Here is a 57,671-nt window from a genome sequence, read left to right as displayed (position 1 = left end):
TCCTGTTATACCATATGTAGCTAATAATCCTGCAACTAAAGTAATAATATAAGCTCCCCAACTAGAAATTGGCATTAATACACACATTGGAGCAGCCGTCGAATCTAATATATAGGCTAATTTAGCTCTGGATACTTTAAATTTGTCGGTCACTGGACGAGCTATTGCACCTACTGCAAGACTATGGAAATAATCATCAATAAAAGTAAAGAAAACTAATGATGCAGCCATTAATTTTGCTTCTCGCTTTCCTTTGATATGATTTTTAACCCAAGACGCAAATGCCTGATTACTACCAGAGATACTAAATAAAGCAGTGAGTATCCCCAACAATATTAAAAATAGAATAATATTAATGTTATTCGAATTTAATCTATTTTCACTATAGACTAAAGATAATATAGTATTTTTTAAGTAGATTATAGAATTAGTGACATTAGCATTATTAAGCATTAATGCTCCAGCTATAATACCGATACTTAAAGATATAATTACTCTTCGTGTGAATATTGCAAGTAGTAGTGCAAGTAGTGGTGGAAGCACTGACCAAGCAGATGTTGAATAATCAATTAAATTCATAAAACCTCTAGGATTGTTTTTGATAATAAAATAACAGTCAAACAAAGAAAGAGATCTACTGAAAATCTGTATAAAGATAAGGAAAGGATAAATGTAAAAATCCTAGCCTAAACAGTAGCGCTCCACAAGGTAATAAAATGATTACCTTGTGACAGTGTCGCACCTTTCGATAACGACCCCAGCTAATTAAGATGACGCTTAACTAACTTCGGCAAATATTCCTTTCTTTTTTCTTCAACGTTTTCCACTCAGAAAAAATACTTATAATATTTGCACCTCTACAATTTGTAGGACAGAAGTAGATTACATTAATAAATCATACTTGCCAAGTGAAAAATGGTGAAATTTTATTTAAAATAAAAGTAAGATAGAATACGTTCAATTTCAAATACAAATATATCCTATTTGTTATAATAAAAATTGCAGAGATTTTAAAGATTATATTTACCAAAAAAAAATATTGAGTTAATATAAAATATATAATATATAAAATATTTAAAAATTAAATTTCTAGGAGTGTATTAATGTCAGATTTAATCAAAACATTATCAAATATTCGTAGCTTGAGAGCACTTGCAAGAGAGTCTTCATTGGAACAGTTAGAATTATTGCTCGAAAAGGTAAATACTGTTGTAGAGGAGAAGCGCGAAGAAATTAGAGTATTAGAAGCAGAAGAAGCAAAACGTCAGGAGAGCTTAAATAAATATAAAGAATTATTAGCACAAGATGGTATTTCTGCTGAAGAACTCGTATTATTATTGGGAGGTTCTTTATCAGGTAAAAAGCGTGAATCTCGTTCTCCTCGCCCTCCTAAATATAAATTTATGGATAATGGGATTGAAAAAACATGGACAGGTCAAGGAAGAACACCGAAGGCATTACAAAAAGCACTAGATGCTGGTAAGTCTTTGGAAGATTTCGAAATTTAGGTACTTACTTCGTTATAGAGTTATTTTTTGAAAAGAATCCATTAGTAGTGGGTTCTTTTTTTATTTTAAAATTAAGGAAATAGAGATGATTGAAGATAAAATTTTATTAACAGAGTCGCCAGATTATAAAGGGTTAGTCGCTAAAATTACTAATATTTGTTATAAACATCAATTAAATATCATTAATAATACAGAATTTGTTGATAATGATACTCATAGATTTTTTATGAGAACAGAATTAAAAGGTATTTTTAATGATGAAACGTTTCTTGCTGATTTGAAATTTATGTTGCCAGAAGGTGCTACTTATAAGTTAGTCTCCAAACAACGTAAAAGAATAGTGATTCTTGTGACAAAAGAGGCTCATTGTCTAGGTGATATTTTGATGAAAAATTATTATGGAGGCTTAGATGTTGATATTGCTGCTGTAATTGGAAATCATGATAATTTACGAGAATTGACTGAAAAATTTAATGTTCCTTTTCAATTAGTAAGTCATGAAGGATTGAGTAGAGTTAAGCATGATAAGTTACTTAGTGAACAAATAGATAAATATACTCCAGATTATATTGTATTGGCTAAATATATGAGGGTACTAAATCCAGAGTTTGTTGAGCGTTATCCGAATAGAGTGATCAATATTCATCATTCATTTTTACCTGCTTTTATTGGTGCAAAGCCATATCAACAAGCCTATGATCGAGGTGTAAAAATTATAGGTGCAACTGCTCATTTCATTAATAATGAATTGGATCAAGGTCCAATTATTATGCAAAATGTGATAAATATAGATCATACTTATACAGCTGATGCAATGATGCGAGCCGGTCGAGATGTAGAAAAAACAGTATTAAGCAGAGCTTTAGATCTAGTTTTATCAGATCGTGTTTTTGTTTATAAAAATAAAACTATAGTTATGTAATTTAATGCAACAGGGTTACTTTGAGAAATTTAATGATGGGAAGAATAAATGAAAAAAATTGAAATTTTTACAGATGGATCTTGTTTAGGTAATCCTGGGCCAGGTGGTATTGGTTGCTTTTTACGCTATAAACATCATACAAAAGAAATTAGCAAAGGATTCTATTTGACAACAAATAACAGAATGGAGTTATTAGCAGTTATTGAAGCTTTATCAACATTAAAAGAACCTTGTCATATTTTATTATCTAGCGATAGCCAATATATGAAAAATGGCATTGAAAAGTGGATGAGCAACTGGAAAGCCAATAATTGGAAAACAAGTAGTAAACAACCGGTGAAAAATCAAGATTTATGGGAAAAACTAGACATTGCTATTCAATCTCATATTATCGAGTGGTTGTGGATAAAAGGACATTCAGGCCATACAGAAAATGAAATATGTGACAAGCTTGCCAAAGCTGGAGCTAGCTCTCCAACTTTTGTTGATTCAGGATATCAACCTTAAATTTAAATACCACCTTTTCAATTTTGTGACCTACTTATCATTTTTGAAATAAAACTTCATTTTATATATCAAAAATGAAATTTTCACTTTAAAATAAAACCAAGTTTAAACTTGTGGTTAAATAATCTACTATTAGACTCATAGAATAACCAATACAGGAGAAATCATTATGAAATTTAAAAAACTACTACTTGCATCTTTACTTGGTTTAGCCACATCAGCTTTTGCTGCTGATTATGATTTAAAATTTGGTATGGTTGCAGGCCCTAGTTCAAATGAATATAAAGCAGTTGAGTTCTTTGCTAATGAGGTCAAAGATAAATCAGCTGGTAAAATTGATATTTCTATTTATCCAAGTGCACAGTTAGGGGATGACCGTGTAATGATGAAACAGTTAAAAGATGGGGCTCTAGATTTTACACTAGGTGAGTCTGCTCGTTTTCAAATTTTCTATCCTGAAGCAGAAGTCTTTGCTTTGCCATATATGATCCCTGATTTTGGTACAGCTAAAAAAGCTTTATTTGAAACTGAGTTTGGTAAAGGTTTACTTAAAAAAATTAATAGTGAACTAGGTATGACCGTTTTGGCTGATGCATATAATGGTACTCGTCAAACAACATCAAATAGAGCGATTAATAGTATTGATGACATGAAAGGCTTAAAAATTCGTGTACCAAATGCAGCAACTAACTTAGCATTTGCAAAATATGTTGGAGCATCACCTACACCAATGGCATTTTCAGAAGTTTATTTAGCACTTCAAACTAATTCTGTAGATGGTCAAGAAAATCCATTATCAACTATTGAAGCTCAAAAATTCTATGAAGTTCAAAAATATTTGGCGTTAACAAATCATATTTTGAATGACCAACTTTATTTAGTAAGTAATGAAACTCTTGCTGACTTACCAAAAGATCTACAAAAAGTAGTGAAAGATGCAGCGGAAAAAGCAGCCGAATATCATTCTAAATTGTTTACTGATGGCGAAGAAAGTTTGATTGCCTTCTTTAAGGATAATGGTGTAACAGTTACAACTCCAGACTTAAAACCATTTAAAGCAGCTCTTCAACCATATTATGATGAATACTTAAATAAAAATGGTGATGTTGGTAAAAAAGCTATTGAAGAAATCTCTAATTTAACGAAGTAATATCGTATTACCTTACCCTTTTACTTCAAGGGTAAGGGTTGTTTTTATTGGATTATTTGAGGTATTTATGAAAATAATAAACAAATTAGAGGAGTGGATAGGCGGTGTGATGTTTATCGCCATCTTTATCATTCTTATTGCTCAGATTTTGGCTCGCCAAGTATTCGACTCACCATTTATTTGGAGTGAAGAGTTAGCTAGATTACTTTTTATTTATGTCGCATTACTCGGTATAAGCATGGCAATTAGAAGTCAACAACACGTATATATTGATTTCATTACTAACTATTTACCTGAAAAAGTAAAAAAAGTTGCCAATTCATTTGTTCAAATTCTAATTTTTATTTCTATTGTTCTTTTTATCTATTTAGGGTTTAAGGTTTGGTTAGACTCTAGTTTTGAGATTGTTTCTTTAGGTATATCTGAAAAGTGGTTATATGCAGCGTTACCATTTATTTCCCTTTTAATGCTTTTTCGATTCTTACAAGCTCAGCAAAGCAATATAAATAATGGATTAACTTATATTCCAGTTACAGCATACGTAATTTTTACTATTATTATTTTTGCTATTGTATTTATTGAACCCAATTGGTACAGAACCCTTCGTATTTCAAATTATGTCAAATTAGGAGATTCAGCTGTTTATGTTGTATTAGTTGTTTGGCTTATTATTATGTTCTTAGGAACACCAGTTGGTTGGTCATTATTTATTGCTACTATACTTTATTTCTTGATGACTAGATGGAATATTGTAAATTCAGCATCAAATAAACTTGTAGATAGCTTAAATAGTTTTTCTCTTCTTAGTGTTCCTTTCTTTATCTTAACTGGTATTTTAATGAATACAGGAGGAATTACAGAACGTATCTTTAATTTTGCAAGTGCTGTATTAGGCCATTATCGTGGCGGTATGGGGCATGTAAATATTGGTGCTAGTCTAATTTTTTCAGGTATGTCTGGTTCTGCTTTAGCAGATGCTGGTGGATTGGGGCAACTTGAAATTAAAGCAATGCGTGATGCTGGTTACGATGATGATATGTGTGGTGGAATTACTGCAGCATCATGTATTATCGGCCCTCTTGTGCCTCCTAGTATCTCTATGATTATCTATGGAGTTATTGCAAACCAATCTATTGCAAAATTATTCGTTGCTGGATTTATACCAGGTGTGCTAGTTACTGCTGCATTAATGTCAATGAATTATTACATTGCTAAAAAACGTGGTTATCCAAGAACACCCAAAGCAACTTTACAACAACGTTGTCAAGCATTTAAAAAAGCAGTTTGGGCAGTATTTACACCAATTTTAATTATTGGTGGTATCTTCTCTGGTTTCTTTACTCCGACAGAGGCTGCTGTTATTGCAGCGCTTTACTCTACAATCATCGGTATGTTTGTATATAGAGAATTAAATATTAAGATACTATTTAATAGTTGTGTAGAAGCAGTGGCAATTACAGGTGTAACAGCTTTAATGGTTATGACAGTGACTTTTTTTGGGGATATGATTGCTCGTGAGCAAGTTGCAATGAGAATAGCAGACATGTTTATGGCTGTGGCTAATTCGCCAATCACTGTATTAGTTATGATTAACTTATTATTGTTATTCTTAGGTATGTTTATTGATGCCTTAGCCTTACAGTTTTTGGTATTACCGATGTTGATTCCAATTGCACAACATTTTGGTATAGATTTGATTTTCTTTGGGGTGATGACGACATTAAATATGATGATTGGTATTCTTACACCACCAATGGGAATGGCATTATTTGTCGTTGCTCGTGTAGGTAACATGCCTGTAAGTACAGTTGCAAAAGGCGTTTTACCATTCCTTGTTCCGATTTTTATCACATTGATATTAATTACAATTTTTCCACAAATTATTACATTTATTCCAAATCTTATTATGCCTTAGCATATAAACATTAGAACTAAGTTAGCCGTATTCGGCTAACTTAAAAAATCACTATTCAACATTGTATCTGAATAGATATTCATTCTTACTAGTTAAAATGGGGTAATAAAATGAAATTTACAAAAACAGTATTATTTTCAGTATTAGCAATGACGGCGTTTGTAGCACGAGCTGCTCAGTATCCAGATCTGCCTGAAGGTATCAAAAGTGGTACAGGAGCAGTAATTGGTGATACTGTTTATGTTGGATTAGGTGGTACAGGTACAATAAAATTCTATTCACTTGATTTAAAAGATCCAAAAGCATGGAAAGAAATTGCGAAATTTCCAGGTGGTGATCGTAATCAGCCAGTATCTGGTGTAGTAGATGGAAAATTATATATTTTTGGTGGTTACCAAAAAAATGCTAAAGGCGCATTAAATTTGGTTAATGATGCTTATAGTTATGATCCTGTAACAAATACATGGACTAAATTACCGACTCGTTCTCCTCGTGGATTGGTCGGTGCAGCAGGTGCTTCTCATGGTGATAAAATCTATATTTTAGGTGGTTCAAACATCAACATTTTTGATGGTATTTTTGATGATTTGGCAACTGCGGGGGATGATAAAGCAAAACAAGATGCAATTTTAGAAGCTTATTATGATCAAGCTCCAGCAGATTATTTCTTTACAACAGAGCTTTTAAGCTATCAGCCGTCATCAAATAAATGGACTAATGAAGGCCCGGGTTATCCCAGAGCTGGTGCAATGTTTAGCATTGATGGCGATAAGTTAATGGTTGTTAATGGTGAAATAAAACCGGGGCTTCGCACAGCGACAACTTATCAAGGTAAATTTGGCAAAAATGGCGTTGAATGGAAACAACTTCCAGATCTACCAGGTGTGAAAAATCAAGCTCAAGATGGTTTAGCTGGTGCAATGGGAGGCTATTCAAATGGTCATTATATTGTAACTGGTGGTGCAAACTTCCCTGGTTCTGTTAAACAATTTAAAGATGGTATGAATTGGGCTCATAAAGGTTTAACAAAAACTTATCACAATGATATTTATGAATTTAGTAATGGCAAATGGAATGTTGTTGGTGAATACCCAATAAATATCGCTTATGGTGTTGCTGTAAATTATGGCGATAAAGTGCTTATGATTGGTGGCGAAACTGATGGTGGCAAGGCGCTTACAGAAGTTAAATCAATGAGCTTTAATAATGGTAAAGTTGTTGTTGAATAATATTATTTAGATTCTCAAGAATAATATATTTTGACATGTATTAAAAAGAGTTGGTTATAACTGATAACCAACTCTTTTTGTTTAATCTTATATCTTGTTAGTATAATTGCGATGATTATACTTTTAGACTATGAGATGTTGGACAAAAGATCTTTTACCCATTCCAACCCAGAATAAAAATCTTCAGTTAAAGCAGGTTTAACTTTTTCTAAGCTAGATATAATTTCTTGCTTGTCCAAATGATATAAATTCAAATGCCCAAGTTTTCGACCTTCTCTAACTTCTTTTCCATACCAATGAAGTTGTGAATGAGGAATACTGAGCCATTCTTTATGATGTTCGATCCCAATTAAATTGACCATAACATTTGTACCGCTAGTGGTTAATTGTGGTGTAGGTAAATCAAGTAAGGCACGCAGATGTAATTCAAATTGGCTTATTGAACAACCCAATTGTGTCCAATGCCCACTATTATGAACCCTAGGTGCGAGTTCATTAATTAATAATGTTTCTCCAACCACAAAGCATTCCATTGCCATTACGCCAACATAATTTAATTCGTCCATGATAGCCGAGAGCATTTTTTCTGCTTGAGCTTGAAATAATTGTTGATGAGGAAGATTAAGGTTAGTCACGCTATAACGTAAAATCCCATTTTGTTGTAGATTATGGGTAATAGGGTAGAAACGATGTTTGCCATTTCTAAATCTTGCCCCGACAAGGGATATTTCACCATCGAAGGGAATAAATTTTTCGGCGATGACTTCTCCAAATAATTCAGGGACAATTTGAATGATTGAATTTTTAGTCACAATCCATTGTCCTCGACCATCGTAGCCACCTGTACGACGTTTTACGACAACTTTTTCACCCACATTAGCAAAAATATCTTCCCATTGATTTGGTGATTCGACTAATTGCCAAGGGGATGTTGGAATATTTAGTTGATCAAGTAGTGATTTTTGAGTGAAGCGATCCGCTAATTGTCCAAAAACAGGTAAATTTACAAAATTAGGATGAGTACTTAAAATTTTTGTGAGAGGCGTTGTTTCCCATCTCTCAATTTCAGCTGTAATTAAGCTATCAGATTCTATATCAAAAACATCGGCATCAAACGCAAGGGGCTTAACTGTGATATCCAATGGCGCCCCCGCATAACGTAACATTCTGCCAAGTTGGCCATTGCCTAATACATAAATGGGAGGATAGAGTGTACTTTGTTGCATGAAATATTCTCGAATAAACTAGTTGTAACAAGCGGTAGGATTTGACTTAAAATTTGTAAAATTTTCTCTAAAACTAACCGCTTCGATTGATGAAAAGTTAAAACAAACTTGACTAATCACGAGGATCAGGATTGTCAAGAACTACTTTTGTTTGAGATTGACGAAATTCATGTAATTTTTTTGTTAATCCGCTATCAAAGACTGCTAATATCTGTGCTGCAAGTAAACCTGCATTAGCAGCACCAGCAGGTCCAATTGCTAGTGTACCGACTGGAATACCTTTCGGCATTTGAACAATAGAGTATAGACTATCTACACCACTTAGCATCGAACTTTTTACCGGAACGCCAAGTACTGGAACAATCGTTTTAGCGGCAATCATTCCGGGGAGATGGGCCGCTCCACCTGCACCAGCAATAATAACTTTATACCCATTTTTTTCTGCTTTTTCAGCAAAACTAAATAATTTATCTGGTGTCCGATGAGCAGAAACTATTTCAACATGATAAGAAATGTCAAATTGGTCAAGAATTTGTGCAGCTTCAGACATTGTGGGCCAATCACTTTTAGAACCCATAACGATGGCAATTTTTGGATTTTTCATTATCTACATAACCTATTCAAACGATTGATAAAAGATTCGCATAGAATAGCATAAATCGTTGATTATTTCTTAAAAATAAGGAGGGTGTTAAGCATGTTTGCCACTTTAAATTTTGGGGAAAAATGGACAAATTAGCCCAATTTTGTTATTCTTATATAAATATTCGCTTACGTTTTTTTAACAAAAAATAGATATTGTTAAAAATCAAGTGGTTAGTATTATTGTGTTTGTAAAGATAATTCAATTTAATCTTAATATTTTTGCATTCAATCTGATTTTGATTTGGCCATGGCTAAATAAGACCATGTCAGTCATATTTCACAACAGAGGGTAAGCAGTCCTGTTTACTTGTATTATTCACTTATAAAAAAGGAAAGAAAAGCTATGTCAGAAATTTTAGGTAATGACGTAGATCCAATCGAAACTAATGATTGGTTACTTGCAATTAACTCATTAATTCGTGAAGAAGGTGTAGAAAGAGCACAATTTATTGTTGAGCAAGTACTTCAACAAGCTCGTAGTCAAGGTGTTCCTCTACAAAGTGGTATCAGTACCGATTATGTTAATACAATTCCTGCGTCAGAAGATCTTCCTTATCCAGGTAATTTGGATTTAGAACGTCGTATTCGTACAGCAGTACGTTGGAACTCAATCATGATGGTGTTGAGAGCATCTAAGAAAGATTTAGAGTTAGGTGGACATATGGCTTCATACCAGTCTGCTGCAACATTGTATGAAGTTGGATTTAACCATTTCTTCAAAGCTCGTACGGAGCAAAATGGGGGAGATTTAGTTTTCTTCCAAGGCCATATTTCTCCAGGGATTTATGCTAGAGCATTTTTAGAAGGTCGTTTAACAGAAGAACAATTAAATAATTTCCGTCAAGAAGTACATGGTAAAGGACTTTCTTCTTACCCTCACCCAAGATTATTGCCTGAATTTTGGCAATTCCCAACTGTGTCAATGGGATTAGGACCATTGAATGCAATTTATCAAGCTCGCTTCTTAAAATATCTTCATAATCGTGGCTTAAAAGATACTACTGATCAAACAGTGTATGCCTTCTTAGGCGATGGTGAAATGGACGAAGCAGAATCTCGTGGTGCGCTTGCATTTGCTGCTCGTGAACATTTAGATAATTTGATTTTTATTGTTAACTGTAACTTACAACGTCTTGATGGACCAGTAACAGGTAATGGTAAAATTGTTCAAGAACTTGAAAGTCAATTTATCGGATCGGGTTGGGAAGTAATTAAAGTACTTTGGGGATCAAACTGGGATCATTTACTTCAAAAAGATACTTCAGGTAAATTAATGCAACTTATGATGGAAGTGGTTGATGGGGATTATCAAACATTTAAATCGAAAGATGGTAAATATGTTCGTGAAAACTTTTTCGGACGCTATCCTGAGACAGCTGCATTAGTTGCTGATATGACAGATGATGAAATTTGGCAATTAACTCGTGGTGGACATGATCCAATCAAAGTATTCACAGCATATAGTAAAGCAAAACAAGTTAAGGATAAACCAGTTGCATTGTTAATCCACACTATCAAAGGTTATGGTATGGGTGATGCTGCAGAAGGTAAAAATATTGCTCACCAAGTGAAAAAAATGGATATGAATTCTATTAAACACTTCCGTGATCATTTCCAAGTACCTGTATCAGATGAAGATATTGAACATTTACCTTATATTACTTTCAAGGAAGGATCTGAAGAGTATAATTACTTACATCAACAGCGTAAGGCATTAAATGGTTATTTACCAACTCGCCTACCTAAATTCACTCAAAAATTAGAAATACCTGCGTTAGAAGAGTTTTCTCAATTATTCGAAGCACAAGCTCGTCCTATCTCAACTACAATGGCGTTTGTACGTTCATTAAATGTATTGCTGAAAAACAAAGAATTAGGTAAACACATTGTGCCAATTCTTGCGGATGAAGCACGTACCTTTGGTATGGAAGGTTTATTCCGCCAAATTGGTATTTATAGTCCTCATGGCCAAAACTATACTCCACAAGATCGTGAGCAAGTTGCGTATTATCGTGAAGCAATTAATGGCCAAATTTTACAAGAAGGGATTAATGAGCATGGTGCTACAGCATCTTGGATTGCAGCTGCAACTTCATACTCAACAAATGATCTTCCTATGATTCCATTTTATATTTATTACTCAATGTTTGGTTTCCAACGTGTTGGAGATTTAATGTGGTTAGCAGGAGATCAACGTGCACGAGGTTTCATGATCGGTGGTACATCAGGTCGTACAACCTTAAATGGAGAAGGCTTACAACATGAAGATGGTCATAGCCATATTCAAGCTGCAATCATCCCTAGCTGTATCGCTTATGATCCTGCATATGTTTATGAAGTGGCGGTAATTATCCAAGACGGTATGCGTCGCATGTATGGTGAAGCTCAAGAAGATGTGTATTACTACATCACAACATTAAATGAAACTTACGACCAACCAGCAATGCCAGAAGGTGTTGAGGAAGGTATCCGTAAAGGTATCTACAAATTTGAAACTGTTAAAGCTAAGAAAGAAAAAGCATCTGTACAGTTAATGGGTTGTGGTTCTATTTTCCGTCACGTACGTGAAGCTGCACAAATTCTAGCGAATGACTATGGTGTATCTTCAGACGTTTATAGCGTACCTTCATTCACTGAAGTTGCTCGTGAAGGTGCTGATGTAGAACGTTATAACTTATTACACCCAACAGCAGAAAAACGTGTTCCATATATCGCTACAGTGATGAATGATAGACCAGCAGTTGCTGCAACAGATTATGTGAAATTATTTGCAGAACAAGTTGCTGCATACGTACCAGCTAAGACTTATGCTGTATTAGGTACTGATGGTTTCGGTCGTTCAGACAGCCGTGAAAACTTACGCTCACATTTTGAAGTTGATGCACACCACGTTGTTGTTGCAGCATTATCTGAATTAGCAGAAGAAGGCTCAATCAAACCAAGTGTTGTTGCTGAAGCAATCGAAAAATTTGGAATCAATGCAGATAAAGTGAATCCACTTCACGCATAAAATCATGCTTCCCCTCTAAAGAGGGGAAGTATAGGAAGGTTTTACAGGCGGTGGGTTTTCTCTATTTTTTTGTAAAATTCATACATTTAAAATCTTCCCTAACTTTTTCTGATAGATGATAGAAAAAGAAATTACGAGGAAAAATAAAAATGTCGAAACAAATTCAAGTGCCAGATATTGGTGGTGATGAAGTTACTGTAACTGAAGTGATGGTAAATGTTGGTGATACTATCGCTGTTGATCAAAGTGTGATCAATGTAGAAGGTGATAAAGCATCAATGGAAGTACCAGCTCCAGAAGCTGGTGTAGTAAAAGAAGTTTTAGTTAAAGTGGGTGATAAAGTTTCTACTGGTTCACCTATGCTAGTTTTAGATTCAGCAGAAGCATCTGCTCCAACAGCACAACCTGCGCCAGCTACTGAAGCGGTTCCAGCAACTCCAGCTGCGACAACAAATACAGTAGTAGATGTAAATGTACCAGATATTGGTGGTGATGAAGTTAATGTAACTGAAATCATGGTTAAAGTTGGTGATGTTGTAGAACTTGATCAATCAATCATTAATGTAGAAGGTGATAAAGCATCAATGGAAGTTCCTGCACCAGTAGCTGGTACAGTTAAAGAAATTTTAATCAATGTTGGTGATAAAGTTTCTACAGGTTCATTGATCATGAAGTTTGAAGTTGCAGGTACAGCACCAGTAGCTAGCGCACCAGCCCAAGAATCAGCTCCAGCACCTCAAACAGCAACAGTTGCATCAATTCAAGATGTAAATGTGCCAGACATTGGTGGTGATGAAGTTAATGTAACTGAAATCATGGTTAAAGTTGGTGATGTTGTTGAAGTAGATCAATCAATCATCAATGTAGAAGGTGATAAAGCATCAATGGAAGTACCAGCTCCATTAGCCGGTACTGTCAAAGAAATCTTAATTAAAGTCGGTGATAAAGTTTCTACTGGCTCATTAATTATGAAATTTGAAGTTGCAGGTGCAGCACCGGCAGCTGCTCCAGCAGCACAAGCTCCTCAGCAAGCAGCACCTGCGGCACCTCAAGCTGCGGCTCCAGCACAAGCTAGTGGCAATGTGGCTGGTTTAAGTCAAGAGCAAGTAGTAGCAAGCAATGGCTATGCCCATGCTACACCTGTTATTCGTCGTTTAGCACGTGAATTTGGTGTAAATCTTGATAAAGTTAAAGGTACTGGTCGTAAAGGTCGTATCGTAAAAGAAGATATTCAAGCTTATGTAAAAACTGCGGTTAAAGCATTTGAATCAGGTTCAACAGCTCAAGCATCAGGCAATGGTGTGGCGAATGGTGCTGGTTTAGGCTTATTACCATGGCCAAAAGTTGATTTCAGCAAATTTGGTGAAACTGAAGAAGTTGAATTAGGTCGTATCCAAAAGATTTCTGGTGCGAACTTACACCGTAACTGGGTGATGATCCCTCATGTAACACAATGGGATAAAGCAGATATCACTACATTAGAACAGTTCCGTAAAGAACAAAATGCATTCTTAGAGAAGACTAAACAAGATGTTAAAGTAACTCCATTAGTATTTATCATGAAAGCTGTTGCTAAAGCATTGGAAGAATTCCCTCGCTTTAATAGTTCACTTTCAGAAGATGGACAACGTTTAACACTTAAGAAATATATCAATATCGGTGTTGCAGTAGATACGCCAAATGGTTTAGTTGTACCAGTGTTCAGAAATGTGAATAAGAAAGGCATTATTGAACTTTCTCGTGAATTGTCAGAAATCTCGAAAAAAGCACGTGCAGGTAAATTAACTTCATCTGATATGCAAGGTGGATGTTTCACTATTTCAAGCTTAGGTGGTATTGGTGGTACACAATTTACTCCAATCGTAAATGCGCCTGAAGTTGCTATTCTTGGTGTGTCTAAATCAGAAATGACACCAGTATGGAACGGTAAAGAATTTACACCACGTCTAATGTTACCATTATCATTATCATACGATCACCGTGTAATTGATGGTGCTGATGGCGCAAGATTTATCACTTACTTAAATGGCGTATTATCAGATATCCGTCGTTTAGTTATGTAGTGAATGTAAGCGGTTAGATCGTAAATAAAATTTGTAAAAATTTATGATGAACTGACCGCTTATTTTTGATTCTGTGATCTTGCTCTCGTTACAAAATTGTTAAAATTAGTTACACTTATAGTGAGATTATTTATCAGTTTAGTGACTCGCAAATCATATCAGAGGTAAAAATGAGCAAAGAAATTAAAACCCAAGTTGTTGTACTTGGTGCAGGTCCAGCAGGATATTCAGCAGCTTTCCGTTGTGCAGATTTAGGCTTAGAAACAGTAATTGTTGAACGTTATTCAACATTAGGTGGTGTGTGTCTAAATGTGGGATGTATTCCATCTAAAGCATTATTACATGTTGCTAAAGTAATTGAAGAAGCAAAACATGCAGAAAAAAATGGTATTGTCTTTGGTGAACCTGAAATCGATCTTAATCGAGTTCGTGAAGGTAAAGAAGCTGTAGTAAGTAAATTAACAGGTGGGTTAGCTGGTATGGCTAAGGCACGTAAAGTAACAGTTGTTGAAGGATTAGCAACTTTTGCAGATCCTAACACTTTAGTTGCACGTGATCGTGATGGCAATCCAACAACAATTAAATTTGATAATGCAATTATTGCAGCAGGTTCTCGTCCAATTCAATTACCATTTATTCCACACGATGATCCACGTGTTTGGGACTCAACTGATGCATTAAAATTAAAAGAAGTACCTAAAAAACTACTTATCATGGGTGGTGGTATCATCGGGTTAGAAATGGGAACTGTATATAAAGCATTAGGGTCAGAAGTTGAAGTAGTTGAAATGTTTGATCAAGTCATTCCTGCAGCAGATAAAGATGTTGTCGGTATTTACACCAAACAGATCGAGAAAAAATTCAAATTGATGCTTGAAACTAAAGTAACTGCTGTAGAAGCAAAAGATGATGGTATTTACGTTTCTATGGAAGGTAAAGCATGCAATGATACTAAACGTTATGATGCAGTATTAGTTGCTATTGGTCGTACACCAAACGGTAAATTACTTGATGCTGGAAAAGCGGGTGTAGAAGTTGATGATCGAGGCTTTATCCGTGTAGATAAACAAATGCGTACTAACGTTCCTCACATTTTTGCAATCGGCGACATCGTTGGACAACCAATGCTAGCACATAAAGGTGTTCATGAAGGGCATGTTGCTGCAGAAGTTATCGCAGGACAAAAACATTATTTTGATCCTAAAATTATTCCGTCTATTGCATATACTGAGCCAGAAGTTGCTTGGGTAGGTAAAACAGAGAAAGAATGTAAACAAGAAGGATTAAACTACGAAGTAGCGAAATTCCCTTGGGCTGCTTCAGGTCGTGCAATTGCTTCTGAATGTTCAGAAGGTATGACTAAATTAATCTTTGATAAAGATACTCATCGTTTACTTGGTGGTGCTATTGTCGGTAGTAATGGTGGTGAATTGCTTGGTGAAATTGGTCTTGCAATTGAAATGGGATGTGATGCTGAAGATATTGCATTAACAATTCATGCTCACCCAACATTACACGAATCAGTTGGATTAGCAGCAGAAGTATTTGAAGGATCAATTACAGACCTTCCAAATGCAAAAGCGAAGAAAAAATAATCTTTATTAGTTTAGACTAAGCATAAAAAACGGATAATTATTTCGATTATCCGTTTTTTTATGGCCTGTAATATTATTCAATCCAGGTAATTACATAATTCCAGAAAGGTTTACTTGGAAGAATAATTTCAGTGTGAGGCATAGAGGATAATCTCAAGTAATCGATAGGGATTTCGCTATTATTTTGCTTTTTAATGTAGTTATCTGAAGTTTCAACTAAAACTCGATTATCATCTTTTCCTTGAATGACTAAAACTTTCTTCACCCCATTCAATTCATAATTTATTGGAGAAGCTTCCGCTAATAACTGTTCAGTAATAGGTGCTGTATAATATTCTTCTACAGCATTATCACCTAATTTGTGTTGATATGTGAAATTAACATCAGTGACGGGAGCAAGTGCTATAGTTTTATCTACAAGATTGGAGGTAAAGAGAGCTAATTGTCCTCCGACTGAATGTCCTATTGTGATAAGTTCAGCATTGCTATACCGATTCTTAATATCTTTAATTGCAGCTGCTACATCCTCACGAGGAATAGGCCATTGGTTTTCACTTCCTCTTCTATATTCAATACTTGCTAAACTATAACCCTTTTCAACAAAATAAGTTTCTAATTCTTGTAAAGAAGTAAGATTTACTGCATTACGCCAATACCCACCATGTACGAGTATTATTAATTTATTTGGAGTTTCTGTTTGTAAATAAAGTTTATAGAATTGATCTTTGTCTTGACCATAAGTAATTTTATTGTATTTCATCGCTTTCTCCTGTTATTTTACTAAATAGCTAATAGTTATTTTTTATATAGTTAGCATAATCCTCTCTCTAAAATAATACAATATCTTAGTCTCTTTACTAACTACTCAATATTTATTTAATTATGAGCAATAAAAAAGGATTGCAACAGCAATCCTTTTTTTTTATATAAAAAGCAAAAGCTACTTCGCATCAGCTTCTGTATCAGCAACAGATTCTCCTAAACCAGAATCTGTTTTTTGTTCCGGAGATTCTGATTTTTTATTCTCTTCAGAAGAAGCTGAAGATGGAGGAGTATTTGTACTATCATTGTTATTATTCCATCCAGCTGGATCACCAACAGGTTTACGTTCCATCAGGTTTTGAATTTGTGGTTTATCAATGGTTTCATATTTTATCAATGCATCTTTCATTGCATGTAAAATATCCATATTATCCACTAAAACTTGTCTTGCTCGCTCATAGTTACGATCAATGATTTTACGAACTTCTTCATCAATCAGTTGAGCTGTTGCTTCAGATACAACTTTCGGTGCACCAAAACCTTCTTCTTCTTTATAAAGAATTGGGCCTAGATGTTCAGAGAATCCCCATTCTGTAACCATTCGACGAGCAATGCTTGAGGCAACTTGGATATCGCTTGATGCACCTGTTGAGATATTTTCTTTACCATAAATAAGCTCTTCCGCTAAACGACCACCATAGGTACTTGCAAGTTTACCTTCTAATTGTTTATGGCTAATACTGATTTGATCGCCTTCTGGTAGGAAGAAGGTTACACCTAACGCTCGACCACGAGGTACAATGGTTACTTTGTGTACAGGGTCATGTTCTGGCATTAAATATCCAACAATAGCGTGTCCTGCTTCATGATATGCTGTTGATATTTTTTGCTCATCAGTCATGATCATTGAACGACGTTCTGGACCCATATTGATTTTATCTTTTGCTTTTTCAAAATCATTCATGGTAACGACACGTTGGTTAGCACGAGCAGAGAATAATGCTGCTTCATTAACTAAGTTTGCAAGTTCTGCTCCAGAGTAACCTGGTGTACCACGGGCGATAATCATTGGATCGACATCGGGTGCAATAGGTACTTTACGCATATGTACTTTTAGAATTTGCTCACGACCTTTAACATCTGGTAATCCAACCATAACTTGACGGTCAAAACGACCTGGACGAGTTAAAGCATTATCAAGTACATCTGAACGGTTTGTTGCAGCGATAACAATCACACCTTCAGAACCTTCAAAACCATCCATTTCTACAAGCATTTGGTTAAGCGTTTGTTCACGTTCATCGTGACCACCACTAAATCCTGCACCACCACGTTTACGGCCCACTGCATCAATTTCATCAATAAAGATGATACAAGGCGCATTTTTCTTTGCTTGTTCAAAGAGATCACGTACACGTGAAGCACCGACACCAACGAACATTTCTACAAAATCGGAACCTGCCATGGTAAAGAAAGGTACTTTTGCTTCACCTGCAATTGCTTTAGCTAAAAGTGTTTTACCTGTTCCTGGTGGACCTACCATTAAAATACCTTTAGGAATTTTACCGCCTAATTTTTGGAATTTAGATGGATCACGTAAAAAATCGACGACTTCTGCAACTTCTTCTTTTGCTTCATCACAACCTGCTACATCAGAAAATGTCGTTTTAATTTGATCAGGTGCTAGCATTTTAGCCTTACTTTTACCAAAGCTCATTGCTCCACCTTTACCACCACCTTGCATTTGACGCATGTAGAATACCCAGAAACCAATAAGAAGTAACATGGGGAACCATGAAATTAAAATCTGAGCAAGTAAGCCTCGGCGTTCAGCTGGCTCACCAATTACTGTGACATTTTTATTCAATAAGTCATTAAGTAAATCTTTATCATACATAGGCATGACAGTTTGATACTCTGAACCATTGGATTTCGTTACGGTTATTGTTTCATCATTAGCTTTAAAATCAACCGATTTTAAGCGATTTTCTTTTAAGTCATTGATAAAGGTTGAGTATTCAACAGTATCATTACTACCGAAACTAGAATTAAAACCTTGGAATGCTGTCATTAGTGTGATAGCAATTACAGCCCAAAGCAAAATATTTTTTAACATATCGTTCAAGGTTATCCCTCTTTTTACTAAAAAAATCTTATCAAGGTTACTATAAATTCAAAAGATATGCCAACTATCCTTTATTTATCTATTGACCTTTGTAACCCGTTGCAACAATATAAACTTCTCGAGAACGTCCTCTAGAAGCTTCTGGCTTACGAACCTTTACTACATTGAAAAGTGAGCGAATCTCTCTTAAGTATTCATCAAATCCTTCACCTTGGAAAACTTTGACAACAAAACTTCCTTTAGTTGCAAGAACTTGTTTGCACATATCTAATGCTAATTCGACTAGATACATCGCTCTAGGGATATCAACCGAAGGCATTCCACTAAAATTAGGTGCCATATCTGACATAATAACATCAACTTTTGCTTCTCCTACTCGTTCCAATAAGGCATTTAAAACACTTTCTTCACGAAAATCACCTTGTAGGAAATCGACACCAGCGATGGGATCCATATCTAAAATATCACAAGCGATAACACGCCCTTTTCCACCAATTTGAGTGACAACATATTGTGACCAACCACCTGGAGCTGCGCCTAAATCGACAACAGTCATGCCTTGTTTAAATAAACGGTCACTTTTTTGAATTTCATCTAATTTGAAATAAGCACGAGAACGTAATTTTTGTTTATGTGCTTTTTGGACGAACTGATCTTTAAAATGTTCTGCAAGCCACCGAGATGAACTTGCACTCCGTTTTTTACCCATGTGATTCCTTTGATATTTACTTAGTAGATTATAATAAGACTGAAATACTTTATTTCAAGAGAAAACTTAAAAATTTATCCTATTAATGTAATTATATTTTTTACAAAAACTATACTAATCCTACCGCTTATATTTCCCGTTAGCCCAAATTTTCGCTATAATCAACCCGTTTTGCTTGTGAAAGCATATTTCAGAATTTCTTATAAGGAGTAATTTATGGGCTTTTTAGCTAATAAGCGTATTTTAATTGCAGGTGTTGCAAGTAGCCGTTCTATTGCTTATGGTATTGCAAAAGCAATGTATCGTGAAGGCGCAGAACTTGCATTTACTTATCAAAATGACAAATTAAAAGCACGTGTTGAAGAATTTGCCGCAGAGTTTGGTTCAAACATCGTTATTCCATGTGATGTGGGTACTGATGAAAGTATTGTTGAATGTTTTAAACAATTAGCAACTCATTGGGATAAATTTGATGGTTTTGTCCACTCAATCGCTTATGCCCCAGCAGACCAGTTAGATGGTGATTATGTTGATGCGGTAAATCGTGAAGGTTTTCGTATTGCCCATGATATTAGCTCATATAGCTTTGTTGCAATGGCAAAAGAAGCACGTCCAATGCTAAATAAAGGATCTGCATTAGTAACTTTAACTTATTTAGGTGCTGAGCGTGCAATCCCTAACTACAACACTATGGGCGTAGCAAAAGCTTCATTAGAAGCGAATACTCGCTTTATGGCACAATCTTTAGGTAAAGATGGTGTACGTGTTAATGCAATTTCAGCAGGCCCAATTCGTACATTAGCAGCATCTGGTATCAAAAACTTCAAGAAAATGTTGGCAGCTTGCGAAGCAGTAACACCAATTAGACGTACTGTAACCATTGATGATGTTGGTAATGCCGCGGCTTTCTTATGTTCTAACCTTGCCTCAGGTATTTCTGGTGAAGTTGTGCATGTAGATGGTGGCTTTAATATCGTTGCTATGCCTGAATTAGGCGACGAATAATTTCCTTTCCCTTAACTACGGAAAATTGATGATTTTTAAAGAAACAAGCGGTAAGATCATTTTGTTAAAATGCAATTTTCTTTTATCGTATCTAAAAAATTGTTAGTTTTCCGTGGTCACTTTTGAGTAAAAATAATGTTTCAAAATAACCCCCTATTAGCACAACTTAAGCAACAAATCGAAGCTAGCAAAGAATATGTAGAAGGTACCGTAAAAGCATCTGATAAAAGTTATGGTTTTCTTGAATGTGATAAAGAGACTTTCTTTATTCCGCCTCCAGAAATGAAAAAAATTATGCACGGGGATAAAATTCGTGCTTCCGTAAAACGTGATGGAGATAAAGCTCAGGTCGAAGTTGATTCGTTAATTGAACCTATGCTAAATCGCTTTATTGCTCAGGTTAAATTTAATAAAGAGGGGAAATTACAGCTTTCAGTTGATCATCCCAACATTAAATTATTAATTCCAGCCAATACAAACAAAAAAATCACTGAAAAATTGGCAGAGAATGATTGGGTTGTTGCACAATTAAAAAATCATCCATTAAGGGATGATCGCTTTTTCTTCGCACAAGTTACGCAATTTATTTGTAAAGGCGATGATAACTTTGCACCTTGGTGGGTAACCCTTGCTAAACATGAGCAACCAAGAGAAGCAGTAAAAGGCGAAGCAGAATATCATCTACATGATGAGTTAGAACGTGAAGACTTAACAAATTTATACTTTACGACTATTGACTCGCCAAGTACACAAGATATGGACGATGCACTCTATATCGAACCAATTAAGCAAGGTGAAGAACAATCAGGCTGGCGTTTAGTGGTTGCGATTGCGGATCCAACTGCCTATATCCCAGAAAATTCAAATATTGAAAAAGCAGCTCGCCAACGTTGCTTTACTAACTACTTACCGGGCTTCAATATTCCAATGTTACCTAGAGAACTATCAGATGAGCTTTGTTCGTTAGTTCCAAATGAAAAGCGTCCTGCATTAGTGGCTTATATTGAAACAGATCTGTCTGGCGAAGTGGTTTCTGAACCGAAATTTACCTCTGCTTGGGTAGAATCTAAGGCTAAATTGGCTTATAACGATGTTTCTGATTTTATTGAAGGTAATGAAAATCATTGGGTACCGGAAAATGAAGAAACAAAACAACAAATTGAATGGTTACATCAATTTACTCAAGCTCGCATGAACTGGCGTGCGAAAAATGCCGTTATTTTTAAAGAGCAAGGCGATTATTCTTTTGAATTAAATGAAGATGGTTCAGTGCGTGATATTCATGTTGAATTCCGTCGTATTGCCAATCAAATGATTGAAGAGTCAATGATCCTTGCGAATATCTGTGCTGCACAATATTTGGATAAATATGCACACAAAGGTATTTTTAATACCCATGCGGGCTTTGATCCTAAAAACTTAGAATCGGTTAAAAAATTCCTACTCGATACTTTAGCAACTGATGAAAATCGTGATGAATTAGCAGAACGTTATTCAGTTGAGCGTTTAGCAACCTTGGAAGGTTACTGTGCAATGCGTCGTGATATTGATAAATTCCCAGAAAGCTTCCTCGATATGCGTTTACGTCGTTATCTCACTTTTGCTGAGTTTAAAGCACAATCTGCACCGCATTTAGGCTTAGGGATTGAATATTATGCGACTTGGACGTCACCAATCCGTAAATATGGTGATATGGTGAATCATCGTTTAATTAAACAAATTTTAGCGAATAAAGAGGTGAGTTCAGTAGAAGACTCTATCTTGACTCGTTTACAAGAAGCCCGTAAGCAAAATCGTATGGTCGAACGTGATATCGCCGATTGGTTATACTCCCTTTACCTTGCTCCACTGGTGGAAAAAAATGTTGAGTTTGATTGTGAAATTCAAGATGTTTCTCGTGGCGGGTTAAGAGTTAAAGCATTAGAAAATGGGGCATCTATATTTATTCCATTCTCTTCTTTACATAATAATAAAGATGAAATGCAATTTAATGTTGAAGATATGGCGCTATACATTAAGGGCGAGAAAACCTATCAAATTGGGCAAGCAATTCGAGCTAAATTGAAAGAAGTTAGAATAGAAACTCGTTCAATTATTGGCGAATTATTGGTGTAAAGTTAGTGTAACTAAGCGGTGAGTTCCGTTTAGTATTTTGCAAATAATGAGAGAAAATCATGGCGACCTATATTATTGGTGATTTACACGGCTGTTTTGAGGAATTTCAACGATTGCTTGATAAAGTACAGTTTGATCCTCAAGTTGATGAATTATGGCTAACGGGTGATATTATTGCACGAGGAAAGGATTCATTATCGTGCCTACGTTTTGTCAAAGAGCTGGGGTCACGAGCTACAATGGTATTAGGTAACCATGATTTGCATTTGTTATCTACTTTGCAAGGTCTTAAAAGGGTTAAGCCTAGAGATAATTTAGATGCGATTTTTAATGCAGATGATCGTGAAGAATTGCAAAATTGGTTACGCAACCAACCGCTTGTAGCTCAGCATCCTGAGCATAAATTTTTGCTCGCCCACGCAGGGATTAGCCCTGAATGGCAAGATGTTTCGACTATTTTTGAATGTGCCAAAGAAGTTGAAGCTATTTTGCAAGGTGATAAGTTTAAATGTTTGCTCGAACAAATGTATGATGCTCAACCTGATCGTTGGTCGCTAGATTTAAAGGGGATTGAACGTTGGCGGTACACCATTAATTCTCTCACGAGAATGCGTTTTTGTTATACAGATAAGCGGTTAGATTTTGAGTGCAAATTACCAGTTGAACAAGCCCCAAGTGAATTAAAACCTTGGTTTGAATTGGATAATCCCTTGTATCAATCTGAAAAGATTATATTTGGGCATTGGGCTAGTTTAATTGGTTATCAAACACCTAAAAATATTTACGCATTAGACACAGGCTGTGTTTGGGGTAATTATTTAACAATACTACGATGGGAAGATCAGCAAATTTTTACACAAAAAAGTTTGCACAAATTCTCTTGATATTTACCGAATTGAACTTATATAAGTACCATAATTGAACGAATTGTGGAGCTTTTTATTTGCATCCTTTTTGTCTTGCTTATTATTTATTAAATAAAAATAATAAATTAAAATTTTAATAAATTATTTCGTTTTATCCCTTGAAATCCATCTCAATTCCCCAATTTATATCAACGTAAACGAATCCTATATGATGATTAGGATATAACCGAATCAAATATCGAGGTAATTATGAATATTGATAGATTTACCAGTAAATTTCAAACAGCGATTGCTGAAGCACAATCATTAGCAATTGGAAAAGATCATGCTTACATTGAACCTGTGCATCTATTATTTTCCTTGTTAAAGCAAAATGATGGTTCGATCTCACCGTTATTTACCACGTTGAATGTACAACCAGAAAAATTAGTACATGAATTAGAAAGTATGCTTAACCGCTTACCACAGGTGCAAGGGACAGATGTTCAACCATCACAACAACTTATTCGCTTGTTAAATCAATGTGATAAGTTAGCACAACAATTTGGTGATAGCTTTATTTCATCTGAATTATTTGTGTTAGCCGCATTAGATGATAATGGCGATTTAGGTAAATTATTAAAGAATTTGGGACTAACAAAAGAGAAAGTTAGTAATGCGATCCTGCAAATTAGAGGAGGGGAGAGCGTGAATAGTCAAAATGCAGAAGAAACTCGACAAGCACTTCAAAAATATACAATTGATCTAACCGAAAGAGCAAGAAGCGGTAAGTTAGATCCAGTTATTGGTCGAGATGAAGAGATCCGTCGTACAGTACAAGTCTTACAACGTCGTACCAAAAATAACCCAGTGTTAATTGGTGAACCGGGTGTCGGTAAAACAGCAATTGTGGAAGGGTTAGCACAACGTATTGTAAATAATGAAGTTCCGGAAGGTTTAAAAAATAAACGTGTTCTTTCTCTTGATATGGGAGCATTAATTGCGGGAGCAAAATACCGTGGTGAGTTTGAAGAACGTTTAAAAGCCGTATTGAATGAATTAGCTAAAGAAGAAGGACAGGTTATTCTCTTTATTGATGAAATTCATACTATGGTTGGTGCAGGCAAAACAGATGGAGCAATGGATGCAGGTAACTTATTAAAACCATCTTTGGCTCGTGGTGAATTACACTGTGTGGGTGCAACCACTCTTGATGAATATCGTCAATATATCGAAAAAGATGCGGCGCTAGAACGTCGTTTTCAAAAAGTGTTTGTAGATGAACCGACAGTTGAAGATACCATTGCGATTTTACGTGGTTTGAAAGAACGTTATGAAATTCACCATCACGTACAAATTACTGACCCAGCAATTGTGGCAGCAGCAACGCTTTCACATCGTTATATTAGTGATCGTCAATTACCAGATAAAGCGATTGACTTGATTGATGAAGCGGCATCAAGTGTCAGAATGGAAATTGATTCTAAACCAGAGCCTTTAGATCGTTTGGAACGCCGTATCATCCAATTAAAATTGGAACAACAAGCGTTACAAAAAGAAGATGATGAAGCAAGCCGTCAAAGACTTGCAAAATTAAATGAAGATCTCGCAGCTCGTGAGCGTGAATATGCTGAACTTGAAGAAGTTTGGAAAGCAGAAAAATCAACATTGCTTGGTACACAACATATCAAGGAAGCACTTGAAGATGCTCGTTTGAAAATGGAACAAGCTCGCCGTGAAAGTAATTTTGAAAAAATGTCAGAGTTACAATATGGCGTAATTCCAAGTTTAGAAAAACAATTATCGGAAGCTGAAAAACACGAAAGTGAAGATACTGGAATGCAGTTATTGCGTACTCGTGTAACAGATGAAGAAATTGCTGAAGTGCTTTCTCGTGCAACAGGTATTCCTGTGGCAAAAATGATGGAAGGCGAGAAAGAAAAACTACTCAAAATGGAAGAAGTTTTACATAAACGTGTGATTGGACAAAGTGAAGCGGTTGATGCTGTAGCAAATGCTATTCGTCGTAGTCGTGCTGGATTATCTGATCCGAATCGCCCAATTGGTTCGTTCTTATTCTTAGGACCAACAGGGGTAGGTAAAACTGAATTGAGTAAAACATTAGCAAATTTCTTGTTTGATAGTGAAGATGCGATGGTACGTATTGATATGTCTGAGTTTATGGAAAAACACAGTGTATCTCGTCTTGTTGGTGCGCCTCCGGGTTATGTTGGTTATGAAGAAGGTGGTTATTTAACCGAAGCAGTTCGTCGTCGCCCATATTCTGTCATTTTATTAGATGAAGTGGAAAAAGCGCATCCTGATGTATTCAATATTTTATTACAAGTATTGGATGATGGACGTTTAACTGACGGACAAGGAAGAACAGTCGATTTCAGAAATACAGTGGTTATTATGACTTCAAATTTAGGTTCACAATTGATTCAGGAAACTGCACAAGATATGAACTATACTGAAATGAAAAAAGTTGTAATGTCTGTGGTTGGACAACATTTCCGTCCAGAATTTATCAACCGTATTGATGAAACAGTGGTATTCCACCCACTTGATAAAGCGAATATTCGTGCCATTGCAAGTATTCAATTGGATCGCTTAATTAAACGTATGGCTGAGCATGGTTATAGTGTGACAGTAACAGATGCAGCACTTGATCATATTGGTGAAGCTGGTTTTGACCCATTATTTGGTGCAAGACCACTTAAACGTGCAATTCAGCAATCCCTTGAAAATCCATTAGCACAACAAATTTTATCTGGTAGCTTATTACCAAATAAACCTGTGGTAGTGGATTATCGAGATGGAAAATTCATTGCAGAAAATAACTAAATGATTGAAGTTTAATCATGTGGAGTGTTTTTGTTGCTTGACTTTCAATTTGAATGCGAGCAAAATCATTAACAATTTTTTAATATTAATTTAATCTTCAGGGCAGGGTGAAATTCCCGATCGGCGGTAAAGTCCGCGAGCGAAATGGTACTTTGTAAGAGTACAATTGAGCAGGAACTGGTGAAATTCCAGTACCGACAGTATAGTCTGGATGGAAGAAGAGAATAGCAAACGAAATCACCGTGTATAAGCGGTGGTTTCCGTTCATCTTTTTGCAAAAGCCTTGGGATCTTACGATTTCAAGGCTTTTTTCATAAATCAATTTACACCCTTATTGGGTGTAGATTCGACTATTTATGACCATTCCATTTATGGCATTTTTTGCCTGCCCGCTTAATTTTTTGATACCTATGACAGATTTTGATTATATGGCACGAGCCATTGAACTTGCAGAACAAGGAAGAGGATGGACAAACCCAAATCCTTTAGTGGGCTGTGTGATCGTAAAAAACGGCAAGATTATTGCGGAAGGTTATCACGAACGAGTAGGCGAATGGCACGCAGAACGCAATGCCATTCTTCGTTGTGAAGAAGATATTACGGGAGCTACAGCTTACGTTACTCTTGAACCTTGTTGTCATCATGGACGTACACCACCTTGCTCTGATTTATTAATTGAGCGTGGCATTAAAAAAGTTTTTATTGGTTCACGTGATCCTAACCCTCTAGTTTCAGGTAAAGGTGCTAATCAATTGCGCCAAGCAGGCATTGAAGTGATTGAAGATTTTATGCAAGAAGAGTGTGATCAGCTTAATCCAATCTTTTTTCACTATATCCAAACAAAATGCCCTTACGTGTTACTTAAATATGCAATGACAGCAGATGGCAAAATCGCCACAGTAACAGGTGAATCTAAATGGATTACAGGAGAATCTGCTCGTCAAAATGTACAGAAAACACGGCATCAATACAGTGCCATTATGGTTGGGGTGGAAACCGTATTAGCAGACAATCCATTATTGAATAGCCGAATGTCAAATGCAAAACAACCAGTACGTATTGTATGTGATTCTCAGCTAAGAACACCACTCGATAGTCAGTTAGTACAAACGGCACAACAATTTCCAACAGTGATTGCGACTATCTCTACTGATATTAAGAAAATTGAGCAATTCCAAAGTTTTGGTGTGCAAGTATTGCAATGTAATGCACAAAACAAGCGGGTAGATTTGCCCGATCTTTTGCAAAAATTGGGCGCAATACAGATCGATAGTTTATTGATTGAAGGTGGCTCTCAACTTAATTTTAGTGCGTTAGAGAGTGGCATTGTTAATCGAGTACATTGTTATATCGCACCTAAATTATTTGGTGGCAAAACAGCGAAGACGCCAATTGGTGGTGAAGGGATTGGTGATATTTCACAAGCGGTAAGATTAACGCTGAAATCTACCGAATTAATCGGTGAAGATATTTTATTAGATTTCGAAGTTTTATAACTTATTGATTTTATAAATTGTTTCTTTATTAGAAAGGAATGTGAGGAAAAAGTTATGTTCACAGGTATTATTGAAGAAGTGGGTAAAATCGCTCAGATTAAGAAATCAGGCGAATTTGCTGTTATCACAATTAAAGCTTCAAAAGTGTTAGAGGATGCGCATTTAGGCGACAGTATTGCCGTCAATGGTGTTTGTTTAACGGTAACTTCTTTTAGTGGAAATCAATTTACCGCTGATGTGATGTCAGAAACACTTAAGCGTACTTCGTTAGGTGATCTTCAAATTGATAGTCCCGTAAATTTAGAACGTGCAATGGCAGCTAATGGACGTTTTGGTGGGCATATTGTCTCTGGGCATATTGATGGTACAGGACAAGTGGTTGAGATCACACCTGCTAATCACTCTATATGGTATCGCATTAAAACTTCATCAAAATTAATGCGTTACATCATTGAAAAAGGGTCGATTACTATTGACGGAATTAGCTTGACGGTGGTGGATACAGATGCTGAAAGTTTTCGTGTTTCCATTATTCCCCACACGATTAAAGAAACCAATTTAGGGTCTAAAAAGGTAGGCAGTATCGTGAATTTAGAAAATGATATTGTCGGCAAATACATTGAGCAGTTTTTAATGAAAAAAGCTCCAGAAGAACCTAAAACAGAAATTACTCAAGCTTTCTTAGAAAAAGTTGGGTTTTAATCAATAAAGTAATTATGGCGTACAGACCATTATTTACGTATTTAATTTAAAGGAAGAGAAGATATGTTTCAATTTTCAACAGTAGAAGAAGCATTAAAAGCAATTGCAGAAGGCAAAATTATTTTAGTGTCTGATGATGAAGATCGTGAGAATGAAGGCGATTTTATTTGCGCAGCAGAGTTTGCTACACCAGAAAATATTAACTTTATGGCTACTTATGGAAAAGGATTAATTTGTACTCCGATTTCACAAGATTTGGCGGATAAATTAGAGCTTCATCCAATGGTATCGAAAAATACAGATAATCATGAAACAGCATTTACTGTTGCGATTGATCATATTGACACAAGCACTGGTATTTCAGCATTTGATCGTTCCCATACAGCATTAAAGATGGTGGATGACAATGCTAAACCAAGTGATTTTCGTCGTCCAGGACATATGTTTCCACTTGTTGCAAAAGAAGGTGGAGTATTAGTTCGTAATGGACATACGGAAGCAACAGTAGATCTAGCTCGTTTGGCGGGTTTAAAACCAGCAGGCTTATGTTGTGAAATTATGGCAGAGGATGGCACGATGATGACTATGCCGAAATTACAAGAGTTCGCTACTAAGCACAATATGCCATTTATTACGATTGCACAGTTACAAGAGTATCGTCGTAAGTATGATAGCTTAGTAAAACCAGTGTCAGTGGTAAAAATGCCAACTAAATATGGCGAATTTATGGCGCATAGTTTTGTTGAAGTGATTTCAGGTAAGGAACACGTTGCATTAGTTAAAGGCGATATTGGTGATGGTGAAAATGTGTTAGCCCGTATCCATTCTGAATGTTTAACTGGCGATGCGTTCGGTTCACAACGATGTGATTGTGGTCAACAATTTGCAGCAGCGATGACACAAATTGAAAAAGAAGGCAGAGGAATGGTGCTTTATTTGCGTCAAGAAGGTCGTGGTATTGGATTAATTAATAAGTTACGTGCTTATGAATTACAAGATAAAGGCTTAGATACTGTGGAAGCGAACGTCGCTTTAGGTTTTAAAGAAGACGAAAGAGAATATTACATTGGAGCTCAGATGTTCCAAGCATTAGGCGTCAAATCTATTCGTTTACTCACGAATAACCCAAAAAAAATTGATAGTTTGAAACACCAAGGTATGAATATTGTTGCTCGTGAACCTATTATCGTAGAACCAAATAAAAACGATATTAATTATCTAAGAGTAAAACAGATCAAAATGGGGCATATGCTTAATCTGTAGTTTAGGGTGGGCAGTAAATTTAGGTATTAAACTATAGAGAGTTTATCTATAAATCAATTTCAGCAGTTTAAAAACAGTATTAATCAATTATTCAAGGAGTCAAAAATGGCAAAAATTACAGGTAACTTAGTCGCAACAGGATTAAAATTTGGTATCGTTACAGCACGTTTCAACGATTTTATTAACGATAAGTTATTGGGCGGAGCAATCGATACTTTATTGCGTCACGGTGCATCAGAAGCAGATATTGATACAGCTTGGGTTCCCGGTGCATTTGAGATTCCTCTTGTAGCTAAGAAAATGGCAGAAAGTAAAAAATATGATGCAGTAATTTGTTTAGGTACAGTTATTCGTGGCTCAACAACCCATTATGATTATGTTTGTAACGAAGCTGCAAAAGGTATTGGTGCAGTTTCTCTACAAACTGGCGTACCAGTGATGTTTGGTGTATTAACAACAGAAAGTATCGAGCAAGCAATTGAGCGTGCAGGCACAAAAGCAGGTAACAAAGGTGCAGAATGTGCATTAGGCGCAATTGAAATGGTTAATGTATTGAAAGCACTTTAAGATTTATTATTTTTTTATATGAATAAAAATGAGTGGTTTATAGGATCACTCATTTTTCTTTATCTGCTAGCTATTAGAAACGAATTTCAGCAGATAGGCTACAGTTTCTGCTGGGAGCATAGAAGCGTTCAAGATGTTGGTTTTCATTGTTAGTATCAACAGAATTTATTGCGCTACGATAATTTATATCTTTTAATGTATCTCAAGTATGATATTTTCTTATTAAATAGATTGTATATGCTTGCATGTAATATGATATTTTTAGGTTAAAAATATCAAATATATAAGATAATCTTCATTAACTTATCTTTCTAAGCTAATAAAACTATTTCTGTTAATAAGGACAGTTTCCTTTGATGGATTTACTTGATCTGTTTTTAAATGTAGAGGTACAAGAACAACTAGTTTTGAAAGATTGAGATTCTACTGTCTCATGATCATATCTTAGACAAACCATTGATGAAAATATATCATTTCAATATATGTTATCTGTTAGTATGATTTTATATTGTTTAACTTTTGCTATCTTTGTGTTAATTCATAGAAGTATTCATGTGTATATTTGAATTTTTATCTACTGCTTGAAATACTAATTTTTTTGGTTATTCAGCAAAAATATTATTACAATAACCTAATATAAGAAATGTAAAGGAAGGCAGCTTTATAAAGGAATAATTTCTATAATTTTGAAGCGTTATAGCGAGTTATTACTATTTTTGATTGAGGAAGATCATAATTAAAAGATCAAATGAAAAGTGTTTATATTTTATTGTAATCTTACTAATTCATTATGTTACAAGCGGTTAGATTTTACTTTTTTTTTGCAAATAATTTTAGACCTAATAAATATTAGGTTGTAGAATAAGGAATTAGAACAATCCGCTAAAAAGGTATGTAAATGGAAAATAAAAAACTATCTAAAGCACTAGATACTATTGATTTTAAAATTCTTAATGAGTTACAGCGAAATGGAAAGATCTCTAATATTGAATTATCTAAAAGAGTAGGATTATCACCTACACCATGTTTAGAACGTGTTAAACGTTTAGAAAAACAAAATGTAATAATGGGGTATAGGGCATTACTTAATCCTGATTTATTGTCTGCTCCTTTATTAGTAATTGTTGAAATTACTCTTGTTAGAGGTAAACCCGATGTTTTTGAAAAATTTAATGAGGCTGTTCAGCAATTAGATGAAATCCAAGAATGCCATTTAGTATCGGGAGATTTTGATTATCTGCTAAAAACGCGTGTTGCGGATATGGCAGCTTATCGGCAATTACTTGGCACAACATTATTGCGTTTACCTGGTGTAAATGACACAAGAACTTATGTTGTAATGGAAGAAGTTAAACAGACTAATTATTTGCAGTTAAAATAAGGGAAGAATGTGATCAAACGTTTAAAAGGTAGAGAAAATTTAATTAAATTTTTCTTACTATTAGTTATCGCTTTTGGTATTTATTTAATTGTGGCATGGGCGAGTTATAGCCCTTTGGATAATGGCTGGTCAGTCGCAAGTAGCCTTACTGATAAAACATTAAATAAAGCAGGTACGTTAGGTGCATGGGAGATTGATATCCTCTTTTCTATGTTTGGACAGATAGCCTTTCTCGTACCTTTTGGATTAACCTTTGTACCCATTTATTTATTAGTGACTCGTGAAAGTGAATCTATATCATGCAAAGGTATCTTTTTATGGAGTATTAGTTTTTTCTTTTTACTTTTAGGGTTATCTGGATTGTTTAGTGTATTGTTTTCTGATACTGCTTACTATCTTTCAGGTGGGTTTGTTGGAGGTATGCTCACTCATTTATTTGATAATGTACTAGGGATCTTTGGAGTATTACTCTTTTCTGCTATTTTTACTGCTATTGGTTTTTATTTTTGTTCAGGTAAAGTATTAATTGATCTTGCCATTCAGCTTTATGATTGGGTTATGCAAGGTAATAAAGATAAATATCATCCTGTATTTGATAAAAATAAAAAAGAAAAAGAACAAGTTAATCGAAATACTACTGAGACTGTATGTAACCAAGAGAAGCAAGTACAAGAAGCTATTCAGGATAAGTTTAAATTTACAGATGTATCAACTTTTGCACGTCCTAATATTACAGGTTTAACAGCTGAGCGAAAGGTTTTTAAGGATGAGCAAGAGAGGAATGACATCATATTTGATAAACCTGAATTTGAAATTTCATTACCTAGAGTAAGTATGCCTGAATCTAATAACCCAAGACAGCAGTCTCTACCAATCGAAGCAGAAGAATATAATTATAAAAATGAGGAAGAGGTATATATTTCTCAAACCTCTATTCCTAAAGTAAGATTAGAACCTAATTTGGAGATTGAACAGAATAGCGATACAGATGTTAAACAAAAGATTGCTAATATAGAATCCAAACCGCATTTAACCGCAAATGATTCTCCTTCATTTATGCAGAAAATGATGCCTCCACATGTTTCTGCTGAATTTGTTGAGCCTATTGTAGAACAAGCAGAGCAAGAAGTAGATAATATCCAAGATATAACAAAAAAAACAACATACCCTAAAGGGTATGGTAAAAGTTTAATTCATCCATTACTAGAGAAAAAGAAACATCTAGCTAAGCCGACTACGCCAATGCCAACGATTGATTTACTGACAACTCAATCAAGTGATGCCCCTCCGATTACAGAGAGAGAAATCTTGGATACTTCAAGTAGAATTACTCAAGAATTAGCAAATTTTGGGGTAAAAGCGACAGTAGAAGATGTGCTTATTGGACCTGTTGTTACTCGGTATGAAATTAAGCCTGCTGCCGGGGTTAAAGCATCAAAGATTATGAACTTGGGGAGCGATCTTGCTAGAGCATTAATATTTGATGCGATTCGTATTACTGAAGTTGTACCTGGTAAGCCTTATATGGGTATTGAAACCCCAAATCGTCATAGGGATACCGTATGGCTCAAAGACGTGTTGGCTAGTGATGAATTTACTCAAACTAAGGCAATTTTACCGATGGCATTAGGTAAAGATATTAGTGGTAAATCTATTGTTGTTGATATGGCAAAAATGCCTCATTTATTAGTAGCTGGTCAAACAGGAGGCGGAAAATCAGTAGGGATTAATACTATGATTTTGAGCTTGCTGTATAAACTTACGCCAGAGCAAGTTCGCTTTATTATGATTGACCCTAAAGTGGTTGAGCTTTCAGTATATGAAGATATCCCTCATTTGCTTACACCTGTTGTAACGGATATGAAAAAAGCAGAAAATGCGTTACGTTGGGCTGTGGAAGAAATGGAGCGGCGGTATTTACTGGTAAGTAGTCTAAGTGTACGTAACATTGAGGGCTATAATGATAAAATTAGACAAGCAGATGAAATGCAATTGCCTATCCCTAACCCATTATGGAAACCGGGTGACACAATGGATGAGTTACCTCCTCCACTAGAAAAGCTGAGCTATATCGTACTTATTGTTGATGAATTTGCTGATTTGATGATGTCTGCAGGTAAGCAAGTTGAAGATCATATTATGCGCATTGCTCAAAAGGCAAGAGCAGTGGGGATTCACCTTATTTTAGCTACACAACGACCATCAACTGATGTAATTACAGGGGTGATCAAAGCAAATATTCCAAGTCGAATCGCCTTTACAGTGGCAAGCCAAATCGATTCACGTACTATTTTAGATAAAGGCGGAGCAGAGTCTTTATTGGGACGAGGCGATATGCTTTATTCTGCTGCTGGAAGCCCTGATATTGTACGTGTACATGGTGCCTTTATGACGGATGCGGATGTGCAACGAGTGGCAGACGATTGGCGTGCAAGGGGTAAACCTCATTATATTGAAAGCATTGTTGAATCAAATGATGAAAATAGTGCAACGGGAGAAGGTATGACAGGTGATTTAGATCCTTTATTTGATGAAGTGGTTCAATATGTTATTGATACAGAAATTACATCAATTAGTAACATTCAACGACGCTTTTCGGTTGGGTTTAATCGCGCAGCTAGAATCGTGGATCAACTAACTGCTCAAGGTATTTTATCTGAACCAGATAATAAAGGAAAACGTGAGATCTTGGCGAGATAGCCATAAGCGGTCTGTTTGATTGAATATTTTACAAAATAGAGATAACTATGCGATTAGATAATGATAAAGAAAGCCAAAATATTGAAGACAGAAGAGGGCAACGGTACAGAGGTGGAGCGAGTAAGAGAAAAATCAGTGTAATAGGCTTTATCATTTTATTGATTGGCGCTTATTATGGAGTAGATTTATCTGGTATTGTTGGAACAGATCTTCAATCAAATTATCAAAGTAAATCAATAAATGAGAGATCTTCAGAAGAGGAACAATCTCTAGATATGCTAGCTCGTAAAGTGCTTTACACAACTGAACGAATTTGGGGACGTTTTTTTCAAGAAAATGGTATGATTTATCATGAACCTACGCTGGTGCTTTATCAAGGTGCGACTCAAACTGCTTGTGGAGTAGGACAATCAGTAATGGGGCCTTTCTATTGCCCAATCGATCAAAAGATATATTTAGATCTTTCCTTTTATGAGGATATGAAATATCAATTAAAAGCTTCTGGGGATTTTGCTTTTGCGTACGTTATTGCTCATGAAGTAGGGCATCATGTACAGCAACAGTTAGGTATTACACAAAAAACTCAGGTAGCACAGCATTCTGCAAGAAATAAAATTGATGCAAATAAAATTTCTGTTAGTGTTGAATTACAAGCTGATTGCTTTGCTGGTGTTTGGGGACATCAAATTCAACAAGAAGGGAAACTTGAGTCAGGAGATGTTGAAGAAGCCTTTTTAGCTGCAGAGGCTGTAGGTGATGATCGATTGCAACAACAGAACCAAGGCAGAGTTATTCCTGATAGTTTTACTCATGGTACATCAAAACAACGATTGGAATGGTTTCAAAAAGGTTTACAAGCTGGTGATCCTAATGTTTGTCAAATTTGAATAGATAATTTGGTAAATTACCAGTATTTAAGGAAATAAAATTTTTAAGGAATGTGCATGATATATAAAAATGATGATATAAGAATTAATAATATTGAGGAATTATTACCTCCAGTTGCACTATTAGAACTTTTCCCCGCAAGTGATATTGCTGTAGAAACAGTTGCTAACACTCGGAGATCGATACAAAAAATTTTACATGGGGAAGATGATAGATTATTAGTCATTATTGGTCCTTGCTCAATTCACGATTCAGAGATTGCGATTGAATATGCTAAAAAAATTAGAATGGTACGTAACAACCCAAAAATTAGGAAAAATTTAGAAGTTGTTATGAGAGTTTATTTTGAAAAACCAAGAACGACAGTCGGTTGGAAAGGATTAATTAATGATCCATACTTGAATGAAACTTTTTCATTAAATGATGGATTAAAGATTGCACGAAAATTATTATCTGATATTAATAATCTTACTGTACCAGCAGCTGGTGAGTTTCTAGATATGATTACTCCACAATATGTTGCTGATTTTATGAGTTGGGGCGCAATAGGTGCGAGAACGACTGAATCACAGGTTCATAGAGAACTTGCTTCTGGTTTATCTTGCCCAGTTGGATTTAAAAATGCAACAAATGGTAGTGTAAAAATAGCTATTGATGCTATTGGTGCTGCTGAAGCTCCTCATCACTTCTTATCTGTAACCAAATTTGGACATTCTGCTATTGTTTCGACTGATGGTAATCCAGATTGTCACATTATTCTTCGAGGTGGCGAGAATGGAACAAATTATGATGCAGAGTCAGTGAAAAAGGCATGCTTAGCAATCGAAAAATCAGGTCGTCGTCCGCATGTAATGGTTGATTATAGTCATGCCAATAGTCAAAAACAGTATAAACGCCAATTACTAGTGAATGATTCAGTTTGTGAACAAATTTCATCGGGATCTTTTTCTATTTCAGGGGTAATGATTGAAAGCCACTTAATTGAAGGTCGCCAAGATTTAGTGGATGGAAAGGCTTTAACGTATGGGCAAAGTATTACTGATGCTTGTATTAGTTGGCAAGATAGTGAAGAAGTCTTATTCAAATTAGCTGATGCAGTAGAGCAACGTCGTAAATTTAAATAATTAGATAATAAAATATGAAAACAATTTTAGCTATAGATACGGCAACAGAAGCTTGTTCGGTTGCTCTCAACTATAATAATCGTCAAATAGTATTAAATGAGTTAAGTCCAAGAACACATACTCAACGTATTCTACCTATGGTAGATGAATTATTGCAACAAGCAGAAATTTCATTGAAGGAGATCGAAGCTTTGGCTTTTGGGCGAGGACCAGGAAGTTTTACTGGTGTCCGAGTTGGAGTGGGAGTTACTCAAGGACTTGCTTTAGGAGCAGAACTACCTGTTATTCCCGTTTCTAATTTGTTGATGATGGCAGAAGAAGCTTATCAGCGACTAAATAAAACTGAAGTGATTGCATTAATCGATGCCAGAATGAATGAAGTCTACTTTGCCCAATTTAGCCGTAATGATGAGGGAGAGTGGAGTGAATTAGTTGCCGAACAAGTTTGTTCGCCAGAGAAAGCGATCGAAAAAATGCAATTAGACCGCAATGCCGTAGTTGTTGGTACTGGATGGGCTGCATATTCGCAATTTAAAGCAGAAAACCTGCCACTTGTGATTACAGATATTACTTTACCTTCTGCACAATTTATGCTGAGTTTAGCTGAGCAAGCGCTAGAAAAAGGCTCGGTTAAATCGGCATTAGAAATTGAACCGATCTATTTGAGAAATGAGGTTACTTGGAAAAAGTTACCACATAAAGTATAAAAGATTTAACTCAATTTGATATCTTACTTTTAAGTAGAGGATCTACCAGATATATTTTGAGTTTAATTGGTATAATGGACAAAAGGCATAGAAAACAAAAGAAGGGAAATTTTTATTTTCTATGCCGAATAGACAAAATATAGGTCTTAGTTATTTTTAATTGGATTCCAAAAGCCTAACTTCAACTCATCTGACTAGATTTTATTTACAATTTTTTATTTTAATACATCTCTATGAAAGAAGTTCACGTAAAGCTGATCCAATATCGGCTAAACTTCTAACTGTTTTAACTCCAGCAGATTCAAGTGCTGCAAATTTTTCATCAGCAGTACCTTTCCCACCACTAATAATTGCACCAGCATGCCCCATACGTTTACCTTTAGGCGCGGTAACTCCAGCAATATAACTAACAACTGGTTTAGTCACATTATTTTTGATAAAGGCTGCAGCTTCCTCTTCTGCACTTCCACCAATTTCACCAATCATTACAATTGCTTCTGTTTCTGGATCTTCTTGGAATAATCTTAGAATATCAATGAAACTTGATCCAGGAATAGGATCGCCACCAATACCCACGCAAGATGACTGACCAAATCCTTCATCTGTTGTTTGTTTTACAGCTTCATAAGTTAGTGTACCTGAACGAGATACAATACCAATCTTACCTTTTCTGTGAATGTGACCTGGCATAATACCGATTTTACATTCGTCAGGGGTAATCACACCCGGGCAGTTAGGTCCAATCATTCGTACTCCAGTAGTATTTAATTTCTCTTTAACTTGAAGCATATCAAGAGTTGGAATACCTTCGGTGATACAAATAATTAATTGGATCCCTGCATCAATTGCTTCTAAAATAGCATCCTTACAGCCAGGAGCGGGGACATAAATAACAGTTGCTGTTGCACCCGTTGATTCAACAGCTTCTCTTACTGTATTGAAAACAGGTAATCCTAAATGTGTTGTTCCACCTTTACCTGGTGAAACTCCACCAACTAATTGTGTGCCATAATCAATCGCTTGTTGTGAATGGAAGGTGCCTTGTCCACCAGTGAAACCTTGGCATATTACTTTAGTATCTTTGTTAATTAAAATAGCCATTATTTTTCCTCCGCTGCTTTTACAGCTTGGATAGCTGCATCAGTTAATGTTTTCGCCGCAATAATATTTAGCCCACTGTTAGCTAGAATTTCTCTACCTAACTCTGCATTATTACCTTCTAGTCTTACAACAACAGGAATGCTTACCCCTACTTCATTAACGGCTGCAATAACACCATCCGCAATTAAATCACAGCGAACAATGCCTCCAAAGATATTTACAAGTACAGATTTTACAGTTTTATCAGATAAGATAATTTTAAATGCTTCGGCAACACGTTCTTTTGTTGCTCCACCTCCAACATCTAGGAAGTTAGCCGGCATTCCACCATGTAGTTTTACTATATCCATTGTGCCCATTGCAAGACCAGCACCATTTACCATACAACCAATATTGCCATCTAATGCTACGTAATTTAATTGGTGTGATTCAGCTAAAGCCTCACGAGGATCTTCCTGACTTGGATCTTGCATTGCTATTAATTCTGGGTGGCGGTAAAGAGCATTATTATCAATAACTATTTTTGCATCTAAACAAAGTAAATCATCTTCTTTAGTGATAACAAGAGGATTTACTTCTAGTAGAGCAAGATCTTTATCTACAAACATTTTCGACATTTGAGTGAAAATATGGGTAAATTGTTTGATTTGATTACCTTTTAATCCAAGTTTAAAAGCAAGTTCTCTTGCTTGGTAAGGCATTCCGCCCACTGATGGATCAATGGCAACTTTATGTAATAATTCAGGCGTTTTTTCTGCAACTTCTTCAATATTAACACCGCCTTCCGTTGATACCATAAATACAACACGTTGAGACGTACGATCAATCACTGCACCTAAATAAAGTTCTTTAGCAATATTTAAACCTTCCTCTATGTAAATTTGATTAACGGGTTGCCCTTGAGTATCCGTTTGGAAAGTTACAAGACGTTTACCTAACCACTGTTCAGTAAAACTGCGAACTTCATCTTCATTATGAACGAGTTTTACGCCACCAGCTTTGCCACGTCCTCCTGCATGAACTTGGCATTTAGCTACCCAAAGGTTTCCACCTAATTTTTTGATCGCTTCTGCCGCTTCATCAGCATTTTTACACGTATAACCCTTACTTACAGGTAGATTATATTCAGCAAAAATTTGCTTAGCTTGATATTCGTGTAAATTCATAAATAAGATTCCTCTTGTATATTATTCAGCTAGTTAGATCTAATAAGTTTTATATTAGGAGCTAAGAGTAGGTAAACTTACAAGCTCCTTTGTAATTAAATTTCTAGTAATAATCGTGTTGGATCTTCAAGTAACTCTTTGATTGTTACAAGGAATCCAACTGATTCACGACCATCAATTAATCTGTGATCGTAGCTTAATGCTAAGTACATCATTGGACGAATAACTACCTGATCATCAATAGCAACTGGACGATCCTTAATTGCATGCATACCTAAAATTGCACTTTGAGGAGGGTTAATAATTGGTGTTGACATCAATGATCCAAATACACCACCATTAGTGATAGTGAAATTTCCGCCAGTAAGATCTTCTACAGTTAATTTCCCATCACGGCCTTTTTCAGCCAATGCTTTAATTTGTTTTTCGATATCAGCCATGCTTAATTTGTCACAATCTCTTAATACTGGTGTAACAAGTCCTCTTGGTGTAGAAACAGCAATACTAATATCAAAATAGTTGTGATAAATGATATCTTCACCATCAATAGATGCATTGACTTCTGGATAACGTTTTAAAGCTTCGACTACTGCTTTAATATAGAAAGACATAAACCCAAGACGTACGTTATGTTGTTTTTCAAATTTCTCACCATATTGCTTACGCAATGTCATAATCGGTTTCATATCGATTTCATTGAATGTGGTTAACATAGCCGTTGTATTTTTAGCTTCGAGCAAGCGTTCAGCAACACGTTTACGTAATCTCGTCATTGGTACGCGTTTTTCACTACGTGCTGAATAAGCAACTGTACTAATTGTATTTTCTGCTTTCTCTGCAACTTGTTTATTTGCACGTTTAGTAATAGCTTGTTCTACATCTTCACGAGTAACTCTACCACCTACACCAGTGCCTTGAACTTCATCTACTGAAAGATCATGTTCTGCAAGTAAACGTCTCACACTTGGACCAACCGCATCTGCAGCACTATTATCCGGCTCTAAAGATGCTGTTTGACGATCTGCTGGTGTTGCTTGATTTACTGGAGTTAATATCTCTTTACTAAAATCTCCAGCTTGGGCAATAGATAGAATTCCTAACACTTGCTTACTTTTTACTGTTGCTCCAGTTTCTTGTTGAATTTCTGTAAGTATACCGTCACTCATTGCAGGCACTTCTAGCACTACTTTATCTGTTTCAATTTCAACGATAACATCGTCTCGTTTAATAGGATCACCTACTTTTTTGTGCCAAGTTGCAACAGTTGCATCGGCTACAGATTCTGGAAGATCTGGGACAAGAATTTCAATAGTCATTTTTTGTTTCCTTCTTAAATTTCAGTCAGATTTTACAAAAAATAGTAATAATCTGGCCGCTTGTAATTATAGAGTTAGTGCATCTGCAACTAGTTGTTTTTGCTGTTTTGTATGTAGTGACATATAACCAACAGCGGGTGATGCTGAGGCTTCTCTCCCTGCATATTTAAGTTTAGCATGTTCAGGAATTGATGCTTCAAAATTATGTTTACTACAATACCATGCACCTTGGTTTTGAGGCTCTTCTTGGCACCATACAAAATCAGTAACATGCTGATAGTTTGCTAAAATAGCTTTTATCTCGTCGTGAGGATAAGGGTAAAGTTGTTCAATACGAATGATCGCTACATCTTGTTGTTCATTGGCTCTACGTTGTTCTAATAAATCGTAGTAGACTTTTCCTGAACACATTACAACACGTTTTACTTTTTTCGGGTCTAAACCATCTAGTTCCCCAATCACATTTTGGAAATGACCATTAATTAATTCATCTAGTGATGAAACAGCAAGAGGATGACGTAAGAGTGATTTAGGTGAAATTGCAATAAGTGGTCGACGGACTTTACGGATAGCTTGGCGACGTAACATATGATAAACTTGTGCTGGTGTAGACGGTACACAAACCTGCATATTTTGTTCGGCACAAAGTTGCAAATAACGCTCTAAACGTGCAGATGAGTGTTCAGGACCTTGTCCTTCGTATCCATGTGGAAGTAACATAACTAGTCCGCACATTCTTCCCCATTTTTGTTCGCCCGAACTAATAAATTGATCAATAACAATTTGTGCACCATTAGCGAAGTCACCAAATTGCGCTTCCCAAATAGTAAGTGTTTTTGGATCTGTAGTTGCATAGCCATATTCAAATGCGAGTACAGCTTCTTCAGATAAAACAGAATCCCATACTTCAAAACGACCTTGATTAGGGTGTAATTGAGTAAGTGGAACATAACCTGTACCATCAGTTTGATTATGAACAACAGCATGACGATGGAAAAATGTTCCACGTCCTGCATCTTCACCAGAAATTCTTACATGGACACCATCATCAAGTAGAGTAGCATAAGCCATTGTTTCTGCCATACCCCAGTCAAGTAATTTATTACCTTCTATCATTTCTCGTCTATCGTTATAAATTTTTTTAACTCTAGGGTGTGGAATAATAGCTTCAGGATATTCACAAACTCGCTTAGCTAATGTTAGAAATCTGTCTTGTGGAAATTTGCTTTCATAAGGATCAGTCCAATCTGAATTAAGGTATTTTAACCAATCTAATTTAGCCGTATTCATTTCTCGCCATTCAGGCACAACACGATCTCCATTATCAAGAGCATCACGATAAAGATTGACCATTTCTGTTTCTTCATCAGCGGTAATAACACCTTCGGTAATCAAACGTTCGGCATAGACTCTACGTGGTGTTGGATGCTTTTTGATAATACTATACATCATGGGTTGAGTTGCTAAAGGTTCATCTGCTTCATTATGACCATGACGACGATAAGAAATAAGATCAATAAAAATATCGCGCTTGAATAGATTGCGGTATTCCACTGCCATACGTGCAGTAAATGCAACAGCCTCGGGATCATCACCATTTACATGAATAATTGGTGCTTGAATCATCTTAGCAATATCTGTACAGTACTCTGTGGATCGAGTATCAGTAGGATTAGATGTAGTAAAGCCAATTTGGTTGTTGATGACAATTCGGATTGTTCCGCCAACTGTATAACCACGAGTATTTGCCATATTTAAAGTTTCTTGTACTACCCCTTGCCCTGCAACAGCAGAATCTCCATGAACGGTTACTGCTAATACATGATCACGATTGTTATCAAGGCTTCTTGTTTGCCGAGCACGAACAGAACCGATAACAACGGGGTTAACTATTTCCAAATGAGATGGATTAAATGATAAAGCTAAGTGTACAAGTTGATCACCTACAGCAAAATCAGAGGAGAAGCCTTGATGATATTTTACGTCACCTGTACGATTTATATTCGCGTGTTTACCTGCAAATTCATCAAATAATTCTATCGGTTTTTTACCTAAAAGATTGACTAATAGGTTCAAACGGCCACGGTGAGCCATTCCCATTACAACATCAGTAATACCTTGTTTACCTGCATGGCGAACAATTTCTTTCATCATCGGAATGAAGGCATCACTTCCCTCAAGAGAAAATCGCTTAGCACCCGGGAACTTAGCACCTAAATAGCGTTCAAGCCCATCAGCTGCGGTGAGTTCTTTTAATAAAGTTATTTTTTCTTCATGTGAAAAAAGTGGTTTATTTAATACACTTTCCATTTTAGCTTGAAGCCAATTTTTTTGCTCCATATCTTGAACATGCATAAATTCAAGTCCAATGCTTCCACAATAGGTTTCCCTAAGAGCATCAGCTAACTCTCTTAATTTTATTGTTTCTTTATTGTAGACATAGCGACCAATATTGAAAGTTTCATCTAAATCTGTATCAGTAAAACCATGATAGTGGTAATCTAACTCAGGTACTTGAGATGTTTTCCAACGATAGTAATTTAAAGGGTCTAAGTTTGCCTCCAAATGTCCACGAAAGCGATAAGCATTAATAAATTGTAAAATTTTAACCAATTTTGCACTAGCTTTCGGATCTATGACAGTAACGGATTGAGAATGATTTTCTTTAGCTAAACGACGAAAGTAATCTCTTACGATAGAATGGGATTGTTCTTGAACAGTAGTATTCGGTAATTGAGAAAAGATTTGTTGCCAACTTTTATCAACACTTTTTGGATCTTCAAGATATTGCTCGTAGATTTCTTCAACATAAGATTGATTCGCTCCTCCTAATGCCGTGGAAGCAAGTAATTCATCAAAAGTTTTATGTTGCATATAGGACCTAACCTTATTAAGTAGTTTATTTACAAATAATTTTATTGTCATTATATATGCTTAAGAACAATAAAAAATATAAATCGTTAGGATAAATCTTAATAGTTTCCTAACTTCACATATGGTGAATATATTATGCCTATTCTTGTCGAGTAAAACTGTGACACAAGTCTTATTTTTTACATTTTTATAACATTTTTATGAAGTTTTAAGAAGAGATATTTTATTTTTAGATAATTGATACTAATTTGATTTATAAATGAAAGCATACTACTGAATTTTGAATCGGTTTTAAGTAGATTTTATTGTATAATTAAGAAAATTTATTTCGTCTGTCTAAGGAATTATTTATGTTACATTCAAGTGAGAGTGAAACTTGTATTGTTATTGCTATTGCAGGAGCATCTGCTTCAGGTAAAAGCTTGATTGCTTCAACTATCTATAAAGAGTTGAAAGAAGAACTTGGAAAGGATGAGATAGGGATTATTTCGGAGGATTCTTACTACAGAGATCAAAGCCATTTGGCTATGGAAGAAAGAGTAAAGACAAATTATGACCATCCAAGCTCTATGGATCATGCTTTGCTTGTCTCGCATCTAAAAACTCTAAAAAAAGGAGAGCCTGTTAACATTCCAGAATATGATTATACGCAACATAATCGTAAACAGAGTGTAATCCATTTTTCCCCTAGGAGAGTTATTATTTTGGAAGGAATCTTATTACTAACAGATGAAAATATTAGGAATGAAATTGATGTCTCAATTTTTGTTGATGCACCACTTGATATTTGTTTTATTCGTCGGCTAAATCGAGATATGCAGGAGCGTGGACGTACACTTGAATCAGTTGTGACACAGTATAGTAAAACAGTCCGCCCAATGTTTTTGCAATTTGTTGAACCATCTAAACAATATGCTGATATTATCGTACCTAAAGGTGGAAAAAATCGTATTGCAATTAACATTTTAAAAGCACAAATAAAACAATTATTTAAACATAATAAGTAGGAAAAATATGCGTCTTTGTGATACGGATATTGAACGTTATTTAGATAAAGGGTTAATTAGCCTATTCCCTCGGCCAAGTAATGATAAAATTAATGGAGCAACAATAGATGTTCGCTTAGGTAATTCTTTTCGTGTTTTTCGAGAACATGCAACGCCTTATATCGATTTAAGTGGTACTCGCGAAGAGATGACAGCTCAATTAGAAAGTGTAATGAGTGAAGAAATTATTATTAGTGAAGGGGAGGCATTTTTTTTACACCCAGGGGAATTAGCTTTAGCAACAACATTAGAAACGGTTAAGTTGCCTGCAAATATAGTCGGTTGGTTGGATGGACGTTCTTCTTTGGCTCGTTTAGGATTAATGGTTCATATTACAGCACACCGAATAGATCCGGGTTGGGAAGGGAAAATTGTATTAGAATTCTTCAATGCAGGGAAATTACCACTAGCATTAAGACCTAATATGGCAATTGGTGCATTAAGTTTTGAAATTTTAAGTGGTAATTCTGAAAGACCTTATAATACTCGCAAAGATGCTAAATATAAAAATCAACAAAGCGCTATATCTAGTAGAATAAATCAAGACTAATTAGAATTATTCTGAGCGTAACTTATTAGATATGGATTGAATTTTAAAGGTAAATTCAATCCATTGTTTTTTTAATCTTTATTTGTGCGGATATGTATAGCAAGTTCTTTAATAAGTTTAGGACCTTGATAAATCATTGCAGAGTAGAGTTGTAAAAGATCTGCTCCAGCATTAATTTTTTCTTGACCTGATGATACTGAATGAATCCCACCACTACCAATGATAGGAATCTGTCCTCGTAAGTTTTTTTGAAATTGTAAAATTAAATTGGTACTCAGTTTATGTAATGGTTTTCCGCTTAATCCGCCTTGCTCATCTGCATGTTTTAATCCTGTGACTGTATCACGAGAGAGTGTTGTATTTCCTGCAATAAGTCCATCAACCTTATATCTAAGTAGACTTTCGGCAATAGATTCTATTTCAGAATAAGTAAGATCAGGAGCAACTTTCAAAACTAAAGGTTTATAAAGTCCTTGTCTTTTGGCTAATTCAGCTTGTTCTGATTTTAGAGTTTTCAATAACGAATTTAATGCTTCACCATATTGTAATGTTCTAAGGTTTTTCGTATTTGGAGATGAAATATTGACAGTAATATAACTAGCATGTTGGTAGACTTTACGAAAGCAGATTTGATAATCATCAATACTTTTTTCTATAGGGGTTGTGGCATTTTTACCTATATTAATCCCTAAAATTCCACGATAATTAGATTTCTTAACATTCTCAATCAAAACATCAACACCAAGATTATTAAATCCATTACGATTAATAATCCCTTCAGATTCAAGTAATCGAAATTGTCTAGGGCGAGGATTACCATCTTGTGCTACAGGGGTTACTGTCCCAACTTCAATAAATCCAAATCCTAGTTTTGCGAACCCATCAATGGCTTCACCATTTTTATCTGCGCCAGCAGCAAGACCAATAGGATTTGGAAAATTTAATCCCATTACATTGACTTTGTTCTCTGGGGGAGGATAGAAAGAAGGGAGATAGCCTAGATACTTCAATACTTGAATAGAAAATAGATGGGCTTGCTCTGGCTCGAGAGAGAATAGTGCCTTTCGAATAAGAGAATAAGTCATGCAAGAAAACTCCTGAATCTAACTGCTTGTATGAAATATTGGATAAGAAGCAATAAAAAAGCCCAATAATGGGCTTTTGACTATTAATGATTAAACATCGCCGAGATTGACTCTTCATTACTAATTCGGCGAATAGCCTCTGCAAGCATTCCTGAAACTGTCAAGACTCGGACTTTATTTAATGCCTTAATTTCCGCTGAAAGTGGGATAGAATCGGTTACCACCACTTCATCTAATGCTGTATTAGCTAAGTTTTTCGCTGCTGTACCGGAGAATACAGGGTGTGTTGCATAAGCAAACACTCGACGAGCACCTCTTTCTTTTAATGCTTCAGCAGCTTTTACTAATGTTCCACCAGTATCGATCATATCATCCACTAAGATACAATCACGTTCTGCTACATCACCAATGATGTGCATAACTTGGGAAACGTTAGCTCTAGGGCGACGTTTATCGATAATTGCCATCTCTGTGTCATTAAGTAGTTTTGCTACTGCACGAGCACGAACCACTCCACCGATATCTGGAGATACAACGATTGGGTTGACTAAGTCAGATTTCTTTAAGATATCATCAAGTAAAATTGGAGAACCAAATACGTTATCTACTGGCACATCAAAGAAACCTTGAATTTGTTCTGCGTGAAGATCACAAGTCAATACACGGTCAACTCCCACACTAGAAAGAAAATCAGCTACAACTTTTGCTGTAATTGGAACACGGGCAGAGCGAACACGACGGTCTTGTCGAGCGTAGCCAAAATATGGAATAACAGCGGTAATACGGCCTGCAGATGCACGTCTTAACGCATCGACCATTACGATCAATTCCATTAGATTATCATTAGTGGGTGCACAAGTTGATTGCACAATAAAAATATCTCCGCCACGTACATTTTCATTAATTTGTACTTGAACCTCACCATCACTAAAACGACCAACTGTTGCATCGCTGAGGTTAGTATAAAGACGTTCAGCAATTCGTTTTGCTAATTCTGGTGTAGCATTTCCTGCGAAGAGTTTAATATCAGGCATTGGGGGAACCTCTGGGTTAAATTAGGAAAATAAGTTTAGTTTTTGGTGTAAAGGTGAAATATTTTGTCCTTTTGCCACAAAGCCTTGTATATCATTCGGCTTGTTAGCAAAAACTTGACGAGCTTTAGCTTCACTTTCAAACTCAGCAAAAATACAAGCACCTGTACCAGTTAACCGAAACGGTGCATATTGTACCAACCAAGCGATAAGATCTTCAACCTCTGAATACTGATCTCGGACAACTTTTTCGCAATCGTTTTTCCAATTTATAGATAAAAGTTCTTGCAATTTTCTTTTGGGCGTATTGCGAGGTAGTGAGGGTTGATTAAAAATTAGTGCAGTTGAAATAGACACATTAGGTTTAAGCACTACGAACCACTTTTCTGGTGGATTGCAAAATGTTAATTTTTCGCCCACTCCTTCAGCAAAAGCTGCATGACCTCTCACAAAAATAGGTACATCAGCACCTAATGTTAATCCAAGTTCTGCTAAAGTTTCTAGAGAGAGTTGTGTATTCCATAGTTGATTAAGTACAACGAGGGTTGTTGCTGCGTTAGATGACCCTCCTCCAACGCCTCCTCCCATAGGGAGCCTTTTGGTTATTCCAATTTTTGCACCAAGGGAACAAGCGGTGTGCTGTTGTAATAATTTTGCAGCTTTATAAATTAGATTTTGCTCAACAGGTACAGAATCTAGTTGATCGAGTAGTTCAATTTGCGATCCTTGAGTAATTTCAAAATGGATATCATCCCCAAAGTCTAAAAACTGAAACAAGGTTTGCAATTCATGATAGCCATCTGACCGCTTGCCTGTAATATATAAGAATAAATTGAGTTTAGCTGGGCTAGGAAAAGTAAGAATATTGCTCATATCAATATGTCCATTCATCAATACGAATTTTTAAAGTTTGTGTCCCATTATCTAGTGAAATTAGTTTGGGTAAGTTTGGAATACGATCTTCATGATATTCAACAAAATTCACATTCCACGTTACACCATTAATAGGGTAATTAAATTGAGCTAGTTGGCGTTTTTCATTAACCGTATAAGGCATATTTTCTTCAGGTTGACCTTTTACCCAATAAGCAAAATGGTCGATAGGAAATGATACTCCGATCATTTCTTGCATTAACTTAGTAATATTGGTTTCGGTACGTGAATTACCTTCACTGTCAGAAACCGTCATACCTTGTTGGGTACGTTGTAATTTGAGTGATTTACTTGAAAGATTTGAGGACATCACTAGATGAAACTGATATGGAGAATGATATTGCCAATCAAAGTGTGAGGAAAATCGATCCTCAGGTGAAAGATAACCAAATTGACCACTTGCAGAGTAAGACCTAATTTTTTGTAATTGTGCTAGATGTTGTTGCCATTGGGGATCTGAATGTGGAATCGTTATTATTGATTTATCTACTTTAGAAGGCGCATCATAAATAGAATTACAGCCAACTAAGGCTAGTAATCCAGTCAATGATAAAATTTTTGAAATAGTTTTCATAATTATCCCTTTTTGAGGTTTTAAAATATTAATTTGTTAATTCAGTAATTATAGTTTGTTTCAGTTTCTCTTTTTGTACTTCTGATAGTGCTTGATTTTGAGATGTTGTCACCACAAAAAAATCTTCTACCTGTTCACCTATCGTCGTAATTTTGGCGTTAATTAAGTTTAATTGTAATTGTTGAAAAATATAGCCTATTCGAGTCAATAATCCTTCTCTATCTAATGTGAATAATTCAAAAGCAGTATGTTCTAGATTTAATTCATCTAAAAAACGAATCATAGTTTTACGTTTAAATGATCTATGCTTTATTGGTTTTTTGACGATTTTTATAGGTTTAGATTCAGTATCTTGTAAGGTCTTAGTCAATGCAAGTTGAATCTGTTTAAGTCGATCTTTATTGAGTGTTTTACCATTTTGTTCGGAAACAATAAAGCTATCTAAGATAAATCCATTATCACTTGTCAGAATTTGGGCATCATGCACTGTCACTTTTTTCTGGCTCATCATTTGTGCAACTCGAGCAAAAATATACGGTTGTTCTTGTGTGTAGATAAAAATTTCAGTGGCACTACGTGCGTATTGACTACTGACTAGTACTAAGGGGAGGGTCGTGCTTTTAATAAATGATGAAGCATGCCAGATAAGCTGGGTTGGATTATGACGCACAAAGTAACTTTCAGGACAGCTATCCCAAAATTCACAAAGTTTTTGTTGTTGAACTTCAGATAAATTGAGTTGTTGCAAGGTTTCATCACGATTATTAAGTGCTAATTGGTGGTAATCGATAGATTCTTCCTTACCTAAATTGAGTTGTTCAAGCGTAAATTGATAGAGTTTATGAATTAAGGAACGTTTCCAATCATTCCATAATGTTTCATTAGTTGCACAAATATCGGCTACTGTTAAGCAAGTTAATGCAGATAACGCGGTCGGATTATTAACGACATTTGCAAAATTTTTTACAACAGAGGGATCGTGAATATCGCGTCGTTGTGCAGTAATAGACATAGATAGATGTTGTTCGACTAACCACGCCATATAATCGCTATCCTCTTCGCTAAATCCGTGTAGGTGGGCAAATTGACGCATATCTTCTGCCCCCAATTTTGAATGATCGCCATTTCGTCCTTTTGCTATATCATGAAATAGAGCAGCTAGATAGAGTAGAGGACGTTTTTCGAGTATGGGAAAGATTTCACAACATAGGGGATGTTTCTCACTATTGGTTTGGTCGAGAAAACTCTCTAATTTTTGCATCACTCGCACGATATGTTCATCAACCGTATAAAGGTGAAACATATCAAATTGCATTAACCCTCGGATATTTTTCCATTGTGGCAGATAGATTGAAAGTACTCCAAAACGGTGCATAGGCAGAATTGCTCGTTGGATACAATTAGGTTGTGAAAAAAGCTGAATAAAACGTTTTCGGGCATTTGGATTTTCACTTAAAGGTATCGTAATATTTTTTATCGTCAAACGAAGATGACGTAGTGTGGTTATTGCGATTATTGCTTCAGGATACTCAGTTAAATAAAAGAAAAGATCTAATATTTTTTCAGGGGATTGGGATAAATTTCTTGGACTATAACAACTGATTTGGTTATCTCGTAAAAAAAATAACTCATCAAGCGGTAACTTTGTTCCTTTATTTTGCAAAGGATTTAGTACATCTTGTTTAAAGCTATCAAGAATTAGTTGGCTTAGTTGAGAAATAGATTGAGTTGCTTGGAAGTAGGCTTTCATCATCATTTCTACGGGATGATTTCCTTCCCCTTGATAACCTAACTGTTCACTCAATGCTAGCTGGCGATCAAAGCGTAAACGATTGTCATAGCGTTTCAGTTGAAGGTGTAATCCAAACCGCATTTGAAAAAGGATTTTCTGTGCCTCTTTTAGTTCTTCATACTCTTTTTTGAAAAGGATCCCTTTAGCATAAAGTGAATCTAAAGATTGAACGCCATATTGTCTAAGCATAATCCATAAAAGTAAATGTAGATCACGTAATCCTCCTGGACTATGCTTCAAATCAGGTTCAAGGTTATAGCTTGTATTATGATATCTTTCGTAGCGCGTTTGTTTTTCTTCTATTTTTGCTTGAAAAAAAGATGAAATTGGCCAAAAATTATCTTGATATAAATGAGAAATTAATTGTTCCCACAAAAATTTATTGCCTATTAAAAACCGGCTTTCCAACATATTTGTTGCAACGGATAGTTCATTAAGTCCAATATCAATACATTGTTGGATAGTTCGAATTGCGGAGCCTAACTGTAAATTGCAATCCCATAAAATATTAAATAATTGAGTGATCTTATCTTGTGTTGTTTCATTGATAGGATTTTCACTGATAATTAGAATATCAAGATCAGAGAGAGGAAACATTTCTCTACGACCGTACCCACCAACAGCAATAAGTGCTAGATCAGAGTATCTATCTAATTCAAAATGTTCCCATAATGTTTGGAGTAATTGATCATAAAAATTACTACGTTGATACAACAGTGTTACAACATTAATACAATTAAATTTTATGCTTTGCTCAGTATTGAATTTATCAAATTGTTCTTTTAGATTGAAAATGCCCATTACGTAATTTTTATTAGTTTAGAAAAAGCAAATAAGTAACCATGTCATTCCAGCCAGAAGTATACTCATAAAAACGGCTGCAGAGGCAATATCTTTAGCTCTACCTGACAATTCATGAAATTCTGATCCAATACGGTCAACAACAGATTCAATCGCACTATTTAATAATTCAGTAATAAGAATAAGTAATATGCTTCCTACCAATAAAATTTTTTCAACGGGTGTTTGTCCTAGAAAAAAACCTAAAGGAATTGTTATACAAGAAAGCCAGATTTCTTGACGAAGCGCAGCTTCATTAATATACGCACTTTTTAACCCTTTTAATGAATATTTGGTTGCATTAATCACTCTTTGAAAACTTGCTTTATTGGAGGGTTTCATTGACTACCTTATAAAAATAAGAAAATGTGAATTACAACTTTCTGAAAAATACTAGATAAATAACGTAAGTCATTCTATATTTTTTTGTAATAAAGAATCAATAAATTTATCTAATTCAGATATCTTTCTATAAATTTCTAGAAATGTGAATTTTTTTAATTCTAATTGGTATTAACTATTCACATTTTTATATTTTTTAGATACTATCAATACATATTTTAATAAAAAACATGAAATTTATTTATTCTTATTTTTATAGGAAACTTTATGAGTAACCCTTTTCTTTCTTCTAAACTTTTTGGTGGGAATCTTGTACTACGGATTGCCATTGGATTAATCCTTGGTATAGTTCTTGCTCTTATATTCCCAGAAATAGCGATAAAATTTGGTGTATTAGGTCAATTTTTTGTCAAATCCCTTAGATCTATAGCGCCTATTTTAGTATTCACTATTGTTTTATCTGCGATTGCAAATAAAAAAGTTGGAAGCAATGGCCGTTTGAAGCCAATTATTGTTCTTTATCTTATGGGGACTTTTCTTGCAGCATTAACAGCTGTAGTGCTTAGTTATGCTTTTCCAACAACATTAGAGCTGGTTGAAAGCCCAGGTGGATTGGCGCCACCAGATCGTGTCGATGAAGTTTTAAAAGTAGTCATTTTTAATTTAGTTGATAATCCATTTGGTGCGATAACTGATGGTAATTTTATTGGGATTCTTGCATGGTCTATTGGTTTAGGCATTGCATTACGTCACGGAGCTGATAGCACTAAAGTTTTATTAAGCGATATGGCTGATGCAGTTTCTTTTGTTGTTAAAGTTGTTATTACCTTTGCTCCTATTGGGGTTTTTGGATTAGTAGCTGAAACTATTGCAACTAACGGCGTTGATGCTTTTGCTGGTTATATTCGTCTGCTATTTGTTTTATTGGGTGCTATGTCAATTGTTGCATTTCTCTTAAACCCTTTACTTGTATATTGGAAATTGGGTCGCAACCCTTACCCACTTACTCTAACTTGTATACGTGAAAGTGGTGTGACTGCGTTCTTTACTCGTAGTTCTGCAGCAAATATTCCAGTGAATATGAATTTAGCAAAACGTTTAGGGTTAAAAGAAGAAATTTATTCTGTATCAATTCCACTTGGTGCAACGATCAATATGGCAGGAGCTGCGATCACAATTACTGTTTTAACTTTAGCTGCAGCTTACACACAAGGTATTGTACCTGATTTCTGGACTGCATTATTATTAAGTATTGTTGCTTCAGTTTGTGCTTGTGGTGCATCGGGTGTTGCTGGTGGTTCACTATTATTAATTCCACTTGCGTGTAGTTTATTCAGTATTCCAAATGATATTGCAGCACAAGTTATTGGTGTTGGTTTCATTATTGGTGTGATTCAAGATTCAGCAGAAACTGCTTTAAACTCTTCAACTGATGTATTATTTACAGCAGCAGTAAGCTTATCTTCTGATGATGAATAGTTGATAATTTATAATTAGAAGTAAAAAGCCTGAAGTTATGACTTCGGGCTTTTTTATTATGTATCTAATTTTTAAATATAACTATTATTTTATTTAGCAGCCTCTTTGAGTAAGTCAGCTTTATCTGTTTTTTCCCACGGAAAATTTTCACGACCAAAGTGTCCGTATGCTGCTGTTTCACGGTAAATCGGTTGGATTAGATCTAACATTTTAATTAATCCGTAAGGGCGTAAATCAAAGTGTTCTCTCACTAATTCCACTAAGATTTCGTTATTCACTTTTCCTGTACCAAAAGTTTCTACCATGATTGATGTTGGATCTGCCACACCAATTGCATAAGATAATTGAATTTCACAACGATCAGCTAAACCTGCAGCAACAATATTTTTTGCAACATAACGAGCCGCATAAGCTGCCGAACGGTCAACTTTTGAAGGATCTTTTCCAGAGAAAGCTCCACCACCATGACGTGCGGCACCGCCGTAGGTATCTACAATAATTTTGCGGCCTGTTAATCCACAGTCACCCATCGGTCCACCAATTACAAAGCGACCTGTTGGGTTAATAAAATATTTGGTATCTTTATTTAACCATTCTGTTGGTAAAATTGGTTTAATTATTTCTTCCATTACGCCTTCATAGATTTCTTTTTGTGATACGCTATCAGCATGTTGTGTTGAAAGTACAACAGCATCAATACCTTTAATTTTGTTATCTTCATAAATAAAAGTTAATTGGCTTTTTGCATCTGGACGTAACCAGTTTAACTTGCCACTTTTACGCACTTTTGCTTGTTGTTCCATTAAGCGATGAGCATAAGTAATTGGTGCTGGCATTAATACATCTGTTTCATTTGTAGCAAAACCAAACATAATACCTTGATCACCCGCACCTTGAGCTAATGGATCTTCACGATCAACCCCTTGATTAATATCTGGAGATTGTTTACCAATCGCATTTAATACGGCACAAGAACGAGCATCAAATCCCATGTCTGAATGAGTATAACCAATATCACAAATAACTTGACGAGTTAGGTTTTCTATATCAACCCAAGCAGAGGTTGTAATTTCACCACCAACTAATGCCATGCCTGTTTTGACATAAGTTTCACAAGCTACACGAGCTTGAGGATCTTGCTTTAATATCTCATCAAGTACTGCATCTGAAATTTGATCTGCAATTTTATCTGGATGTCCTTCTGAAACAGATTCAGATGTAAATAAATTAATTGTCATTGAGTTTAATCCTTAATTGATAAATAAAAGGGTAGTAAATATGCGGTCATAGTACTCATAGTACTTAAAGTATGCTGTGTTAAAAGACCGACTGATTTGTATTCTGTTGATTTTGCCATCTAGACGTCTATAATACTTTTTTTATAAAAAAATCACAAATTATTTTGTGAATATTGATAGATTACCTCTGTTCTTTTATTCGTGGTATGATATTTTCTATTAAGAATAATATTACAATGACCTAAATTAAATCCGAATTTTAAGGTAGTAAGATAGTACAATTATTAGATAAAACCTATTATCGTTTTATGAAGATAAAGATAAGGCTTATATGACATCGACTAAACGAAAATACAGCATAAATAAATATATTCAATTCATATCAAAAAAATATCAGTCAATAGAACAATATTTTACTAATGGTTCATTTGGTGTGAAGTTTTACCCTCTATTGATGTCACCATTTGTAAGAGTTACCAATAAATTATTGGTTAGGATGTTGGCCTTTTTAGCTGTATTCATTGGTATTGATTATTTTGCAGCAGAACTTATAACAATTGTATTTAGTAATGTAGGATTTTTAGCTTACTATGATCATACTATATTAGAGTTACTTTTACCTATAGGCTCTATTGTCGATTCTCAAACAAGCCAACTTTCTCCTCTTTCATTCGTAATGAAAGCCACATTTATGGTACATGGTTCTCTATTTTTATTTATTTATCTTATAGCTGTTAATCAGATGATAAAAGGATTTAGACTGATCGGCAGTATGGCAGCGATCTTTTTTTCATTGGGTATGATTTTAATATATTCTGCTCAAGGCGGTCATTATACTGAAGGTGGTTTACAAAATCTTGGAGTAAGTATTACCTTTTTATTAGGTAATATTATGATGATAGTGACAGGAATTGGTATCGATAAGCCATTTTTGCGTAAATTCAAACTATTTAGTCTAATTGCTGGAGGGATAGGGATCATTGCCATAGGTATTACGATGTTTGGTTTTACAAATTATTTAGCAATTTTTGAACGTATTAGCTTTTATCTTGTAGTTATTTGGGATGTGGCACTTGGTTTTGCTATTTTGAGATATGTTAGATAATGAAAAAATCAATCAATTTTATTCATAGATATCAACAAATTATTGCAATTCCTACGATTAGTAGTTTGCAAGCAGAGTATGATTTAACTAATAAGCCTTTAATTGATCTGTTAGCTACTTGGTTAGAAGACTTCGGCTTTCAGATTGAAATTTTACCCGTTGAAGGCAGCCGAGGAAAATACAATTTATTAGCGACCTACGGTGAAGGCGAGGGTGGTTTATTGTTTGCAGGGCATACAGATACGGTACCTTTTGATGAGGGAAGATGGATTTTTGATCCTTTTGCTTTAACAGAAAAAGAAGGGAAATTCTATGGCCTAGGTACGGCAGATATGAAAGGCTTTTTTGCCTTTGTTATTGATACTCTTAGTCAAATCGATCTTCAAAAATTAAATAAGCCAATTCGTATTCTGGCAACTGCTGATGAAGAAACAACAATGCTCGGGGCTAGAGTATTTTCTCAACAAGCAACAATTAGACCTGATTGTGCCATTATTGGTGAGCCAACTTCATTAAAACCTATTCGAGCCCACAAAGGTCATATCGGTGAATCTATTAATGTTATTGGACGTTCTGGCCATGCGAGCGATCCTAGCCAAGGAGTGAATGCCATTGAAATTATGCATAAAGCGATAGGGCATTTATTAGAGTTAAAATCGGATTTACAGAATAATTATCACAATTCACTATTTAAAATACCTTATCCTACAATGAATTTAGGTAATATTCATGGTGGAGATGGAATTAACCGAATTTGTGCCTGTTGTGAATTACAATTGGAAATCCGCCCCCTACCCAATATGTCTATCACTGACCTACAAGGCTTGCTATACCAAAATCTTGCACCTTTAATTGAAGAGTTTGGTGATAAGATTCAAATCAAACATCTTCATGGTGGAATACCGGGATATGAATGTAGTCATTCGGCACAAATTGTACAGGTGGTTGAGGCGTTGTTGGGCGAAAAATGTGATGCTGTAAATTATTGCACGGAAGCTCCTTTCATTCAGAATATTTGTCCGACCTTAGTTTTGGGACCTGGTTCTATTGAGCAAGCACACCAGCCTAATGAATTTTTAGAAACTAAATTTATTGAACCAACAATTAAATTACTAACAAAATTGATCCATCATTTTTGTTAGTTAAATTTTACATAATTTAATGAGTAACTGACCGCTTGTAATGAGCGGTTTATTCTTTGTATTCTTCTTGAATACGTTGGCGAAAACGACTTGCCATTAGATGATAAAATGGTCTTGGATTAAATTGTCGAGAGATAATCGAAGAGACTAAACTACAAATTAACAACCAGAAAAGCACCGGTTGTGCACCAGTCATCTCCATTACTACCACACTTGCTGTAACTGGCGATTGTGTTGCTCCCGCTAAAAATCCTGCCATACACAATAGTACTAGCAATCTCTGATCGACCAAACCATCGGTTAATGACCAAATTTGTACTCCAATTCCTGCACCTGTCGTCAATGAAGGGGTAAAAATCCCACCGGCAATACCAGTCCAATATGTAGCAACTGTTGAAACAAGTTTGAATAATCCTAAATTACTATCGGTATTTGAACCAGTCAGAGCAGAAGATGCAACATCATAACCTGTTCCATAGGTTTGTCCCTTTGTATAAGTACCAATAGCAGCTAGAATAAGTCCAAGAAATAAAGCAATCATAACAGGATGGCGTCGTATCCATCCTCTAATCGATGCAGGAGAAATTCCAGCTAAACCTTTTGCAAGTAATCGTGCAAAAATTCCTCCAAGGATGCCACATATAACAGCACATAATGCAACCCATAAAAACATATAAGAAACAGACGTTTCTCCTTGATACTGTGGAAAGTATGGATTATTTCCTTCTATTGCAACAAGAATAAAACCAGAAGTGAGTACACCGAGTAATATTTTTCTTTCCCATCGCAGTAATATTCCACGCCCTAATTCTTCAATTGCAAAAATAACACCTGATAAAGGTGCGTTAAATGCTGCAGCCAATCCACCTGCGGCTCCTGTTGCCATTAGTTCATTCGTTGTTAATCCTGTAAAAGCAAAGCCTTGTTTTCTACATAAATTTCCCCATGCTAGCATGGTAGCTGCACCGACTTGTACAGATGGTCCCTCACGTCCAACAGATCCTCCTAGTATCATAGCAATAAAGGTCAAGGGAATTTTCCAGAGTGTTTG

Annotated in this window: 45 protein-coding genes and 2 riboswitches (1 of these 47 running past the window's edge); of the genes, 27 read left to right on the top strand and 18 right to left on the bottom strand. The window is 35.5% G+C overall.

Features of this window, described 5'->3' with window-relative positions; all coding sequences use genetic code 11:
* Positions 1–579: the beginning of a Na+/H+ antiporter NhaC family protein gene (locus tag Q1J40_RS00260; protein WP_301098002.1), read on the bottom strand. It extends 963 nt beyond the left edge of the window; 579 of the gene's 1,542 nt are visible here — the first part of the coding sequence; its start codon is at positions 577–579; its stop codon lies beyond the left edge, outside the window.
* A gap of 107 nt (positions 580–686) precedes the next feature.
* A riboswitch (Lysine riboswitch) is annotated at positions 687–868 on the bottom strand.
* 235 nt (positions 869–1,103) lie between these two features.
* On the opposite strand from Q1J40_RS00260, the gene Q1J40_RS00255 reads away from it, so the two are divergent.
* The 6 genes from Q1J40_RS00255 to Q1J40_RS00230 all read left to right on the top strand — a co-directional run bounded on the left by Q1J40_RS00255 (position 1,104) and on the right by Q1J40_RS00230 (position 7,231).
* On the top strand, positions 1,104–1,508 hold the full coding sequence (locus Q1J40_RS00255; RefSeq protein WP_301098000.1) for an H-NS family histone-like protein: 405 nt from the start codon (positions 1,104–1,106) through the stop codon (positions 1,506–1,508).
* Positions 1,509–1,593: 85 nt separating this feature from the next.
* Positions 1,594–2,430, top strand: coding sequence for a formyltetrahydrofolate deformylase (gene purU / locus Q1J40_RS00250; protein WP_301097998.1), 837 nt, complete (start codon positions 1,594–1,596; stop codon positions 2,428–2,430).
* A gap of 48 nt (positions 2,431–2,478) precedes the next feature.
* Positions 2,479–2,937, top strand: a complete 459-nt coding sequence (gene rnhA, locus Q1J40_RS00245; protein ID WP_301097997.1) for a ribonuclease HI — start codon at positions 2,479–2,481, stop codon at positions 2,935–2,937.
* Positions 2,938–3,106: 169 nt separating this feature from the next.
* Entirely contained in the window at positions 3,107–4,087 is a 981-nt protein-coding gene (locus tag Q1J40_RS00240) for a sialic acid TRAP transporter substrate-binding protein SiaP (protein WP_301097996.1), read from the top strand.
* Between the two features lie 67 nt (positions 4,088–4,154).
* On the top strand, positions 4,155–6,002 hold the full coding sequence (locus Q1J40_RS00235) for a TRAP transporter large permease subunit (protein WP_301097994.1): 1,848 nt from the start codon (positions 4,155–4,157) through the stop codon (positions 6,000–6,002).
* Positions 6,003–6,112: 110 nt separating this feature from the next.
* A complete protein-coding gene (locus Q1J40_RS00230; RefSeq protein ID WP_301097993.1) occupies positions 6,113–7,231 on the top strand; it encodes an N-acetylneuraminate epimerase in 1,119 nt (372 codons plus the stop codon).
* Between the two features lie 128 nt (positions 7,232–7,359).
* Here Q1J40_RS00230 and purK read toward each other — a convergent pair whose 3' ends face one another.
* The gene (gene purK, locus Q1J40_RS00225; protein ID WP_301097991.1) at positions 7,360–8,457 is read right to left on the bottom strand and encodes a 5-(carboxyamino)imidazole ribonucleotide synthase; all 1,098 of its coding nucleotides are present in this window, start codon (positions 8,455–8,457) and stop codon (positions 7,360–7,362) included.
* 112 nt (positions 8,458–8,569) lie between these two features.
* The gene (purE, locus tag Q1J40_RS00220) at positions 8,570–9,061 is read right to left on the bottom strand and encodes a 5-(carboxyamino)imidazole ribonucleotide mutase (RefSeq protein WP_502306649.1); all 492 of its coding nucleotides are present in this window, start codon (positions 9,059–9,061) and stop codon (positions 8,570–8,572) included.
* A 384-nt stretch (positions 9,062–9,445) separates the two neighbouring features.
* Between purE and aceE the strand changes: the two genes are divergently transcribed.
* From aceE to lpdA, 3 genes are all read left to right on the top strand, one after another.
* Positions 9,446–12,112, top strand: a complete 2,667-nt coding sequence (aceE, locus tag Q1J40_RS00215; RefSeq protein WP_301097989.1) for a pyruvate dehydrogenase (acetyl-transferring), homodimeric type — start codon at positions 9,446–9,448, stop codon at positions 12,110–12,112.
* 149 nt (positions 12,113–12,261) lie between these two features.
* The gene (gene aceF, locus Q1J40_RS00210) at positions 12,262–14,175 is read left to right on the top strand and encodes a pyruvate dehydrogenase complex dihydrolipoyllysine-residue acetyltransferase (RefSeq protein WP_301097987.1); all 1,914 of its coding nucleotides are present in this window, start codon (positions 12,262–12,264) and stop codon (positions 14,173–14,175) included.
* A gap of 170 nt (positions 14,176–14,345) precedes the next feature.
* Positions 14,346–15,770 carry a dihydrolipoyl dehydrogenase gene (lpdA, locus tag Q1J40_RS00205; RefSeq protein WP_301097985.1) on the top strand — a complete coding sequence of 475 codons (1,425 nt, stop codon included), beginning with the start codon at positions 14,346–14,348 and terminating at the stop codon, positions 15,768–15,770.
* 73 nt (positions 15,771–15,843) lie between these two features.
* Here the strand turns inward: lpdA and Q1J40_RS00200 are convergent, their stop codons facing one another.
* The 3 genes from Q1J40_RS00200 to rlmE all read right to left on the bottom strand — a co-directional run bounded on the left by Q1J40_RS00200 (position 15,844) and on the right by rlmE (position 19,366).
* Positions 15,844–16,530 carry an alpha/beta hydrolase gene (locus tag Q1J40_RS00200; RefSeq protein WP_301097983.1) on the bottom strand — a complete coding sequence of 229 codons (687 nt, stop codon included), beginning with the start codon at positions 16,528–16,530 and terminating at the stop codon, positions 15,844–15,846.
* A 180-nt stretch (positions 16,531–16,710) separates the two neighbouring features.
* The gene (gene ftsH, locus Q1J40_RS00195) at positions 16,711–18,648 is read right to left on the bottom strand and encodes an ATP-dependent zinc metalloprotease FtsH (protein ID WP_301097982.1); all 1,938 of its coding nucleotides are present in this window, start codon (positions 18,646–18,648) and stop codon (positions 16,711–16,713) included.
* An 88-nt stretch (positions 18,649–18,736) separates the two neighbouring features.
* Positions 18,737–19,366: a 23S rRNA (uridine(2552)-2'-O)-methyltransferase RlmE gene (rlmE, locus tag Q1J40_RS00190; protein ID WP_301097981.1), complete on the bottom strand. Its 630-nt coding sequence runs from the start codon at positions 19,364–19,366 to the stop codon at positions 18,737–18,739.
* Positions 19,367–19,582: 216 nt separating this feature from the next.
* On the opposite strand from rlmE, the gene fabI reads away from it, so the two are divergent.
* The 13 genes from fabI to tsaB all read left to right on the top strand — a co-directional run bounded on the left by fabI (position 19,583) and on the right by tsaB (position 37,006).
* Positions 19,583–20,371, top strand: coding sequence for an enoyl-ACP reductase FabI (gene fabI, locus Q1J40_RS00185; protein WP_301097980.1), 789 nt, complete (start codon positions 19,583–19,585; stop codon positions 20,369–20,371).
* 135 nt (positions 20,372–20,506) lie between these two features.
* Positions 20,507–22,486, top strand: a complete 1,980-nt coding sequence (locus tag Q1J40_RS00180) for an exoribonuclease II (protein ID WP_301097979.1) — start codon at positions 20,507–20,509, stop codon at positions 22,484–22,486.
* A 59-nt stretch (positions 22,487–22,545) separates the two neighbouring features.
* The gene (gene apaH / locus Q1J40_RS00175; protein WP_301097977.1) at positions 22,546–23,370 is read left to right on the top strand and encodes a bis(5'-nucleosyl)-tetraphosphatase (symmetrical) ApaH; all 825 of its coding nucleotides are present in this window, start codon (positions 22,546–22,548) and stop codon (positions 23,368–23,370) included.
* A 231-nt stretch (positions 23,371–23,601) separates the two neighbouring features.
* Entirely contained in the window at positions 23,602–26,178 is a 2,577-nt protein-coding gene (gene clpB, locus Q1J40_RS00170) for an ATP-dependent chaperone ClpB (RefSeq protein ID WP_301097976.1), read from the top strand.
* A gap of 89 nt (positions 26,179–26,267) precedes the next feature.
* A riboswitch (FMN riboswitch) is annotated at positions 26,268–26,405 on the top strand.
* Between the two features lie 183 nt (positions 26,406–26,588).
* Positions 26,589–27,674, top strand: coding sequence for a bifunctional diaminohydroxyphosphoribosylaminopyrimidine deaminase/5-amino-6-(5-phosphoribosylamino)uracil reductase RibD (gene ribD, locus Q1J40_RS00165; protein WP_301098029.1), 1,086 nt, complete (start codon positions 26,589–26,591; stop codon positions 27,672–27,674).
* 54 nt (positions 27,675–27,728) lie between these two features.
* Positions 27,729–28,376, top strand: a complete 648-nt coding sequence (locus Q1J40_RS00160; protein ID WP_301097974.1) for a riboflavin synthase — start codon at positions 27,729–27,731, stop codon at positions 28,374–28,376.
* Between the two features lie 63 nt (positions 28,377–28,439).
* Positions 28,440–29,639 carry a bifunctional 3,4-dihydroxy-2-butanone-4-phosphate synthase/GTP cyclohydrolase II gene (locus tag Q1J40_RS00155; RefSeq protein WP_301097973.1) on the top strand — a complete coding sequence of 400 codons (1,200 nt, stop codon included), beginning with the start codon at positions 28,440–28,442 and terminating at the stop codon, positions 29,637–29,639.
* 105 nt (positions 29,640–29,744) lie between these two features.
* Positions 29,745–30,206, top strand: coding sequence for a 6,7-dimethyl-8-ribityllumazine synthase (gene ribH, locus Q1J40_RS00150; protein ID WP_301097971.1), 462 nt, complete (start codon positions 29,745–29,747; stop codon positions 30,204–30,206).
* 898 nt (positions 30,207–31,104) lie between these two features.
* Entirely contained in the window at positions 31,105–31,587 is a 483-nt protein-coding gene (lrp, locus tag Q1J40_RS00145) for a leucine-responsive transcriptional regulator Lrp (RefSeq protein WP_301097969.1), read from the top strand.
* A gap of 9 nt (positions 31,588–31,596) precedes the next feature.
* On the top strand, positions 31,597–34,287 hold the full coding sequence (locus Q1J40_RS00140) for a DNA translocase FtsK (RefSeq protein WP_301097967.1): 2,691 nt from the start codon (positions 31,597–31,599) through the stop codon (positions 34,285–34,287).
* 47 nt (positions 34,288–34,334) lie between these two features.
* Positions 34,335–35,174: a KPN_02809 family neutral zinc metallopeptidase gene (ypfJ, locus tag Q1J40_RS00135; RefSeq protein ID WP_301097966.1), complete on the top strand. Its 840-nt coding sequence runs from the start codon at positions 34,335–34,337 to the stop codon at positions 35,172–35,174.
* Positions 35,175–35,231: 57 nt separating this feature from the next.
* Positions 35,232–36,299 (top strand): 3-deoxy-7-phosphoheptulonate synthase AroG, encoded by a 1,068-nt coding sequence (gene aroG, locus Q1J40_RS00130; RefSeq protein WP_301097965.1) that lies wholly within the window; start codon positions 35,232–35,234, stop codon positions 36,297–36,299.
* Positions 36,300–36,313: 14 nt separating this feature from the next.
* Positions 36,314–37,006, top strand: a complete 693-nt coding sequence (tsaB, locus tag Q1J40_RS00125; protein WP_301097963.1) for a tRNA (adenosine(37)-N6)-threonylcarbamoyltransferase complex dimerization subunit type 1 TsaB — start codon at positions 36,314–36,316, stop codon at positions 37,004–37,006.
* 231 nt (positions 37,007–37,237) lie between these two features.
* On the opposite strand, the gene sucD is transcribed toward tsaB, so the two are convergent.
* The 4 genes from sucD to sucA all read right to left on the bottom strand — a co-directional run bounded on the left by sucD (position 37,238) and on the right by sucA (position 43,463).
* On the bottom strand, positions 37,238–38,107 hold the full coding sequence (gene sucD, locus Q1J40_RS00120; protein ID WP_301097962.1) for a succinate--CoA ligase subunit alpha: 870 nt from the start codon (positions 38,105–38,107) through the stop codon (positions 37,238–37,240).
* A complete protein-coding gene (gene sucC / locus Q1J40_RS00115) occupies positions 38,107–39,273 on the bottom strand; it encodes an ADP-forming succinate--CoA ligase subunit beta (RefSeq protein ID WP_301097961.1) in 1,167 nt (388 codons plus the stop codon). Before sucC ends, sucD begins: the two co-directional genes overlap by 1 nt.
* 95 nt (positions 39,274–39,368) lie before the next feature.
* Complete coding sequence (odhB, locus tag Q1J40_RS00110) at positions 39,369–40,589, bottom strand: 2-oxoglutarate dehydrogenase complex dihydrolipoyllysine-residue succinyltransferase (RefSeq protein WP_301097959.1); 1,221 nt, start codon at positions 40,587–40,589, stop codon at positions 39,369–39,371.
* A 66-nt stretch (positions 40,590–40,655) separates the two neighbouring features.
* Entirely contained in the window at positions 40,656–43,463 is a 2,808-nt protein-coding gene (gene sucA, locus Q1J40_RS00105; protein WP_301097958.1) for a 2-oxoglutarate dehydrogenase E1 component, read from the bottom strand.
* A 350-nt stretch (positions 43,464–43,813) separates the two neighbouring features.
* On the opposite strand from sucA, the gene udk reads away from it, so the two are divergent.
* Together udk and dcd are read left to right on the top strand one after the other, a co-directional pair.
* Complete coding sequence (udk, locus tag Q1J40_RS00100) at positions 43,814–44,470, top strand: uridine kinase (protein ID WP_301097956.1); 657 nt, start codon at positions 43,814–43,816, stop codon at positions 44,468–44,470.
* 7 nt (positions 44,471–44,477) lie between these two features.
* Positions 44,478–45,059 (top strand): dCTP deaminase, encoded by a 582-nt coding sequence (gene dcd / locus Q1J40_RS00095; protein WP_301097955.1) that lies wholly within the window; start codon positions 44,478–44,480, stop codon positions 45,057–45,059.
* 71 nt (positions 45,060–45,130) lie between these two features.
* Here the strand turns inward: dcd and pyrD are convergent, their stop codons facing one another.
* The 6 genes from pyrD to Q1J40_RS00065 form a co-directional block, all read right to left on the bottom strand.
* Complete coding sequence (gene pyrD / locus Q1J40_RS00090) at positions 45,131–46,144, bottom strand: quinone-dependent dihydroorotate dehydrogenase (protein ID WP_301097954.1); 1,014 nt, start codon at positions 46,142–46,144, stop codon at positions 45,131–45,133.
* 83 nt (positions 46,145–46,227) lie between these two features.
* A complete protein-coding gene (locus Q1J40_RS00085) occupies positions 46,228–47,178 on the bottom strand; it encodes a ribose-phosphate pyrophosphokinase (RefSeq protein ID WP_301097952.1) in 951 nt (316 codons plus the stop codon).
* Between the two features lie 21 nt (positions 47,179–47,199).
* Complete coding sequence (gene ispE / locus Q1J40_RS00080; protein WP_301097951.1) at positions 47,200–48,048, bottom strand: 4-(cytidine 5'-diphospho)-2-C-methyl-D-erythritol kinase; 849 nt, start codon at positions 48,046–48,048, stop codon at positions 47,200–47,202.
* A 1-nt stretch (position 48,049) separates the two neighbouring features.
* Positions 48,050–48,682, bottom strand: coding sequence for a lipoprotein insertase outer membrane protein LolB (gene lolB / locus Q1J40_RS00075; protein ID WP_301097949.1), 633 nt, complete (start codon positions 48,680–48,682; stop codon positions 48,050–48,052).
* Between the two features lie 28 nt (positions 48,683–48,710).
* Positions 48,711–51,275 (bottom strand): bifunctional uridylyltransferase/uridylyl-removing protein GlnD, encoded by a 2,565-nt coding sequence (gene glnD / locus Q1J40_RS00070; RefSeq protein WP_301097947.1) that lies wholly within the window; start codon positions 51,273–51,275, stop codon positions 48,711–48,713.
* Between the two features lie 18 nt (positions 51,276–51,293).
* Positions 51,294–51,656 carry a diacylglycerol kinase gene (locus Q1J40_RS00065; protein WP_301097946.1) on the bottom strand — a complete coding sequence of 121 codons (363 nt, stop codon included), beginning with the start codon at positions 51,654–51,656 and terminating at the stop codon, positions 51,294–51,296.
* A 267-nt stretch (positions 51,657–51,923) separates the two neighbouring features.
* Between Q1J40_RS00065 and sstT the strand changes: the two genes are divergently transcribed.
* Positions 51,924–53,135 carry a serine/threonine transporter SstT gene (sstT, locus tag Q1J40_RS00060; protein WP_301097944.1) on the top strand — a complete coding sequence of 404 codons (1,212 nt, stop codon included), beginning with the start codon at positions 51,924–51,926 and terminating at the stop codon, positions 53,133–53,135.
* A gap of 89 nt (positions 53,136–53,224) precedes the next feature.
* Here the strand turns inward: sstT and metK are convergent, their stop codons facing one another.
* Positions 53,225–54,373 (bottom strand): methionine adenosyltransferase, encoded by a 1,149-nt coding sequence (metK, locus tag Q1J40_RS00055; RefSeq protein WP_301097943.1) that lies wholly within the window; start codon positions 54,371–54,373, stop codon positions 53,225–53,227.
* A gap of 331 nt (positions 54,374–54,704) precedes the next feature.
* Between metK and Q1J40_RS00050 the strand changes: the two genes are divergently transcribed.
* A complete protein-coding gene (locus tag Q1J40_RS00050; RefSeq protein ID WP_301097942.1) occupies positions 54,705–55,478 on the top strand; it encodes a permease in 774 nt (257 codons plus the stop codon).
* Positions 55,478–56,620 carry an acetylornithine deacetylase gene (gene argE, locus Q1J40_RS00045; protein WP_301097940.1) on the top strand — a complete coding sequence of 381 codons (1,143 nt, stop codon included), beginning with the start codon at positions 55,478–55,480 and terminating at the stop codon, positions 56,618–56,620. The genes Q1J40_RS00050 and argE overlap by 1 nt, the downstream gene beginning before the upstream one ends.
* A 49-nt stretch (positions 56,621–56,669) precedes the next feature.
* On the opposite strand, the gene Q1J40_RS00040 is transcribed toward argE, so the two are convergent.
* Positions 56,670–57,671 (bottom strand): chloride channel protein (locus tag Q1J40_RS00040; protein WP_301097938.1); only part of this gene is annotated, 1,002 nt, incomplete at its 5' end.

The organism is Otariodibacter sp. (assembly GCF_029256985.1).
Taxonomy (GTDB): domain Bacteria; phylum Pseudomonadota; class Gammaproteobacteria; order Enterobacterales; family Pasteurellaceae; genus Otariodibacter.
This window is presented reverse-complemented; position numbering and strand designations above follow the sequence as displayed.

Bases quoted from the DNA above. Each gene is read 5' to 3' on its own strand.
- Q1J40_RS00255 (WP_301098000.1), top strand. From the start codon at position 1,104: ATGTCAGATTTAATCAAAACATTATCAAATATTCGTAGCTTGAGAGCA.
- purU (WP_301097998.1), top strand. From the start codon at position 1,594: ATGATTGAAGATAAAATTTTATTAACAGAGTCGCCAGATTATAAAGGG.
- rnhA (WP_301097997.1), top strand. From the start codon at position 2,479: ATGAAAAAAATTGAAATTTTTACAGATGGATCTTGTTTAGGTAATCCT.
- Q1J40_RS00240 (WP_301097996.1), top strand. From the start codon at position 3,107: ATGAAATTTAAAAAACTACTACTTGCATCTTTACTTGGTTTAGCCACA.
- Q1J40_RS00235 (WP_301097994.1), top strand. From the start codon at position 4,155: ATGAAAATAATAAACAAATTAGAGGAGTGGATAGGCGGTGTGATGTTT.
- Q1J40_RS00230 (WP_301097993.1), top strand. From the start codon at position 6,113: ATGAAATTTACAAAAACAGTATTATTTTCAGTATTAGCAATGACGGCG.
- purK (WP_301097991.1), bottom strand. From the start codon at position 8,457: ATGCAACAAAGTACACTCTATCCTCCCATTTATGTATTAGGCAATGGC.
- purE (WP_502306649.1), bottom strand. From the start codon at position 9,061: ATGAAAAATCCAAAAATTGCCATCGTTATGGGTTCTAAAAGTGATTGG.
- aceE (WP_301097989.1), top strand. From the start codon at position 9,446: ATGTCAGAAATTTTAGGTAATGACGTAGATCCAATCGAAACTAATGAT.
- aceF (WP_301097987.1), top strand. From the start codon at position 12,262: ATGTCGAAACAAATTCAAGTGCCAGATATTGGTGGTGATGAAGTTACT.
- lpdA (WP_301097985.1), top strand. From the start codon at position 14,346: ATGAGCAAAGAAATTAAAACCCAAGTTGTTGTACTTGGTGCAGGTCCA.
- Q1J40_RS00200 (WP_301097983.1), bottom strand. From the start codon at position 16,530: ATGAAATACAATAAAATTACTTATGGTCAAGACAAAGATCAATTCTAT.
- ftsH (WP_301097982.1), bottom strand. From the start codon at position 18,648: ATGTTAAAAAATATTTTGCTTTGGGCTGTAATTGCTATCACACTAATG.
- rlmE (WP_301097981.1), bottom strand. From the start codon at position 19,366: ATGGGTAAAAAACGGAGTGCAAGTTCATCTCGGTGGCTTGCAGAACAT.
- fabI (WP_301097980.1), top strand. From the start codon at position 19,583: ATGGGCTTTTTAGCTAATAAGCGTATTTTAATTGCAGGTGTTGCAAGT.
- Q1J40_RS00180 (WP_301097979.1), top strand. From the start codon at position 20,507: ATGTTTCAAAATAACCCCCTATTAGCACAACTTAAGCAACAAATCGAA.
- apaH (WP_301097977.1), top strand. From the start codon at position 22,546: ATGGCGACCTATATTATTGGTGATTTACACGGCTGTTTTGAGGAATTT.
- clpB (WP_301097976.1), top strand. From the start codon at position 23,602: ATGAATATTGATAGATTTACCAGTAAATTTCAAACAGCGATTGCTGAA.
- ribD (WP_301098029.1), top strand. From the start codon at position 26,589: ATGACAGATTTTGATTATATGGCACGAGCCATTGAACTTGCAGAACAA.
- Q1J40_RS00160 (WP_301097974.1), top strand. From the start codon at position 27,729: ATGTTCACAGGTATTATTGAAGAAGTGGGTAAAATCGCTCAGATTAAG.
- Q1J40_RS00155 (WP_301097973.1), top strand. From the start codon at position 28,440: ATGTTTCAATTTTCAACAGTAGAAGAAGCATTAAAAGCAATTGCAGAA.
- ribH (WP_301097971.1), top strand. From the start codon at position 29,745: ATGGCAAAAATTACAGGTAACTTAGTCGCAACAGGATTAAAATTTGGT.
- lrp (WP_301097969.1), top strand. From the start codon at position 31,105: ATGGAAAATAAAAAACTATCTAAAGCACTAGATACTATTGATTTTAAA.
- ypfJ (WP_301097966.1), top strand. From the start codon at position 34,335: ATGCGATTAGATAATGATAAAGAAAGCCAAAATATTGAAGACAGAAGA.
- aroG (WP_301097965.1), top strand. From the start codon at position 35,232: ATGATATATAAAAATGATGATATAAGAATTAATAATATTGAGGAATTA.
- tsaB (WP_301097963.1), top strand. From the start codon at position 36,314: ATGAAAACAATTTTAGCTATAGATACGGCAACAGAAGCTTGTTCGGTT.
- sucD (WP_301097962.1), bottom strand. From the start codon at position 38,107: ATGGCTATTTTAATTAACAAAGATACTAAAGTAATATGCCAAGGTTTC.
- sucC (WP_301097961.1), bottom strand. From the start codon at position 39,273: ATGAATTTACACGAATATCAAGCTAAGCAAATTTTTGCTGAATATAAT.
- odhB (WP_301097959.1), bottom strand. From the start codon at position 40,589: ATGACTATTGAAATTCTTGTCCCAGATCTTCCAGAATCTGTAGCCGAT.
- sucA (WP_301097958.1), bottom strand. From the start codon at position 43,463: ATGCAACATAAAACTTTTGATGAATTACTTGCTTCCACGGCATTAGGA.
- udk (WP_301097956.1), top strand. From the start codon at position 43,814: ATGTTACATTCAAGTGAGAGTGAAACTTGTATTGTTATTGCTATTGCA.
- dcd (WP_301097955.1), top strand. From the start codon at position 44,478: ATGCGTCTTTGTGATACGGATATTGAACGTTATTTAGATAAAGGGTTA.
- pyrD (WP_301097954.1), bottom strand. From the start codon at position 46,144: ATGACTTATTCTCTTATTCGAAAGGCACTATTCTCTCTCGAGCCAGAG.
- Q1J40_RS00085 (WP_301097952.1), bottom strand. From the start codon at position 47,178: ATGCCTGATATTAAACTCTTCGCAGGAAATGCTACACCAGAATTAGCA.
- ispE (WP_301097951.1), bottom strand. From the start codon at position 48,048: ATGAGCAATATTCTTACTTTTCCTAGCCCAGCTAAACTCAATTTATTC.
- lolB (WP_301097949.1), bottom strand. From the start codon at position 48,682: ATGAAAACTATTTCAAAAATTTTATCATTGACTGGATTACTAGCCTTA.
- glnD (WP_301097947.1), bottom strand. From the start codon at position 51,275: ATGGGCATTTTCAATCTAAAAGAACAATTTGATAAATTCAATACTGAG.
- Q1J40_RS00065 (WP_301097946.1), bottom strand. From the start codon at position 51,656: ATGAAACCCTCCAATAAAGCAAGTTTTCAAAGAGTGATTAATGCAACC.
- sstT (WP_301097944.1), top strand. From the start codon at position 51,924: ATGAGTAACCCTTTTCTTTCTTCTAAACTTTTTGGTGGGAATCTTGTA.
- metK (WP_301097943.1), bottom strand. From the start codon at position 54,373: ATGACAATTAATTTATTTACATCTGAATCTGTTTCAGAAGGACATCCA.
- Q1J40_RS00050 (WP_301097942.1), top strand. From the start codon at position 54,705: ATGACATCGACTAAACGAAAATACAGCATAAATAAATATATTCAATTC.
- argE (WP_301097940.1), top strand. From the start codon at position 55,478: ATGAAAAAATCAATCAATTTTATTCATAGATATCAACAAATTATTGCA.